This is a genomic window from Halegenticoccus soli (assembly GCF_002844195.1).
GTDB lineage: Archaea > Halobacteriota > Halobacteria > Halobacteriales > Haloferacaceae > Halegenticoccus > Halegenticoccus soli.
Genome location: NZ_PEND01000001.1, coordinates 55,134 through 110,725, shown reverse-complemented (window position 1 = coordinate 110,725; position 55,592 = coordinate 55,134). Strand labels below are relative to the sequence as shown.

At 70.3% G+C, this 55,592-nt stretch carries 56 protein-coding genes and 1 tRNA gene (1 of these 57 only partly in view); 29 read left to right on the top strand and 28 right to left on the bottom strand.

The window, feature by feature from the left end; all coding sequences use genetic code 11:
• From CNO20_RS00580 to CNO20_RS00570, 3 genes are all read right to left on the bottom strand, one after another.
• A protein-coding gene (locus tag CNO20_RS00580; protein ID WP_101294105.1) for a cation:proton antiporter domain-containing protein crosses the window boundary here: on the bottom strand, positions 1-734 show its beginning. The gene continues 1,165 nt to the left of window position 1, outside the view; 734 of the gene's 1,899 nt are visible here — the first part of the coding sequence; it begins with the start codon at positions 732-734; its stop codon lies off the left edge, out of view.
• 188 nt (positions 735-922) lie between these two features.
• Positions 923-2,878: an AMP-dependent synthetase/ligase gene (locus tag CNO20_RS00575; protein WP_101294104.1), complete on the bottom strand. Its 1,956-nt coding sequence runs from the start codon at positions 2,876-2,878 to the stop codon at positions 923-925.
• 65 nt (positions 2,879-2,943) lie between these two features.
• A complete protein-coding gene (locus tag CNO20_RS00570) occupies positions 2,944-3,861 on the bottom strand; it encodes an MBL fold metallo-hydrolase (RefSeq protein WP_101294103.1) in 918 nt (305 codons plus the stop codon).
• Positions 3,862-3,955: 94 nt separating this feature from the next.
• Between CNO20_RS00570 and CNO20_RS00565 the strand changes: the two genes are divergently transcribed.
• Positions 3,956-4,207, top strand: a complete 252-nt coding sequence (locus CNO20_RS00565; RefSeq protein WP_101294966.1) for a hypothetical protein — start codon at positions 3,956-3,958, stop codon at positions 4,205-4,207.
• 93 nt (positions 4,208-4,300) lie between these two features.
• Here CNO20_RS00565 and CNO20_RS00560 read toward each other — a convergent pair whose 3' ends face one another.
• Positions 4,301-4,732: a hypothetical protein gene (locus CNO20_RS00560; RefSeq protein WP_101294102.1), complete on the bottom strand. Its 432-nt coding sequence runs from the start codon at positions 4,730-4,732 to the stop codon at positions 4,301-4,303.
• A 266-nt stretch (positions 4,733-4,998) separates the two neighbouring features.
• On the opposite strand from CNO20_RS00560, the gene CNO20_RS00555 reads away from it, so the two are divergent.
• Positions 4,999-6,447: an SLC13 family permease gene (locus CNO20_RS00555; RefSeq protein WP_394337239.1), complete on the top strand. Its 1,449-nt coding sequence runs from the start codon at positions 4,999-5,001 to the stop codon at positions 6,445-6,447.
• Between the two features lie 184 nt (positions 6,448-6,631).
• On the top strand, positions 6,632-8,011 hold the full coding sequence (serS, locus tag CNO20_RS00550) for a serine--tRNA ligase (RefSeq protein WP_101294100.1): 1,380 nt from the start codon (positions 6,632-6,634) through the stop codon (positions 8,009-8,011).
• Between the two features lie 135 nt (positions 8,012-8,146).
• On the opposite strand, the gene CNO20_RS00545 is transcribed toward serS, so the two are convergent.
• The gene (locus tag CNO20_RS00545) at positions 8,147-8,491 is read right to left on the bottom strand and encodes a nuclear transport factor 2 family protein (protein ID WP_101294099.1); all 345 of its coding nucleotides are present in this window, start codon (positions 8,489-8,491) and stop codon (positions 8,147-8,149) included.
• 136 nt (positions 8,492-8,627) lie between these two features.
• On the opposite strand from CNO20_RS00545, the gene CNO20_RS00540 reads away from it, so the two are divergent.
• A complete protein-coding gene (locus CNO20_RS00540; protein ID WP_101294098.1) occupies positions 8,628-9,140 on the top strand; it encodes a DUF367 family protein in 513 nt (170 codons plus the stop codon).
• Between the two features lie 160 nt (positions 9,141-9,300).
• A complete protein-coding gene (locus CNO20_RS00535) occupies positions 9,301-9,546 on the top strand; it encodes a DUF7127 family protein (protein ID WP_101294965.1) in 246 nt (81 codons plus the stop codon).
• Between the two features lie 30 nt (positions 9,547-9,576).
• Here the strand turns inward: CNO20_RS00535 and CNO20_RS00530 are convergent, their stop codons facing one another.
• Complete coding sequence (locus CNO20_RS00530; RefSeq protein ID WP_101294097.1) at positions 9,577-9,939, bottom strand: DUF5518 domain-containing protein; 363 nt, start codon at positions 9,937-9,939, stop codon at positions 9,577-9,579.
• Between the two features lie 219 nt (positions 9,940-10,158).
• Here CNO20_RS00530 and CNO20_RS00525 point away from each other — a divergent pair, with 219 nt between their 5' ends.
• On the top strand, positions 10,159-11,172 hold the full coding sequence (locus CNO20_RS00525) for an NOG1 family protein (RefSeq protein ID WP_101294964.1): 1,014 nt from the start codon (positions 10,159-10,161) through the stop codon (positions 11,170-11,172).
• 195 nt (positions 11,173-11,367) lie between these two features.
• A complete protein-coding gene (locus tag CNO20_RS00520) occupies positions 11,368-12,702 on the top strand; it encodes a M14 family zinc carboxypeptidase (protein WP_101294096.1) in 1,335 nt (444 codons plus the stop codon).
• Between the two features lie 72 nt (positions 12,703-12,774).
• On the opposite strand, the gene CNO20_RS00515 is transcribed toward CNO20_RS00520, so the two are convergent.
• Positions 12,775-14,169 carry a TIGR00341 family protein gene (locus tag CNO20_RS00515; protein ID WP_101294095.1) on the bottom strand — a complete coding sequence of 465 codons (1,395 nt, stop codon included), beginning with the start codon at positions 14,167-14,169 and terminating at the stop codon, positions 12,775-12,777.
• Between the two features lie 163 nt (positions 14,170-14,332).
• On the opposite strand from CNO20_RS00515, the gene CNO20_RS00510 reads away from it, so the two are divergent.
• Positions 14,333-15,439, top strand: coding sequence for a M14 family zinc carboxypeptidase (locus CNO20_RS00510; protein ID WP_199174690.1), 1,107 nt, complete (start codon positions 14,333-14,335; stop codon positions 15,437-15,439).
• A gap of 72 nt (positions 15,440-15,511) precedes the next feature.
• Here the strand turns inward: CNO20_RS00510 and CNO20_RS00505 are convergent, their stop codons facing one another.
• Together CNO20_RS00505 and CNO20_RS00500 are read right to left on the bottom strand one after the other, a co-directional pair.
• Positions 15,512-15,697: an antitoxin VapB family protein gene (locus tag CNO20_RS00505; protein WP_101294094.1), complete on the bottom strand. Its 186-nt coding sequence runs from the start codon at positions 15,695-15,697 to the stop codon at positions 15,512-15,514.
• Positions 15,698-15,939: 242 nt separating this feature from the next.
• Positions 15,940-16,647, bottom strand: a complete 708-nt coding sequence (locus CNO20_RS00500; RefSeq protein WP_101294093.1) for a 5-formyltetrahydrofolate cyclo-ligase — start codon at positions 16,645-16,647, stop codon at positions 15,940-15,942.
• Between the two features lie 350 nt (positions 16,648-16,997).
• On the opposite strand from CNO20_RS00500, the gene CNO20_RS00495 reads away from it, so the two are divergent.
• On the top strand, positions 16,998-18,395 hold the full coding sequence (locus tag CNO20_RS00495) for an FAD-binding oxidoreductase (protein WP_101294092.1): 1,398 nt from the start codon (positions 16,998-17,000) through the stop codon (positions 18,393-18,395).
• Between the two features lie 108 nt (positions 18,396-18,503).
• Here CNO20_RS00495 and CNO20_RS00490 read toward each other — a convergent pair whose 3' ends face one another.
• Entirely contained in the window at positions 18,504-19,658 is a 1,155-nt protein-coding gene (locus CNO20_RS00490; RefSeq protein WP_199174719.1) for an MFS transporter, read from the bottom strand.
• 391 nt (positions 19,659-20,049) lie between these two features.
• On the opposite strand from CNO20_RS00490, the gene engB reads away from it, so the two are divergent.
• Together engB and CNO20_RS00480 are read left to right on the top strand one after the other, a co-directional pair.
• Entirely contained in the window at positions 20,050-20,673 is a 624-nt protein-coding gene (gene engB / locus CNO20_RS00485) for a GTP-binding protein EngB (protein WP_101294090.1), read from the top strand.
• Positions 20,674-20,727: 54 nt separating this feature from the next.
• Positions 20,728-21,192 carry a DUF6653 family protein gene (locus CNO20_RS00480; RefSeq protein ID WP_101294089.1) on the top strand — a complete coding sequence of 155 codons (465 nt, stop codon included), beginning with the start codon at positions 20,728-20,730 and terminating at the stop codon, positions 21,190-21,192.
• Positions 21,193-21,240: 48 nt separating this feature from the next.
• Here CNO20_RS00480 and ddh read toward each other — a convergent pair whose 3' ends face one another.
• Positions 21,241-22,167, bottom strand: a complete 927-nt coding sequence (gene ddh, locus CNO20_RS00475; protein WP_101294088.1) for a D-2-hydroxyacid dehydrogenase — start codon at positions 22,165-22,167, stop codon at positions 21,241-21,243.
• Between the two features lie 291 nt (positions 22,168-22,458).
• Positions 22,459-23,793, bottom strand: coding sequence for an NUDIX domain-containing protein (locus tag CNO20_RS00470; protein WP_101294087.1), 1,335 nt, complete (start codon positions 23,791-23,793; stop codon positions 22,459-22,461).
• Between the two features lie 67 nt (positions 23,794-23,860).
• Between CNO20_RS00470 and CNO20_RS00465 the strand changes: the two genes are divergently transcribed.
• The 3 genes from CNO20_RS00465 to CNO20_RS00455 all read left to right on the top strand — a co-directional run bounded on the left by CNO20_RS00465 (position 23,861) and on the right by CNO20_RS00455 (position 26,282).
• Entirely contained in the window at positions 23,861-24,364 is a 504-nt protein-coding gene (locus tag CNO20_RS00465; protein WP_101294086.1) for a metallophosphoesterase family protein, read from the top strand.
• 117 nt (positions 24,365-24,481) lie between these two features.
• Positions 24,482-25,240: a coenzyme F420-0:L-glutamate ligase gene (locus CNO20_RS00460; RefSeq protein ID WP_101294085.1), complete on the top strand. Its 759-nt coding sequence runs from the start codon at positions 24,482-24,484 to the stop codon at positions 25,238-25,240.
• A 61-nt stretch (positions 25,241-25,301) separates the two neighbouring features.
• A complete protein-coding gene (locus CNO20_RS00455; protein ID WP_101294962.1) occupies positions 25,302-26,282 on the top strand; it encodes a 5,10-methylenetetrahydromethanopterin reductase in 981 nt (326 codons plus the stop codon).
• Here CNO20_RS00455 and CNO20_RS00450 read toward each other — a convergent pair.
• Positions 26,242-26,478 carry a DUF8024 family protein gene (locus CNO20_RS00450; protein ID WP_101294084.1) on the bottom strand — a complete coding sequence of 79 codons (237 nt, stop codon included), beginning with the start codon at positions 26,476-26,478 and terminating at the stop codon, positions 26,242-26,244. The two genes, CNO20_RS00455 and CNO20_RS00450, sit on opposite strands and share 41 nt — an antisense overlap.
• 30 nt (positions 26,479-26,508) lie before the next feature.
• On the opposite strand from CNO20_RS00450, the gene CNO20_RS22835 reads away from it, so the two are divergent.
• Both CNO20_RS22835 and CNO20_RS23155 read left to right on the top strand, forming a co-directional pair.
• Positions 26,509-26,679, top strand: a complete 171-nt coding sequence (locus CNO20_RS22835; RefSeq protein ID WP_158237344.1) for a hypothetical protein — start codon at positions 26,509-26,511, stop codon at positions 26,677-26,679.
• Entirely contained in the window at positions 26,676-27,128 is a 453-nt protein-coding gene (locus tag CNO20_RS23155; protein ID WP_199174689.1) for a DUF7573 domain-containing protein, read from the top strand. Before CNO20_RS22835 ends, CNO20_RS23155 begins: the two co-directional genes overlap by 4 nt.
• Before the next feature lie 72 nt (positions 27,129-27,200).
• Here CNO20_RS23155 and mutL read toward each other — a convergent pair whose 3' ends face one another.
• On the bottom strand, positions 27,201-28,859 hold the full coding sequence (gene mutL, locus CNO20_RS00440; RefSeq protein WP_101294083.1) for a DNA mismatch repair endonuclease MutL: 1,659 nt from the start codon (positions 28,857-28,859) through the stop codon (positions 27,201-27,203).
• Positions 28,849-31,704: a DNA mismatch repair protein MutS gene (gene mutS, locus CNO20_RS00435; RefSeq protein WP_101294082.1), complete on the bottom strand. Its 2,856-nt coding sequence runs from the start codon at positions 31,702-31,704 to the stop codon at positions 28,849-28,851. Before mutS ends, mutL begins: the two co-directional genes overlap by 11 nt.
• A gap of 323 nt (positions 31,705-32,027) precedes the next feature.
• On the opposite strand from mutS, the gene CNO20_RS00430 reads away from it, so the two are divergent.
• From CNO20_RS00430 to yciH, 4 genes are all read left to right on the top strand, one after another.
• Positions 32,028-32,993: an AAA family ATPase gene (locus CNO20_RS00430; RefSeq protein WP_101294081.1), complete on the top strand. Its 966-nt coding sequence runs from the start codon at positions 32,028-32,030 to the stop codon at positions 32,991-32,993.
• Positions 32,990-34,012: a DUF58 domain-containing protein gene (locus CNO20_RS00425; RefSeq protein ID WP_101294080.1), complete on the top strand. Its 1,023-nt coding sequence runs from the start codon at positions 32,990-32,992 to the stop codon at positions 34,010-34,012. The genes CNO20_RS00430 and CNO20_RS00425 overlap by 4 nt, the downstream gene beginning before the upstream one ends.
• Complete coding sequence (locus CNO20_RS00420) at positions 34,009-36,315, top strand: transglutaminase TgpA family protein (RefSeq protein ID WP_233203840.1); 2,307 nt, start codon at positions 34,009-34,011, stop codon at positions 36,313-36,315. Before CNO20_RS00425 ends, CNO20_RS00420 begins: the two co-directional genes overlap by 4 nt.
• Before the next feature lie 91 nt (positions 36,316-36,406).
• Positions 36,407-36,700, top strand: coding sequence for a stress response translation initiation inhibitor YciH (gene yciH / locus CNO20_RS00415; protein WP_101294079.1), 294 nt, complete (start codon positions 36,407-36,409; stop codon positions 36,698-36,700).
• A 222-nt stretch (positions 36,701-36,922) separates the two neighbouring features.
• Here yciH and CNO20_RS00410 read toward each other — a convergent pair whose 3' ends face one another.
• From CNO20_RS00410 to CNO20_RS00375, 8 genes are all read right to left on the bottom strand, one after another.
• Positions 36,923-37,285: a rhodanese-like domain-containing protein gene (locus tag CNO20_RS00410; protein ID WP_101294078.1), complete on the bottom strand. Its 363-nt coding sequence runs from the start codon at positions 37,283-37,285 to the stop codon at positions 36,923-36,925.
• Between the two features lie 37 nt (positions 37,286-37,322).
• Positions 37,323-37,853, bottom strand: coding sequence for an NUDIX hydrolase (locus CNO20_RS00405; protein WP_101294077.1), 531 nt, complete (start codon positions 37,851-37,853; stop codon positions 37,323-37,325).
• 112 nt (positions 37,854-37,965) lie between these two features.
• Entirely contained in the window at positions 37,966-38,547 is a 582-nt protein-coding gene (locus tag CNO20_RS00400; protein WP_101294076.1) for an NUDIX hydrolase, read from the bottom strand.
• Complete coding sequence (locus CNO20_RS00395) at positions 38,544-38,966, bottom strand: hypothetical protein (RefSeq protein WP_101294075.1); 423 nt, start codon at positions 38,964-38,966, stop codon at positions 38,544-38,546. The genes CNO20_RS00400 and CNO20_RS00395 overlap by 4 nt, the downstream gene beginning before the upstream one ends.
• 135 nt (positions 38,967-39,101) lie before the next feature.
• The gene (locus CNO20_RS00390) at positions 39,102-39,530 is read right to left on the bottom strand and encodes a DUF5809 family protein (protein WP_101294074.1); all 429 of its coding nucleotides are present in this window, start codon (positions 39,528-39,530) and stop codon (positions 39,102-39,104) included.
• Between the two features lie 108 nt (positions 39,531-39,638).
• Positions 39,639-40,094: a DUF5810 domain-containing protein gene (locus CNO20_RS00385; RefSeq protein ID WP_101294073.1), complete on the bottom strand. Its 456-nt coding sequence runs from the start codon at positions 40,092-40,094 to the stop codon at positions 39,639-39,641.
• 91 nt (positions 40,095-40,185) lie between these two features.
• Positions 40,186-40,695 carry a ribosomal protein S18-alanine N-acetyltransferase gene (gene rimI, locus CNO20_RS00380; RefSeq protein ID WP_101294072.1) on the bottom strand — a complete coding sequence of 170 codons (510 nt, stop codon included), beginning with the start codon at positions 40,693-40,695 and terminating at the stop codon, positions 40,186-40,188.
• Between the two features lie 205 nt (positions 40,696-40,900).
• On the bottom strand, positions 40,901-42,877 hold the full coding sequence (locus CNO20_RS00375) for an aconitate hydratase (RefSeq protein WP_101294071.1): 1,977 nt from the start codon (positions 42,875-42,877) through the stop codon (positions 40,901-40,903).
• Between the two features lie 176 nt (positions 42,878-43,053).
• Between CNO20_RS00375 and CNO20_RS00370 the strand changes: the two genes are divergently transcribed.
• From CNO20_RS00370 to CNO20_RS00355, 4 genes are all read left to right on the top strand, one after another.
• Positions 43,054-43,536 (top strand): deoxyuridine 5'-triphosphate nucleotidohydrolase, encoded by a 483-nt coding sequence (locus CNO20_RS00370; RefSeq protein WP_101294070.1) that lies wholly within the window; start codon positions 43,054-43,056, stop codon positions 43,534-43,536.
• Between the two features lie 111 nt (positions 43,537-43,647).
• Positions 43,648-44,301 (top strand): helix-turn-helix domain-containing protein, encoded by a 654-nt coding sequence (locus tag CNO20_RS00365; protein ID WP_101294069.1) that lies wholly within the window; start codon positions 43,648-43,650, stop codon positions 44,299-44,301.
• A 54-nt stretch (positions 44,302-44,355) separates the two neighbouring features.
• Positions 44,356-44,712, top strand: coding sequence for a HalOD1 output domain-containing protein (locus CNO20_RS00360; RefSeq protein ID WP_199174688.1), 357 nt, complete (start codon positions 44,356-44,358; stop codon positions 44,710-44,712).
• Between the two features lie 263 nt (positions 44,713-44,975).
• The gene (locus CNO20_RS00355; RefSeq protein WP_101294068.1) at positions 44,976-45,644 is read left to right on the top strand and encodes a helix-turn-helix domain-containing protein; all 669 of its coding nucleotides are present in this window, start codon (positions 44,976-44,978) and stop codon (positions 45,642-45,644) included.
• Between the two features lie 111 nt (positions 45,645-45,755).
• Here CNO20_RS00355 and CNO20_RS00350 read toward each other — a convergent pair.
• The 3 genes from CNO20_RS00350 to CNO20_RS23150 all read right to left on the bottom strand — a co-directional run bounded on the left by CNO20_RS00350 (position 45,756) and on the right by CNO20_RS23150 (position 47,210).
• Positions 45,756-45,829, bottom strand: a tRNA-Lys gene (locus CNO20_RS00350).
• Between the two features lie 461 nt (positions 45,830-46,290).
• Entirely contained in the window at positions 46,291-46,971 is a 681-nt protein-coding gene (locus CNO20_RS00345) for a DUF7119 family protein (protein WP_101294067.1), read from the bottom strand.
• Positions 46,972-47,066: 95 nt separating this feature from the next.
• A complete protein-coding gene (locus CNO20_RS23150) occupies positions 47,067-47,210 on the bottom strand; it encodes a hypothetical protein (protein WP_199174687.1) in 144 nt (47 codons plus the stop codon).
• Positions 47,211-47,533: 323 nt separating this feature from the next.
• Between CNO20_RS23150 and CNO20_RS00340 the strand changes: the two genes are divergently transcribed.
• From CNO20_RS00340 to CNO20_RS00330, 3 genes are all read left to right on the top strand, one after another.
• Positions 47,534-47,869 carry a DUF8134 family protein gene (locus CNO20_RS00340; protein WP_101294066.1) on the top strand — a complete coding sequence of 112 codons (336 nt, stop codon included), beginning with the start codon at positions 47,534-47,536 and terminating at the stop codon, positions 47,867-47,869.
• A gap of 98 nt (positions 47,870-47,967) precedes the next feature.
• Entirely contained in the window at positions 47,968-49,746 is a 1,779-nt protein-coding gene (locus CNO20_RS00335; protein ID WP_101294065.1) for a nitrite/sulfite reductase, read from the top strand.
• 184 nt (positions 49,747-49,930) lie between these two features.
• Positions 49,931-50,215, top strand: coding sequence for a DUF6360 family protein (locus tag CNO20_RS00330; protein WP_101294064.1), 285 nt, complete (start codon positions 49,931-49,933; stop codon positions 50,213-50,215).
• A gap of 52 nt (positions 50,216-50,267) precedes the next feature.
• On the opposite strand, the gene CNO20_RS00325 is transcribed toward CNO20_RS00330, so the two are convergent.
• Positions 50,268-51,398, bottom strand: a complete 1,131-nt coding sequence (locus CNO20_RS00325; protein ID WP_101294063.1) for a S1C family serine protease — start codon at positions 51,396-51,398, stop codon at positions 50,268-50,270.
• Positions 51,399-51,474: 76 nt separating this feature from the next.
• A complete protein-coding gene (locus tag CNO20_RS00320) occupies positions 51,475-52,827 on the bottom strand; it encodes a bifunctional metallophosphatase/5'-nucleotidase (protein WP_101294062.1) in 1,353 nt (450 codons plus the stop codon).
• Positions 52,828-52,986: 159 nt separating this feature from the next.
• On the opposite strand from CNO20_RS00320, the gene ilvC reads away from it, so the two are divergent.
• Both ilvC and CNO20_RS00310 read left to right on the top strand, forming a co-directional pair.
• On the top strand, positions 52,987-54,018 hold the full coding sequence (ilvC, locus tag CNO20_RS00315) for a ketol-acid reductoisomerase (protein WP_101294061.1): 1,032 nt from the start codon (positions 52,987-52,989) through the stop codon (positions 54,016-54,018).
• Positions 54,019-54,099: 81 nt separating this feature from the next.
• A complete protein-coding gene (locus tag CNO20_RS00310) occupies positions 54,100-55,500 on the top strand; it encodes an MFS transporter (RefSeq protein ID WP_101294060.1) in 1,401 nt (466 codons plus the stop codon).
• Positions 55,501-55,592: the final 92 nt, after the last annotated feature.

Below are 55,592 nucleotides of genomic sequence, written 5' to 3'. Positions count from 1 at the left end.
ACGAGCGCCCCCGCGAGGACGAGCAGGCGGGCGTGCTGCGGCGCGTTCCCCGGCGACATGTCGACGTGGGTCAGCAGGTAGTAGATCACGGCGGCGACGATGATCCCGACGAGCACGCCGATGCCCAGCCGCTCGAAGAACAGGACGAAGAGCTCGCCCGGACCCGCCACCTCCGCGACGATGGCCTCGAAGATGACCACCGCGAGGATGGCGGCCGTCACGTCGTTGACGATCCCCTCCGTCTCCAGCGCCACGGCGACCCGGCTCCGAACCGGGACGACCTCGAGGATGGGCGTGATGACGGTCGGACCGGTGGCGACGAGCAGCGCGCCGATGAGCAGGGAGACGAGCCAGTCGACGCCCAGTGCGTAGTGGACGACGGCCGCCGTGCCGCCGAGGGCGATGAGCGCGCCCACGGTCACGAGTCGCAGCGCCGCCGACGGTGCCTTCCGGAGCTTGTCGAGCCGGAGGTGGAACGCCCCCTCGAAGACGATGATCGCCACCGAGAGGCCGACGATGGCCGAGAGCGCGTTGCCGAAGGAGTTCGGGGTCACCAGCGGGTCGACGCCCGGAACCCACCGACCGATGCCCTCGGGTCCGAGGAGGATCCCCGCCGAGATGAGGAAGATGATGCTCGGCACTCGGAACCGGTCGGCGAGCAGCTGCGCGACGACGCCGATGCCGATGATGGCGGCGACGATCGCGATCAGGTCGGCTCCGCCCTGCGCCGCCACTGTGGTCCCTCCATGTGCCCGAGGAGTTCGTCGGAGCGAGCATAAAAGTCACTTCATCGGCCCGCCGCGCGGCGGCGGCTTCGACGGGCGCTCAGTTCGCCCGTTGGCGACCGTCGCGGCGGTCAGATCGGATGTGGCGGTGGTCGGATCGGCGCAGCGGCGGTCGGTGCCGGAAAACGCCGGCTCGGTCAGTCGTAGACGAGCGCCACCTCGTCGGCGTAGCGGTCCAGGATGTGCGGGCGGCGCTTTTTCATCGTCGGCGCCAGGAGGCCGTTCTCCTCGCTGAAGGGCTCGGGGAGGAGCCTGAACCGCTTGATCCGCTCGTGGGACTCGAACCGCTCGTTGATCCGGTCCACCTCCCGCTCGATCCGCTCGCGGACCCGGTCGTCGCGGCAGACGGCCGCGGGATCGTCGGGCAGGTCGATCCCCTCGCGCTCGGCCCACGCGCTGACGGCGTCGAGGTCGGGCACGATCAGCGCGCCCACGAACTTTCGCCCGTCGCCGAGAGTCATGCACTGTTCGACGAGCGGATTCGTCGCGAACGCGTCCTCGATCGGCCCGGGGGCGACGTTCTTGCCGGTCGAGAGGACGAGAAGCTGCTTCGCCCGCTCCCGGAACGCGATGTAGCCGTCGGAGCGGAGTTCGACGACGTCGCCCGTCCGGAACCAGCCGTCCTCGGTGAACGCGTCGGCCGTCTCCCCGGGCGCGTTCCAGTACCCGTCCGCGACGTTGGGACCCTTCACGAGCAGTTCGCCGATCCGGCCGGCTCCATCACGGACGTCGTCGTCGACGGCGCTCTCGTCGATCTCGACGTCCACGCCGAAGAGCGGCGGCCCGATCGTTCCGATCTTCGGCTCCTCGGGGGGGTTGACGGAGACGACCGGCGCGGTTTCGGTGAGGCCGTACCCCTCCAGGACGGGGAGTCCCATCCCGTGATACAGGGCGCACAGGTCGGGCGAGAGGCTGCCGCCGCCGCTGATGAGGAAGTCGACGCGCCCCCCGAGCGCCTCCCGGACCTGCGAGAAGACGAGGCGGTCGGCGAGGCGGTGTTTCGCGGAGAGCAGCGGCCCCGGCGCGTCCGCCCCGTGGTGCGCCCGGCCGACCCCGACGGCCCACTCGAAGATCCGCTCCTTCGCGGGCGACTCGGCCGCCTGCGACCTGATCGCGTCGTAGAGCTTCTCGTAGATCCGCGGGACGCTCGTGCCGACGGTGGGCCGGACGAGCCCGAAGTCCTCGCGGAGGGTGTCGGGGCTCTCGGCGTACGCGACCGTCGCGCCGGCCGCGAACATGAGGAAGTGCCCCGCGAGGCGCTCGAACACGTGCGCGAGCGGCAGGAACGACAGCGTCGTCGAGTTCGGATCGATGACGGGCGCGTCGCCCTTGTCCCGGCGCGGACCGAAGCGGCGGTAACACTGGTTGACGTTCGCCCGGAAGTTCCGGTGCGTCAGCCGGACGCCCTTCGGACGCCCGGTCGTGCCGGACGTGTAGATGAGGCTCGCGAGGTCGTCGGGGGCGCGCTCGTCGAGCCACGATTCGTACGCCGCCTCGTCGAACGTCGCCTCGCCGCGGGCGTACACGTCGGCGAGCGAGACGACGTCCGCCCGGTCCCGGACCGCCCCCGCCATCCCGCTCCCGTCGGGCACGTCGTCGACGACGACGACGAAGTCGAGGTCCAGTTCGTCCTCGACCGCGAGCACCCGGCGGAGCAGGTCGGCGTTCTCGACGACGACGCCGGACGCGCCGGGATCGCCGAGGAGGTACTTCACCTGGCGCTCGGACGACGACGTGTAGACGGTGGTGACGACGCCGCCGGCCGCGAGGACCGCGAAGTCGCACTGCGCCCACTCCAGCCGCGTGTCCGCGAAGATCCCCACTCGGTCGCCGGTTTCGAGCCCGAGGTCCCGAAAGCCCGCCGCGAGGGCGCGGACGATCCCCCGCATCTCCGCGTACGAGAGGCCGGCGTAGTCGCCGTCGGGCGGCGCGGGCAGCGCGTCGGGGACGAGCGACCGGTCGTACACGCCCCCCTTGTACCGCTGTGCGAGCCGGTTGGCGTTCCGCTCGGCGCTCTCTTCGAACATCACGGGGAGCGTGGTCCGGGCGATCACCTCGCTCTCGTACGTCGCCTCCGCGTCGCGCCACTCCATGTCACGGCGCTACGTCCGTCGATTATAAAAACCGTCAGGAACGCCGAACATCACGCCGGGAGTTGTTACGACTCCCGTTCCGCCCGGTGGTCGAGATAGCCGAGAACGCCTCGAACGTTCAGCCGCTCCTCCGCGCGGGCCTTCCGTTCGCCCCACACGTCGACCATGTCGGTGTGCTCCTGGAAGTGCTCGATGACCGCGTCGTCGTCGCCGAGCTCCTCGCGCTTCCGCCTGACGGCCTCGACCCACTCGACCAGCGTGCGCTTGTACCGATCCATCAGCTCCTCGTCGTACTCGCGGGGGCCGAAGTGGCCGAAGCACAGCACGTCGGGGTCGATCTCGACGATGCGGCTCGCGTCGTCGAGACACTGTTCGAGGTCGAACTGCGACGGCGGGGTCGTCTGCCGGATCTCGCGCTCGCTCGGCACCCAGATCCCCGCCGCGTCGGCGGTGAACAGCGTGTTGTCGCGGCGGTCGTGGAACATCACCTGGTGCGGGGCGTGACCGGGCGCGTGGACGACGTCGAGCGTTCGGTCGCCGAGGTCGATCACGTCGCCCCCGGCAACGCCCTCGATCCGGTCTTCGGGGACGGGCTCCGGCTCGACGTAGAACTCCCACTGGTCCTCGACGGCGGCCTTCGTCCCCGCGACGAGCCGCGAGGGGTCGACGAGGTGCGGCACGCCGATCTCGTGGGTCATCACGGTCGCGTTCGGGTACGCCGCCGCGAGGAAGCCCGCGCCGCCCGCGTGGTCGAGGTGGACGTGCGTCGGGAGGACGAACCGGAGGTCCTCGCGGCCGATTCCGATCCCGTCGAGCGCGTCGAACAGCAGATCGCGGTTGGTGCCGATGCCGGTGTCGACGACGGCCGGTCGCTCGGCGTCGACGACGTAGACGGAGCCGTACGCCTCGGTGTCGTACATGCCGGTGTCGAGGTAGTACAGGTCGGTACAGTCCGGGACCGGGTTCACGTCGCCGATGGCCATGCACGGAAGGGTGCGGGCGCGGGGCAAAAGGGTTCGGTCGGCGGAAACAGACTCGATCCGACGTTATATGTGGCGGGTCGCCGAGAGGACGGTCATGGAGCGGTCGTCGACCGACGGAGTGGACGTCGAGGAGATCTCGCCCCTGGCCTGGCGCCTCCTCCGGACGGCCGCCGGCTACGAGCAGCGGGCGGTCGAGCGGGAGCTCGACGAGCTCATGCAGGCGCACGTCTCGATGCTCGAATCGGGGCGGCGCGGGCTCTCGCGCCCCCGCCGTCGCGCGCTGTTCGAGCTCTACGCGGCCGAGCTCACCGACGAGCAGGTCCGGGTGCTCGTCGAGACGTTCTGAGCGGCGGGTGCGCGCGGCGAAATCGGAGGCGGTCGAGCGCGACCGCGCCGGCTCCGTCGAATTTGTCGGTTCCGTCGGCTCAGTCGATTCCGTCTATCTCGCCGATTCGGACTCGATCAGCCGCTTCGCCCGCTCCAGGTCCTCGTCGGTACCGCGCGTGTGCTCCTCCCAGCCGTCGTCGCTTACCCCGGGCCGTCGGATGGCGAGATGCACCAGGACGCAGCAGTCGTCGCCGACCGGGAACAACCGCGAACGCGACCGTTCCACGTTTCCCTCCGCGTCGGTCACGTCGAAGTCGACGACGCCGACCTCGCGGCGGAGTCGGGGCGAGATCGTGAACTCGTCCCCATCGGGCCCCGTTCCGCGGAAGGTCCCGTCCCCGTCCCGTTCGACCGTCGACGTCCAGTTCGGGTACAGCTCGGGGAACCCGAGCGGGTCGGCGACGCGGTCCCACACCGCGTCGAACCCGGCGCGGACGAAGACGCTCGAAACGTGGACGTCCCGGGGCTCGGCATCGGCGTTCATACCGGTCTGGACGCCGGGAACGGGCTTGAACGCGTCGGACGGTCGACCGATCGGACGGTCGAGCGACCCCGTATTATCCGCGTCCGCGATGGAAAATGATTAAGTATGAGAACTGGGATCGTTTATCGCGTATCAATGATACGGACACTCAAACGGACCGCGCGCGGACGCGTCGCCGTCTTCCTCGCGGCGGCCGTCCTCACGCTGCTCGTGGCGTTCGGGCCGTCGCCGCAGTGTCGGTGAAGGGGCAGTACGCGGTGGCGACGATGGTCTTCGCCGCGGTGCTGTGGGTGACGGGCGTCGTTCCGCTGGCGGTCACGGCGCTTTCGATTCCGGTTCTCCTGACCGGGTTCGGCGTCTACAACGACATCGATCCGGCGCTCGCGGGCTTCGCCGACCACCTCATCTTCCTGTTCATCGCGGGGTTCATGCTCGCGAACGCGCTCCAGAAGTACGACATCGACCGCCGGATCGCCCTGTGGATCATGAGCGCGATGGGGGCCTCGCCGCGCCTCCTGATCCTGGCGATCATGATCGCTACGGCGCTCCTCTCGATGTGGGTGTCGAACACGGCCACGGCGGCGATGATGACGCCCATCGCGCTCGGCGTGCTCGCGCAGGTGCTCGGCCGCGACGGGGTCGTGGACGAGGAGTCGACCGCGGACGCCTTCTCGAACATGCAGATCGCGACGCTGCTCGGGACGGCGTACGCCGCGAGCGTCGGCGGCGTCGGCACGCTTATCGGCACGCCCCCCAACGCCGTGGTCGCCACGCAGCTTTCGGCCATGCTGAACTACGAGATCGGCTTCGTCGACTGGCTGTTCATCGGCATCCCGATCGTCGTGCTCACGCTGCCACTCGTCTGGTACCTCCTCACGTTCGTGTTCTTCCCGCCCGAGATAGACGACGTCAGCGGCGCGCGCCGGCAGGCCCGCGAGTACCTCCGCGAGGAGGGGTCGCTCGGCCCGCGGGGGCGACGCGTCGCCGCGATCTTCGGGGCCACGGCGGTGCTGTGGATGGTCGGCGACCTCGACATCCTCGCCGAGCGCCTCGTCGAGAGCGGCCTGCTCTCGCAGCCGTGGTACAACACGCTGTACGGGTCGGACGAGGGTCCGACGGTCCTCGGCGTGGCGGGTCACCAGGGCCTGCTCTACTACGTGATGGTCGGGCTGTACGCGATCCCCGCGCTGGTGCTCGCGGACACCGTCGAGTGGGACGACCTGGTCGACATCGACTGGGGGACCATCCTGCTCTTCGGCGGGGGGATCGCGCTGGCCGACGCCTTCGCCGAGACGGGCGCGACCGAGTGGCTCGCACAGACCGTCTTCGGGTCGCTCACCGGCGCGCCGATCCTCCTCGTCGTCGGCGCGGTCGTCCTGCTCGTCATCCTCCTGACCGAGATGACCTCGAACACCGCGACGGCGACGATCATCGTCCCGATCCTCATCGGCATCGGCGGGATCTTCGCCTCGACGCTCGGGCTCGCCGAGGTGAGCGCCGCGGTGTTCCTCGCCGTGAGCGGCGCGATCGCGGCGAGCTTCGCCTTCGCCCTGCCGGTGGCGACGCCGCCGAACGCCATCGTCTTCGGCAGCGGGCACCTGAAACAGGAGCACATGATGCGGGCCGGGATGGCCCTCAACGTCCTGATGACGGGCATCCTGACGGTGCTCATCTGGCTCCTGTTCAAGTTCGTCTGGCCCGCTGTTCTCTGGTGAGCGTCGCCTCGGCTCTGTCGGCCCCGATGAGCGTCCCCTCGGTTCTCCGGTGAGCGCCCCTTCGGCGTCCGTCCGCCCGGCCCTCGGGGGACGAACGACCGCGGGCGGGTTCTCCAGACGCACCGGGACACGGAATCGCACGGATGCGACACGGTTTTCCCCCGCCCCGAAGAACGTCGAGTAAATGCTCAGCAGGCAGTACCTCCGCGAGCACCCGGAGGAGGTCCGCGCGTCGCTCGAACAGCGCGGGTACGACGTCGACCTCGATCGGGTGCTCGACCTCGACGAGGAGTGGCGCGCGTTGAAGAGCCGGGGCGACGACCTCCGCCACGAGCGCAACGAGGTCAGCGGCGAGATCGGCCGGTTGAAGGCCGACGGGAAGGAGGCCGAGGCGCAGGAGGCAATCGAGCGGTCGCAGGAGCTGAAGGCCGAGCTCGCCGAGGTCGAAGCGCGGGCCGACGAGCTGGAGGCGGAGCTGGACGCCGCGCTCCTCGAACTCCCGAACGTCCCGCACGAGAGCGTCCCCGTCGGCGACGACGAGCGCGACAACGTGGAGGTGCGCCGCGTCGGGTTCGACGCGCTCCGGGAGCTGCCGGAGGAGGTCGTCCCGCACTACGAACTCGGCGAGGAGCTCGACATCATCGACGAGGCGCGCGCCGCGAAGACCACCGGCTCGGGCTTTTACTTCCTCAAGGGCGAGGGCGCGATGCTGGAGCACGCGCTGATCCAGTTCATGCTCGACGTCCACCGCGAGCAGGGGTACGTCGACCTCTTCCCGCCGATCCCGGTCAAGACCACCTCGATGGTCGGCACCGGTCAGCTCCCGAAGTTCGCCGAGGACGCCTACCGGATCGGCGGCTCGGAGACCGAGGCGTACGACGAGGACGACCTCTGGCTCTGTCCGACCGCGGAGGTGCCGGTGACGAACATGTACGCCGAGGAGATCCTCCTGCGGGAGGACCTCCCGCTGAAGCACCAGGCGTACACCCCGAACTTCCGCCGCGAGGCCGGCGAACACGGCACCGAGACGCGCGGCATCGTCCGCGTCCACCAGTTCAACAAGGTCGAACTCGTCAACTTCGTCGAGCCCGACGACAGCTACGACCGGCTCGAAGCCCTCGTCGGGGAAGCCGAGGAGGTGCTGAAGCGCCTCGGCCTCCCCTACCGGATCCTGAATCTCTGCACCGGCGATCTCACGTTCTCCTCGGCAAAGACGTACGACATCGAGGTGTGGGCGCCCGGCACGCCGGCCGACGACGGCCCCGAGCGGGGCGGCCGGTGGCTCGAAGTGTCGAGCGCGTCGAACTTCGAGGACTTCCAGGCCCGGCGCGCCGGCCTCCGCTACCGGCCCGAGCGCCACGAGTCGGCCGAGTACCTCCACACCCTCAACGCCTCGGGCACGGCGATCGGCCGCGTGATGGTCGCCCTCCTCGAGTACTACCAGAACGACGACGGCACCGTCACCGTGCCGGAGGCGCTCCGACCGTACATGAACGGCGCGGAAGTGATCGAAGGGCACGAGCCGGTCGGCGAGAGCGCCGTCGGCGCGGGGAAGCGGGACTGACGGGGCGGACGACGGGCGGCGAACCGAACCCGACCGAAGTGCTCCGCCGGGCGTACGCCCGGGGCGCTCTCGGCGACGAGGAGTTCGAAGAGCGCCGAGCGCGACTGGAGACCGGCAGGTAGCGGGAGCCGCGATTCAGCGGGCGTAGGTCGAAAGCTCCGCGATCCGCCCGTCCTCGAACCGGAACACGTCGACGAAGGGGAGCAGTTCCTCGCCGCCGTCGGCGAGGAGCCGCCCGCGCGCCGCCAGTTCGACCGCGTCGCCCTCGCCGTCGACGCGCTCGTAGATCGAGTCGATCTCGTGCGTCGTGTCCGTCCGGGGCCGCCCGTCGCGCATGAACGAGACGAACGCCTCGCGGCCCTCAAAGGTTCGATCCGGCCGCCGCTGGACGAAGTCCGCCGAGAGCAGCGCCGACAGCCGGTCGTAGTCGTGCGCGTCGAGCGCGCCGTAGTACGACCGCACGGCCTCAGTGTGATCCATACGCGCACTTGACGCCCGGCGGCCTATAGAACCGACGGGACGGAGAGAGAGGGAGAGGGACGGGACGGAGAAAGAGAGAAAGGGAGAGACGAGTCAGGAGCGCGGCACTTTTGATCCCCCGACGCATTGACCGGGTGTGGAACTGCACATCAGGTACGAGGGCGACGACGACCCCGAGAAGTGCACGGCGAGGAAACTCGCGCGCTTCGACCTCGCGGCGCTGCACCGAACGGACCGCGAGACCCCGTACGGGGTCGTGCTCAATCCGCACGCCGAGCGGGCGCTCTCCCCCGCCGACGCCGAGGAGGCGGACGCGCTCGTCGCCCTCGACTGCTCGTGGGAGACCGCGGGCAAGGCGCGTTTTTCTCTCCCGGGCGTCCACCGCGCGCTCCCGTACCTCGTCGCCGCCAACCCCGTGAACTTCGGCCGGCCCCTCCGCCTGACGACGGTCGAAGCGCTGGCGGCCGCCCTCGTCGTCTTCGGCGAGCGCGAGCGGGCCGAGGAGATCCTCTCGAAGTTCCGCTGGGGCGAGACGTTCCTCAAGCTCAACGAGGAGCCGCTGCGGCGCTACGCGGGCTGTGCGGATTCGAGCGAGGTGATCGCCGTCCAGCGGGAGTACCTGGACCGCGGAACGGACGCGGAGGAGTGACCGGACGCGCCGTCGGAGGGTGCCATCGCCGGTAGGGCGCCGACGCCGTCGGGGCTTCAGAACCGTTTCGCGGCCGAGGAGCGCCGGTGAGGCGGTGGCCGAGCCCGCGCTCGTCCGGGCGGACAGAGAACTTACGGTCGTTCGCGTCGACTGCGCAGCCATGGAAACGCCGCGCGAACTCGAAGCCGAAGCGAACAGGCGACAGGACGTCGCGATCCGCCACTACGAGTACGACGGGGACAGCGTCATCGCGGTGGACTTCGGACCGGCCGCGGGCGAGCCGTCGGTCGACGTCGTCGACGGCACGGCGATCGTCGTGCTCGGCGACCAGCAGTTCGAGTTCGAGGTGCCGGCCGAGGCCGACGAGATCACCGTCAACGACGGAGTGCTCACGATCAAGGGGTGAGAGAGAGGACGCCGCTGGATTTTTCGGCCCTCAGCCCTTCAGCGCAGCGCCGACCGCCCCCGCGAGGGCGCTGTCGAGCGCGAACAGGAGCGTGACGAACAGGCCGACGACGAGCACGCCCGCGCCGCCGAGGAACGCCCCGACGGGGCCCGCGCCGAGGCCGATCGCGCTGCCGACGAGCGCGAGCAGGACCGTCAGGACGACGCCCGTGATCGACCCCGCGAGCAGGCCGTGCCACGCGCCGCGGCCGAGGCCACCCCCGGCGAGGTACCCGGCGGCGAACCCGCCGACGAGCCCCGCGCCGATCTGTCCGATCACCGGTGCCGAGAGGCCGAGAGCGCCGACGACGAGGAGGACGACGAAGCCGACGCCGACCGCGCGCCAGTCAGTCATGCGCCACTCTACGGGCGGCGCGGGGAAAAGCCGCTCGCCGAACCGGCTGGAAGTATCGGTCGAATCGGCTGGAAATGGCCGTCGAACCGACAGGGATTGTCCGTCGAACCGACGCGCGTCGAAGCGGCGGACCGGGTCGGTTCGATCCGCGAGCCCGACGCCGCCTCGCGTGACGGCCGAACGGACGCGCTTTTAGGTGCGGGGCGAGTAACCGGGTACATGATTTTCGAGAACCTTCCGACGACGCCCCGGTCGGAGGAGCTCATCGACAAGGCGTTCTCGCGGGCGGCGCGGGCCGGACGGGCCAAGCAGGGCCTCGAAGCCCAGCAGTCGATGCTGCAGACGGCGGCGAACATCCTCTCGGACAACTTGGAGAACGTCGTCACGGAGTGGCCCGACTTCGACCTCGTGGACCCGTTCTACTACGAACTCGCGGACGCGGTGCTCAAGACAGAGCCGTCGTTCGGCGGCCGCGAGGACGAGGGCGGCGTCGACATCCTCCGCCAGAGCCTCTCGGAGGTGGGGTGGGCCAGCCGACAGGTCCGCGAGATCAAGGACGAGTACGGGTCGAAGCTCCGCAGGACGGATCCGGAGACGGCGCGGAAGCACAGAAAGCAGGCGTTCGCCCGGATGGCCGACATCGTCGAGGAGGTCGAGGCGGACCTCCGCCGCGTCGGGGACGCCCGCGACGCGCTGAGGACGCTGCCGGACGTCCGCCCGGACGAGCCGACGCTCGTCGTCGCCGGCTACCCGAACGTCGGCAAGTCGTCGTTCGTGAACGCGGTCACCCGCGCGCGAAACGAGATCGCGGCGTACCCCTTCACGACGAAGGGCGTCGGGATCGGCCACTTCGAGCGCGACCGGATCCGCTATCAGATCATCGACACCCCGGGGCTGCTCGACCGCCCCGAGGAGGAGCGCAACGACATCGAGCGGCAGGCGGTCAGCGCGCTCGAACACCTCGCCGACGCCGTGCTGTTCGTCGTCGACGCCTCCGAGGCGTGCGGCTACCCCCTCGACGCGCAGCTCGAACTCCGGGACGCCGTGGCCGCCCGGTTCGAGGGCGCGGACGTCCCCGTTCTCACCGTCTGCAACAAGAGCGACCGCTCGACGGACGTCGAGGCGGACGCGTACATGAGCGTCGCGGAGGGCGACAACGTGGACGGCGTCCTCGACACGGCGATCGAGGCGATCGGCTACGAGCCCGATCTGCCGAGCCGCGGCGACCGCTGAGGGGCCGCGAGACGCCGTTCGTGGCTCGTCAACTCATCGCCGTGTCGACGCGCCGCCCGTCGACTCGTCGATCCCGGCCGACTCTCTGACACCTCCCCGACTGCTCGCCGGTCGCGCGCCGGCAGCCTCGTCAGTTAACTATCAGTGAATCTTAGAAATGCATTTACTTCGCATTTTCCAACAGAAGGGCGCACAATGCGCCGTCGAACCTACCTCAGATCCGCCGGAGCGACGCTTCTCGGCCTCGGTGCCGTCGGAACCGCTGGTGCGGCCGGACCGGACGATCGAGACGTCTACCGGCCGGGCGGGCCGTGGCCCGGCTCGGATCAGGCGATCAACCTGAACGGCTTCCACACGAACGAACAGCTGACGCGGGCGCTCCGCAAGCTCGACCGGCAGAGCGATCGAATCGCCCTCCGGAAGATCGGCGAGTCGGCGGGCCTCGGCGACCCCATCTGGGAGGCGACCGTCGGCGAGGGCGACACGAGCGTCCACCTCATCACACAGATCCACGGCGACGAGGCCGTCGGCACCGAGGTGGCGCTCAAGCTGCTTCGTGACCTCGCGCAGGGCACCTCCGGGCGCGTCGAGCGGATCCTCGACGAACTGACGCTGACGGTCGTCCCGCGGGTGAACCCGGACGGCGCGATGTTCGAGTACGACGTCGACGACGACGGGAGGGACGAGTGGGTCGGCCGGCGGACGAACACGCAGGCGTGGGAGGAGGGCGACTCCCGCCACCGGCCGTACTACCACTACTCGTCGCCGTCCGGAACGCCGCCGGGCTACGACATGAACCGCGACTTCAACTTCCGGCCGCCGTCGGAGTTCGACCCGAAGACGGACGACGAGGCGGAGTGGTGGTACGTCTCCGACGAGGGCGAGGCGTACCTCGACGTGCCCCAGGACGGGTACACGCTGCGGAACAGCGGCCTCCGCCTCGCGCCCGAGGTGCGCGCCGTCACGGACTCGTACTTCCGGGCCGACCCCGACGTCGCCATCACGCACCACCACCAGGGATCGTACCTCGTCCCCGACTCGGGCGACGGCAACAAACCCCCGAAGCAGACGATCATGAGCGTGATGGCGGCCTACGGTCCGACCTACCGCGACCGCGCGCCGTACGACGACCCGGACGCGCCGGTCGAGGACGTGGTCAACCCGTTCATCGGCCCCGAGACGAGCGCGCGGTCGCTCCGGATGAGCACCCTGGTCGCCGACGCGCTCGCGGAGCGAGGCGACAGCGTCTTCGACAGCATCACGCGGTACGGGTACGCGACGCTGTGGGGATCGTACCTCGACGCGCTCACGCCGCACACCGACGCCGCGGGGATGCTCTACGAGGTGTCCTACCAGACGGACGACCGCGGGCAGATGGCGCTCGGCAAGCAGATGGAGGCGACGAAGGTGGGGTTCATGACGACCTTCGAGGCGCTCGCCGAGGGGACGCTCGACGAGGTGGACGGAGAGCGCTACTTCGACATCCCCCTGCACGGCGAGGTGATCTCGAACCCCCACGCGTCCCGCTGATCGTTCCCCCGTCCGGACGATCGATACGGGAGCGAGTCCCCCGAACGCGGAGAGTCACCCGGACGCGGGGAGTCACCCGGACGCGGCCTGCGTCGAACGCGCGTCGGCGAGGCGCTGCGGCTGGTTCGCAGACTTCGTCTGCACTTCGACGTACCGGACCTGCACGTCGATCGGAGTCTCGGGGGCCGGAGAGGCGTCGAGCGGGAACACGTTCGGCCGATCGACGGCCGCGTTCAGGTGTTCGTACAGCGTCGCGGCGAGATTCGGCGGGTCCTCCCCGACGGGGCGACCGACCGTGACGACGACTCGGCTCGGTTCGCGGAAGGGGATCTGGTCGTCGTACTGGACCCGGATTTCGAGGACCGACAGGCTCTGGTAGGGCGGCGCGCCCACGATCTGGTTCACCTCGGTCTGGATCTCCCCCTCGTACAGCGAGGTCTGGTACGACGCGTACGTCACGCCGCCGAGGAAGACCGAGAGGACGGCGATCGCCACCGCGAGCGCCGCGATCCGCTTGAGCGTCGCGCTCCGCGCCGCGTCCTGGCGAAACCAGTTCTCGGGGCGGTACCCCTTGTACCAGAGGACGGCCAGCGCCGAGAGGTTGATCGAGAGAACGTTCACCAGCACGAGCACGCCGGAGGAGAGGACGGTCATCGGCTGCCCCCACGCGATGCCGATTCCGACGACGGCGACGGGAGGGATGAGCGCCGCCGCGATCATCACGCCCACGAGCGCGATGGAGACGCCCGAGGCGATGCTTATGGCCCCGGCGACGCCCGCGCCGAGGGCGACCGCGAGCGAGAGGAAATCGGGGGAGAGCCGACCGGAGAACTGTTGGAGCGAAAAGAGATCCAGCGTCGGCGGGACCATCCCGAGCGTCTTCACCAGCACGGCGAAGGCGGACGCGCTGACGACGGCGGCGAGGACGCCGAGCACCTGAAGCTTCGCGCCGCGGCGAAACAGCGCCGGATCGTCGACGACCGTCCCGACGCTCGTGGCCATCGCGGGACCGACGAGCGGGGCGATCACCATCGAGCCGACGACGACCGCCGGCGAGTCGACGAGCACGCCCGCCGTCGCGACGACGGCGCTTATCACCGTCATGGCCACGTAGTTGCCGAACTCCGGCGCGAGGTCCGCCGCCCGCGTGTGGATCTCCTCGCGGGCGATCCGGCCTTCGTCCCCGTTGCCGTTTTCGCTGAATCGCTCTTCGAGCCGTTCGAAGCGCCGCGAAACCACGGTTTCCGCGTTGAGAACGACCGTGTACGAGTCCTCGTCGATGCCGGCTTCGCGGAGGCGGGCGAGCACGTGCTCGACGCCGTTCGTCGGCACGGGGAACGTGACGACCGCGGTGAACTCGCGGCTGCTGGTCTCGTCGGTGACCGCGTAGTCTATCCCTTCGTCGTCCAGCGCGCCGAGGACCGCGTTTCGCCTCCCGGCCGGGATCAGGACCTCTACGAGTCGCACAGTGACGCCACGGGCGGGGAACCGAAATAGCCACGGGTCGGACCCGTCCTGGCGGACGCGGCGGATCTCGTCGCCGCTCGCGGCGACGCGCGAGAGGGATATCCGGTTTTCTTCATTTTCAGTTAATTATAAATTGTAGTGGATTAATCGATGAAGCGCCAAAATGAATCGGAGAGAGATGCTGAAATCGGTCGGCGGGGCGGCGCTCGGAGCGACACTTTTCACCGGTGCGGCGGGCGCGAAGCCGGACGGACACATCGTTCCCGGCGGACCGTGGCTCACGGAGAACGAGCCGCGGAAGGTGGAGGCGTTCCACGACTACGAGGAGCTGGTCGCGGCGCTCGACCGTCTCCAGCGGTCGAGCGAGCGCGAATTCGCGGTCGAGTCGGTCGGTACGTCGAACCAGGGGCGGGACATCCACCTCGCGCGCGTCGGTAGCGGCGACGCGGACGTGATGTTCGTCACGCAACAGCACGGGAACGAGCCGCACGGAACCGAGGCGGCGCTGTCGATGCTCCAGTACCTCGCGAGCGGGAGCACGAGCGTCGACGACCTGCTCGAGGAGGTGACGGTGAACGTGGTCCCGCGGGTGAACCCCGACGGGTCGGAGCCGGAGCTGTTCCAGCGGTACAACGTCGATCCGGACGCGCCCGCCCGCGACACCTCGGAGGGCTTTTTCACGTCGCCCGACGCGGGCGTCGGCTGGGACGTCAACCGCTACCACTGGCCCGACTGGACGGAGAGCGACCTCTATCAGAACCGCCCGGACGAGTACCCGGAGAACCCGGTCCCGGAGGCGCAGGCCGTCGTCGACGCCGTCGCCGAGGTCGACCCGCTCTGGGTCGTCGACGTGCACAACCAGGGGACGTACGTCACCGACGACGGGGAGATGATCACGACCTCGATGTTCTGGCCCATCGCGGAGGGCGTCCCGACGGACGCGCAGAACCTCTCGAAGCAGCTCGTCCGACACGCCTACGACCACGTCTCGAAGTTCGGCTACGCCGAGGCGACGCAGTACCCCGGCGGCACGTACCCCGGCATCGCGCGCAACAGCTACGGTCTGCAGGGCTACGGGAGCGTACTGGTCGAGATCCGCGGGGGCGTCGGGCAGAAGTCCAACGGGAAACTCACCCGGCTGGCGCTCGAAATCATGACCAGCGTCGTCGACGGCACGGCCGACGGCTCCGTGTTCGAGGTCGACCCCGACGGCGCCGAGGAGATCCCGGAGCGCGGCGACTACTACTACCGGGACCTCCCGCCGGAGTAGTTCGACCGCGTCGGTTCGGGTTCGATCGGCACTTTTCCCGGCCGCAGCGGTTCACGGATCGGCGTGAGGCGCTCAGCGTCCGTCCACGGCCGCTCGGAACTCGTCCTCCGTGTCGGGGTCGGCGATGCCGTAGAGGTCGAGGATGGAGGTTTCGGCCGTCAGCCGATCGATCGCCTCCGAGAACGTCTCGCCGTCGCGCTTTTTCGCCTTGATCCGCTCGTAAACGTCCTCGTCGAGACGGACGTTTTTCGTTCCCACATATACGGAGTATACGGCACAGCGGGTTCAACGTTTCGTCGGCGGCGTCGACGGAAGCCTCCTCCCGTTTCCAGCGGCTCGAACGTTCGAGTCCGCCAAATCCGATCGCTCCCGTCTGCCGCCACTGTCCTACCCACGATCAGAGCCGAAACGCACGGTCCCATGACCGAGTTGCAGCGGAGAGAAAGCCCAGGGCGGGATTGAAACGAAACGGCCGGCGACCGCTCGGAGGCGAGTCGAATTCACCGGGGTCGCAACCGCTCCAGAATCGGAATCTCCTCGATTCGCTCGTCGCTCAGCTCGTCCCACGCGATGCCCGCCGGCTTGGATCCCGAGGCGGTCGTCCGAACCGTCCGCTCGGGGGTGAAGAGCAGGTCCATCGGAACGTCGTGCTCGGACGTCGGGACCGCCTCGTCGACGACCTGGATCTCGTGGACAGTGGTGACCGTCGTCGTCCCGTCGTCGACGAGCCCGAACTCGCGGAGGACCGCGAATTCGAGGTCGCTGTACCCCTCACCCTTCCCGACCCGTTCGCCCCGTTCGGTGACCGCGACGCTGCCCGCGACGATCAGATCGACCGGCACCATCTCCTCGGGGGCGACCGGCACGCCGGCCTCGGACGAGCCGCCGATCGTCGCCGCGCGGTCCACGTCGTCGATCGCCGCCGGGTCGAGTCGGAGGAAGCACTCCTCGTCCCGCAATCGCGGGACGGCCATGTACACCGTCTTTCCCCGCCGCAGCGCGGTTCGGCGGACGGGAAGCTGCGGGGCGTCGGGGTTCGACTTGATCACGTTCGCGTCCCGCCACTCGTCGGTTTCTCCGAGCCGCGCCGCCGCGTCCTTCGCCCCCGCGAAATTGGGAATTCTCCCGTGCGGCGGGTACGGAAAGCGCGCCTCGCCGCTCTCCTCTAACTCGTCCCAGACCCGCTCGCGCAGCTGCTGTTTGTCCATCGTCCCGGACTTCTCGCCGAGCGAGGTAGAAGCTACGCCTCGTCGGCGACGGAGAGCGTCTGGATCTCTCCGCCAACGACCGTCTCAGTCTCTCCGGCGGCAACTGTCTCGGCCGCCTCGGCTATCTCAGCCGTCTCGGCCCCTTCAGCTCCTCGGACGCCTCGGCGTCCGAGGAGGCCCGTCGACTTCGGTCAGCGGCCTGTGCGATCCGGCCCCGCGATCCGCCCCCTTCGGATCACCGCCGAACGACGCGGACGCATGAACGAATCCCGTCAACGACTTCGAACGTGGCAGCGGACGAAATCGGTCGAAGTATTTCACCTCTCGAAGCGAACGGACAGTGATATGCTATGGCAATACACGTGAAGACACCGGACGACGGTGCGGTAACCCGGTTCGGCGAGCGGTTCCGCGGCGAGCTGCTCCGACCCGGCGACGCGGGGTACGACGAGGCCCGGTCGATCTGGAACGGGATGATCGACCGCCGGCCGGCCGTCATCGCCCGCTGCGCGGGCGTCGCGGACGTGATCGAGGCCGTGAACTTCGCACGGGAGAACGGCGCGCTCGTCTCCGTAATGGGGGGCGGGCACAACGTCGCCGGCAACGCGGTGTGCGACGACGGCGTCGTGATCGACCTGTCGCGGATGCGGTCGGTTCGCGTCGATCCGTCCCGGCGGACCGCCAGGGTCGAACCGGGGGTCACGCTCGCCGAACTCGACCACGAGACGCAGGCGTTCGGCCTTGCGACCCCGGTCGGGTTCAACTCGACGACGGGAATCGCCGGGCTCACGCTCGGCGGCGGATTCGGCTGGCTCTCGCGCAAGTACGGGATGACGGTCGACAACCTCGCGTCGGCGGACGTGGTCACCGCCGACGGCGAACTCGTTCGCGCGAGCGAGGAGGAAAACCGGGACCTGCTGTGGGGAATCCGCGGCGGCGGCGGCAACTTCGGAGTCGTCACCTCGTTCGAATTCCGGCTCCACGACGTCGGCCCCGAGATCCTCTCGGGGGTGATCGTGCATCCGCACGACGAGGCGGCGGACGTTCTGCGATTCGTTCGCGAGTTCAACGCGGAGGCGCCGGACGACCTCGTGGTCTGGTTCGTCCTCAGAAAGGCGCCGCCGCTGCCGTTCCTCCCGGAGGACGCGCACGGAACGGACGTTCTCGTCCTCGCCGCCTTCTACGCGGGCGATCCGGCGGAGGGCGAAGCGGCGATGGTGCCGCTTCGGGAGTTCGGCGAGCCGATCGCCGACGCGATCGGTCCCCACCGGTACACCGAGTGGCAGCAGGCGTTCGACCCGCTGCTCGAACCCGGCGCGCGCAACTACTGGAAATCGCACAACTTCGCCGACCTGACCGACGAGGCCATCGACACCGCGGTCGAGCACGCCGCGCGACTCCCGTCGCCGCAGACGGAGCTCGCCTTCGCGCGGCTGGGCGGGGCCGTCACCCGCGTTCCCGCGGACGCCACCGCGTACCCCCACCGCGACGCGGAGTACGTGATGAACGTCCACACTCGGTGGGAGGATCCGGCGCACGACGACGAGTGCGTGGCCTGGGCGCGGGAGTTCTACGACGCGATGGCCCCGCACGCGCTCGTCGGAACTTACGTGAACTTCATCAGCGAGGGGAAAGGCGAGGAGTCGCTGGCCTACGGCGACAACTACGAGCGCCTGGCAGAACTCAAGCGCGAGTACGACCCGACGAACCTGTTCCGGATGAACCAGAACGTCGAGCCGGCGGACTGACCCGAACCGGCGGGATGACCGAGTGGCCGAGGAGAGGCGTTCGCCGGGAGACGTGGACGGCGACGCGCCCGTCTCCCGCCGTCCGCTCGCCTATCGACGTCCGTTCTCCTACCGCCGTCCGCCCGCGAGGCGGCTGGCCTCGGGCCGGGCGCGGAGCCGGAGCATGGCGAGCGTGCCGACCGCAGGGCCGACGGCGAGGGGCGCGAACGCCCACCGCCACCCCGCGACGCCGACGACGATCGGAACGAGCTGGATCGACGCCGTCGTGAGGAGGAAGCCGAGCGCCGTCTGCAGGGTGAGCGCCGTCCCGACGTAGCTCGGTTCGGCGAGTTCGGTCACGCACGCGGAAAACTGCGCGGAGTCCGCCACGATCGCGAACCCCCACAGCAGGCAGAACGGGACGAGGAGGAGCGGCGGTGCGCCGAACAGCGGAACGGCCAAAAGACAGGCGAGCCCGCTGGCGGCCATGCTGGCGCTCGTCACCGTCGTCCGCCCGACGCGGTCGGCCGCGAGCCCCGCCGCGACCGCGCCGAGCCCGCCGACCGCGATGGTGCTGAACGCGAGGAAGGACGCCAGTTCGGACGACCCCGCGTACCCGCCGTTCGCGTCGAAGCTCGCCAGCAGGTACGCGGGGATCCACGTCCAGACGGCGTACAGCTCCCACATGTGGCCGAAGTACCCGCCGTTGGCGAGCAGCGTCGCGCGGTCGCGGAGGATCCGCCCGACCGCCCGCGGATCGAACGGCGCGGCCGGCGACTGGTACGGGCCCTCCTCGACGAACAGGGCGAGCGCGCCGCCGACGAGCGCGAGCGCGACCGCGCCGTACAGAACCGCTCGCGGCCGTCCGGCTCCGCCTATCGTCCGCAGCAGGTGCGGCAGCGCCGAGCCGACGGTGAGCGATCCGACCAGGACGCCGATGGCGAACCCGCGCCCGGCGCGGAACCACCCCGCCATCATCTTCATCCCCGGCGGGTACACCCCGGCGAGCGCGACGCCCGTGAGAAACCGGAGCCCGATGGCGGGGACCGCCGAGTCGACGGCCCCCGCGATGACGGCGGTCGCGCCGGCGCCGACCGCGGCGGAGCCCGCGAACAGGTACCGGGGCCGGACGACGTCCGAGAGGGTGAGCGCGGCCGACAGCAGCGCGCCGGCGACGAACCCGAGCTGGACGGCGATCGTCAACCACGCCGTCTCGGTCGGCGTCAGGCTCCACTCGGCGGCGAGTTCGGGCCCCGCCGCGGTGGCGCTGAACCAGAGCGACATCGCCAACAGCTCCGCGACCGCGATCACGAGCAGGGCTCGCCACCGCCGAGCGCCCCCGATCCCGTCGTCCGTGGTCGTCCGTTCGCCTCCCGCTCGCGTCGACGGCGGCTCGCTCATCGTCCCGTCCCGACGGCGCGTTCGCCGTCCGTCGACGCCCTTCCGCGTCTGGTCTCCACGGAGAGCACGGTTGGCGCCTGAGCGGCATGAGCCTTCTCCACGGCGAGCGACGCGACGGCGATCACCGCGGGTCAGCGCGTCTGACACGCCGGCGTCGACGGCGCACTCCGCGTCGACGCGGAAGCGAGCCGTCGACCCGATTCGACGCCAACGGAGGGTCGATAGCCGGTCGTCGCCTCGTAAGAGGTATCCCGCGCGGTCGAATACGGGACGTATGTTCGAGGAGCGACCGGACCGGGGGGCAGAAGTGGTCTTCGTCGGGCGGTCGAACGTCGGCAAATCGACGCTGATGCGCGAGTTGACCGGGCACGACAAGTTCACGACCGGGAAGAAACCCGGCGTGACCCGCAAGCCCAACCACTTCGACTGGGCGGCGGAAGACTTCGTGTTCACCGACCTCCCCGGCTTCGGATTCATGTCGGGCGTTGACGAGCGCCGTCGGGAGCAGATCAAGACGGACGTCGTCCGGTACGTCGAGGACAACGCCGACAGCATCCTCGCGGGCGTGCTCGTCGTCGACGGCAAGAGCGCCGTCGACATCATCGACCGCCACACGAACGCCGACGAGATCCCCCACGACGTCGAGATGTTCTACTTCCTCGAAGAGCTTGGGATCCCGACGGTCGTCGCGGTGAACAAGATGGACAAGGTCGACGACCGCGACGAGCGGCTGAACGAGCTGTGCGACCGGCTGGGGCTGTACCCGCCGTGGCAGCAGTGGAAGGAGACGATCGCGCCGATCAGCGCCAAGCGGGGGAACGTGGAGGCGCTGAAGGAGGCGCTGCGACACCACTTCCACGAGCAGAAGCGCGACGACCTCCTGAAGTTCGTGAAGTAAGACGGAGTACTCCCACGGCAGCTATATCGATCGCGGACCTACGTCCGGGAGACGATGCCGACGAAGACGCCCGGAGCGACGATCCTGACCGACGACTTCTGGAACCGCCACTCGAACCCGAAGAGCGGGTGGACGCGGCTGCTCTCGTACCCCGTCCTCGTCTTCGCCGTCTACGCCAGAAAGTGGCCGTTGCTCGGACTCACTATCCTGTATCTCGCGGTGAATCCGGTGCTCTTCCCGGCGCCCGAGGAGGAGTCCGGCGATTGGATGTACCGCGGCGTGAAGGCCGAGCAGTTGTGGATCTCCGAGGGCAGGAGCGTGATGGGGTTCGGCTTCCCGCAGGTACTCAACGTGGCTGCGGTCCCGGTCTTTCTCTACGGACTGTACGCGGCGTACAGGCGGAAGCCCGTTACGACGGTCGCCTGCACCGTCGCCACCATGGCGCTGAAGCTGTGGTTCGTGAACGAACTCATCCGGTACCGCGAATCGAACGCCGACGGGGGCGACGGCGCAAACTGAGTCGACCGCGTAACCGGGGGGCTCACACCGCCGCGTTCGTCACTTCCCTCACACCACCCGATTCACCATCTCCCGGCCCTCGCCGACCCGTTCGACGTTCTCCCGGACGAGCCCCGCGACGTCGCGGTGGTAGTCGTTCGTCATCGCCGCGGAGTGCGGGGTGACGAGGACCCCCTCGTAGCCCCAGAGCGGCGAGTCCTCGGGGAGCGGCTCGGTCTCGAACACGTCGAGCCCCGCGCCCGCGATCTCGCCCGCGTCGAGCGCCTCGATCAGCGCCGCCTCGTCGACGACCGCCCCGCGGGAGACGTTCAGCAGGTAGGCGTCCTCGCGCATCGCCTCGAACTCGGCCGCGCCGAAGAGCCCCTCCGTCGCGTCGTTCAGGGGCGTCGCCAGCGCGACGAACCGCGCCTCCGAGACCGCCTCGCGGAGCCCGTCGGGCGTGTACACCTCACGGACGCCGGGAACCGGGTCGCCCGATCTGCGGACGCCGACAACGTCCATCCCGAGCGCCGAGGCGCGGGCGGCGATGCCGCGCCCGAGCGTGCCGAGGCCGACGACGCAGATGCGCTGCCCGTCGAGGGTGAAGGGCGCCTCGTACGGCTCGCGCACCCACTCGCGGTCGCTCTGGGCGTCCCGGTACACGTGGAGCCGACGCGCGAACGCGAGCATCATCCCGGCGACCGTCTCGCCGACCGAGGTGTCGTGGATGCCCGTGCTGTTGGTCAGCGCGACCCCGGCCGACTCGTAGGCGTCGAGGTCGAACTCGTCGTAGCCGGCGCGGATGCAGTGGACCCAGTCGGCGTCGAGAAACGACGGGTGCGGCCCGAACGCGACCGCCGCGTCGCCGTCGCCGAGTTCCGGGTCGCTCCCGCCCAGCTCGACCGGCAGGTCGAGGTCGGAGAGTTCGTCGCCGAGCGCCTCCGGCGGGAAGACGAGGTCGACCGAGTCGTGGACCACGATCCGTGAGAGCTCCATGGTAGCCACTCTTCTCGCATCGTCGATTCAATCTTTCGAGGCGCGCGGCTCGGGAGAAGTCTCGTCACGAGGGCTCCGGCGGAGTGAAGACGAAGCGGCAGAACCGTAGCTGTCGCTATCCGACGTTCAGGGTGGTGGCTCGGCCTGCGTCCCTCATCACAAGGGGCTCAGAGGGGGTAACTTTCCTCATCGCCACCGTGCGTATCCTCTGATCGGAGCGGCAAAAAGCGTTTTCGAGTGCCGTTCGGTAGATTCTGCGGAGTGTCGTGATACTCGTACCTGTAGGAACCGTCAACCGTCCCAGTTCGCCCGCTTCCGGTGCTCCGCAGCCAGCGCCTCCACGTCGCCGCCGTCCAGCACCCCCCGCTCGGTGACGACGCCCGCGACCAGATCCCCGGGCGTCCGGTCGAACAGCGGGTTCTCGACCGACACCGGCGCGTCCCCGTCGTACACCTCCGCCGCATCGCGCGGTTCGGGGTGAAACACCCCCTCGGAGCTGATCTTGTCCGCGGCGGCGACGACGTAGAGCGGAAACCCCTCCCGCGCGGCGGCGAGCGCCAGCGCCCGCGTGCCGACCTTGTTCGCGACGCTCCCGTCCGGCAGGACCGCGTCCGCGCCGACGACCGCGGCCGCGACGTCGCGTTCGGCGGCGACGTGCGCGAGCGCGGCGTCCGTCGTCAGCGTCGCGTCGCGACCCACCGCGGCGAACCGCTCGGCGACGCCGACGCCCTCGCCGCCCGGACGCGACTCGGCGACGACGAGAGGGAGGTCGGTCCGCGAGAGCGCGTCGGTCACCGTCCCGGAGCGCGAGAGCGTCGCGACGGCCCCCTCGACGCCGGCGAGCAGGTCCGCGGCGTTCGCGGCCGCCTCGCCGTCTGCCGCCAGCGCGTCGGCGGTGCCCTCCCGCGCGGCGTCGCGGACGCTCTCGGCCGTTCTCCCGGCCTCGAACATCGCGCGGTTCACGCGGTTCGCCAGCGCGGCCATCCCCGGACGGGCGTCCCGAAGGTCGCGGGCGACGGCGGCGACGCGCTCCCAGCCGGCGGTGTCGTGTCCGTCGTCATCGCTGTCGCCGTCGTTGCTCCCGCCGCCGTCGCTGTCGCCGTCGGCGGTTCCGCCGCCGCACGCGTTCGCGCCAGCCGCGACGGCGGCCGCCTCGTCCCGCAGGACTTCCAGCGCCCGCACCGAGACGTACGCCGAACCGTGCTCATCGTCCTCCCGAACGGACTCGACCGTCGGCGCGACGCGACGGTACGCCTCCCAGAGCGCGGGGACGGTTTCGCGGTCGAGGACGGCCGTCGGGTCGGTCCACTCCCAGTCCGCGAGTTCCTCGTTCGGTTCGACCGCGCGCGTTTCGACCGCGAACAGGAACGGGTGGATGGTCCACTCGCGGTCGCCGTCGTCGACCGCCAGGGGATCGCCCGCGCGGACCAGCGACGCGTCGGCGATGCCGACCTCCTCCGTGATCTCCCTGCGGGCGTCCGCGAGCGCGCCCTCGGGGTCGCCTTCGACGTACCCGGAGACGCCGCCCCACATGCCGGCGTAGGTACCGACCGCGTCGCTCCGGCGGACGAGGAGCACCTCGCCGCGGTGGCGGAGGAACGCGGTGACGACGTGCGTTCGGGACACGGTTCGGATCGGTTCTGCCTACGCGGGCGGGCACAACGGCTTTTGCGGTCGCGTCCCACGTTCCGGCATGGATCTGGCGATCATCAGCGACACGCACATCCCCTCCCGGGCGTCCGAAATCCCCGAGTGGGTCCGCGAGCGCGTCGAGGCCGCCGACCACGCGATCCACGCGGGCGATTTCGACTCGCCGGAGGCGCTGTCGACCGTCGAGGAGTTGACCGGCGGGGACCTCACCGCCGTCGCCGGCAACCTGGACGGCTCGGACCTCGACCTGCCCGAGATCGCCACCGTCGAGGTCGGGGCCGTGGAGTTCGTCGTCACCCACGGGACGGGCGACCGCTCGGGCTACGAGCGGCGGGTCGCGGGGACCGTCGCCGAGCAGGGCGGCCACCAGGTGATCGGCGTCGCCGGCCACACCCACGAACCGATGGACGACACCGTCGAGGGCGTCCGGATCCTGAACCCGGGGAGCGCGACGGGCGCGGACCCGGCCGAGGAGGCGACGATGATGACTGCGACCGTCGAGGAGGGGAGCGTCGGCGTGACGCTCCTCCGGGAATCAGATCGGTAGCGACTCCCGCTATTCGGATCGGTGGCGCACGTCGGCTTCGCCCCTCCCACGTACCGGATACCGGCCCGATTCACCAGCACCGGCGTCCTTTTTTACCGACCGCGCCGAGTCGCCGGCATGGAACTTTTCGCCGTACCCGACCTCCCGGAGGTGGAACCCGGCGACGACCTCGCCGCGCTGGTCCGCGCCCGGGTCGACCTCCGCCCCGACGACGTGGTGTGCGTCGCGAGCACCGTCGTCTCGAAGGCGGAGGGTCGGCTCGCCGACCTCGACGACTTCCCCGCCGGGCCGCGCGCCCGGGAGATCGCCGCGAATCTCTCGGAGCTGACGGGCGAGGAGAAGGACCCGCGGTTCGCGCAGGCCGTGCTCGAAGAGAGCACCGAGATCGTCACCGAAGCCCCCTTCCTCCTCACGGAGACGCGCTTCGGGCACGTCTGCGTCAACGCCGGCATCGACCGGTCGAACGTCCCCGGCGCGGACCTCCTGCTCCTGCCGAGGCGACCGAGCGAGAGCGCGGGGCGGATCCGCGCGGAGCTCCCCGCCGACCAGGTGATCGTCACCGACACCTGCGGTCGCCCCTTCCGCCACGGCCAGCGCGGCGTGGCGATCGGCTGGGCCGGTATGCCCGCGAGCCGCGACTGGCGGGGCGAGACCGACCGCGACGGGCGGGAACTGGGCGTGACCGTCCAGAACGTGATCGACGAGCTCGCGGCCGCCGCGAACCTCGTGGCCGGCGAGGGCGACGGCGGGACGCCCGTCGTCGTCGTCCGCGGCTTCGAGTTCGGCGACCACGCCGGGAGCGACGCGCACTTCCGGGACGTGGAGAGCGACTTCGTCCGGCAGGCGCTCAGGGGGTGGGCGTATGAGCCGCGGTGAGGGCCGAGGGGCGCGATCCGACGGCGGATCCGAAGGGGACGAGGGCGACGAAAGGGGAGGGCTGCTCGGGATCGAGATCACGCCCGAGCATCCGGTGTCGCGGCTGGTCGACCTGGGCGTCGCGGCCGAGGAGGCCGGGTACGACGCGCTGTTTTCGAGCTGTCACTACAACAACCGCGACCCGTTCGCCGTCCTCTCGCTCGTCGCCGCCGAGACCGACGAGATACGCCTCGGCCCGGGCGTCGCCAACCCCTACGAGACGCACCCGGTGACGCTGGCGTCGAAGGTGGCGACGCTCGCCGAGGTGTCGGAGGGGCGCGCGGTGTTCGGGATCGGCCCCGGCGACCCCTCGACGCTCCGAAACCTCGGTCTCGAAGGCGAACGGGGGCTCCGCCCGGTGCTCGAAGCGTTTCGGACCGCCCGGGATCTCTGGCGGGGCGAGCGCGTCACCCGCGAGGGGACGTTCGAGGCGCGCGACGCCGGGCTGAACTACGAGCCGCCGGGGGAGATCCCGGTGTACGTCGGCGGCGAGGGGCCGCACATGTGCCGGATGGCCGCGAAGCACGCCGACGGCCTGCTGTTCAACGGCTCGCACCCCGACGACCTCGCGTGGGCGCGCGAGCAGGTCGAGATCGGAGAGGAGGACCGGACGGACGGGCTCGGCGCGTTCGACCTCGCGGCCTACGCGAGCGTGAGCGTCGCCGAGGACGCCGAGGCCGCCCGCGAAGCCGCCCGTCCGCCGGTCGCGTTCATCGCCGCGGGGGCCGCCCCGCCGGTGCTCGACCGCCACGGGATCGACCGCGACCGGGCGAAGGAGATCGGCGAGCGCATCAGCGCCGGCCAGTTCCGCGGGGCGTTCGACCTCGTGACGCCCGCCATGGTCGACGCGTTCTGCATGGCCGGCACCGTCGAGGAGGTGGGCGAGCGGATGGCCGCGGTGCTCGCGCACGCGGACGGCGTCGTGGTCGGGTCGCCGCTCGGCCCCGACCTGGGGGAGGCGATTACTCTCGCGGCGGCGGCGTACGACCGGGCGACGGCATGAGGCTGCCGAGGAACTCGCCGGCCGCGCCGACGACGAGGTAGCCGAAGAACAGGACCGAAAAGCCCGTCAGGACCGCGCCGATCAGGAAGGAGATCGCCGACAGCGGGTCGTTGAGGACGACCTCGGTTGCGAAGATGATCCCGAGCCGGATCGAGCTTCCGACGAGCTCCGCGAGGAATTCGAGCACGCTGACCATGAGGGTGAGTTCGGACGGAGGGGTACTTGTGTGTTGATGCTCGCCGCGGCGATCGAGGCGGCGGCCGAGGCGACGACGCGGACGGAGCCGGTTCGATCCGCCGAGTCGGTTCGAGACGTCGGGCTGAGCCGGGACGTCGGGCCGACCGGACGCCGGGCGGTCGTCACCGATAAGAGGCGTCGAAGGTACTACCCTCCATGAGCAGGGATCGGTCGCTCGACGAGTTCTTCGGGCCGAGCGCCTCGTCGAGCGAGGTCGACGCCGACCCCGAACCCGGCGACTCCGAGACCGACGACGGATCGGGCAGTTCGACCGATTCGGCCGACTCGTCCAGCTCGACCGTCGCCGGTGGGACCGAAGCGACCGCCGCGAGCGATTCGACCGACGTCGCGGTCGATTCGGCCGACGGAGCCGAGGACGACGCCGCGGGCTCCGAAACCGACGCGGACGAGACCCTCGCGTCCGCGGGCGCGCGGACCGGACCTGCGGGCGCGGGGTCCGGGGACGACGCGGACGCGGCCGTCGAACCCGCCGACGCCACCTTCTCCTGGTCGCCCGACGGCGCTTCCTGCGACGCCTGCGACGCCCGCGTCGAGCGGCGGTGGCTCGACGGCGGGCGCTACGTCTGTCACGACTGCAAGGAGTGGTAACCTCCCCCGACCACACTCGGGGTACTCGCCATCCCTTCCCCGTAGCGGGGAGCGAACGGAACCGAGCGTCCGTCAGCCCAGCCGGCGGTGCTCGCGCTCGAACCCCCGGACGAACGTCTCCTCGCCGATCGAGAGCACCGTCGGCCGGCCGTGCGGGCACGCGTAGGGCCGCTCACACGCCCCCAGACGCTCCACGAGGTCGGTCGCCGTCTCGCGGTCGAGCGCGTCGCCGGCCTTCAGAGAGGGGTGGCAGGCGAGGTCCTTCAGAAGCTCCTCACGGGCGTTCTCCGGATCCTCGCCGGCCGCCAGCGCGTCGAGCGCGTCGCGGAACGAGCCGACGTCGGCGACGCGGCCGAGCGGCGCGGGGACGCCCTCGATGCGGTAGGCGCGGCCGCCGAACGCGGACACCTCGAACCCCAGGCGGGAGAGCGTCTCGCGGTTGTCCTCGACGACCGCCGCCTCCGACGGCGAGAGCGCGACGGCCTTCGGCGGGTCGACCGGGTGCGACTCGACCGCCTCGCCCCGCAGCGCGTCGCGGAGGCGCTCGTAGTTGATCCGCTCGTGGGCCGCGTGCTGGTCGACGACGAGCAGGTCGTCGTCCGCTTCGCAGAGGAGGTACAGCCCGCGATACTGGCCGATCACCGCCACGTCGCCGAAGCGCGAGTCGCCCCCGACGGCTTCGAGCGACGAGTCGAGGTCGACCGCGATCTCGGCGCTCCGCCTGAGGTCGGCGGTCGTGAGCGCCTCGTCGACGGCCCGCTCGACCGCGTCGGCGACGGCGTCCTCGTCGACGAACGCCACCTCGTCCTTCGCGGGGTGGACGTTCGCGTCCACGGCCTCGGGCGGGAGCGACACGGAGACGACCGCGATGGGGTACCGCCCGCTCGGCAGGAGCGACCCGTACCCGGCGACGGTCGCCCGGCGGATCGTCGCGTCGTAGACCGCCCGCCGGTTCACGGCGGCGTAGACGTGCTCCCGTGTCGCCCGCGTGATCGAGGGGTAGACGAGCAGCCCCTCGACCCGGAGGGGGCGATCCCGCCCGTCGAGGTCGAACGTCGACCGGTAGTCGATCTCGGTGCTCTGTCCCGCGACGCTCCGGTCGTACACGCCGAGCACCGCGTCCGTGTACGTTTCCGACCCGGGCGTGGCGAACACCTCGCGGCCGTCGTGCGACAGCGAAAAGTGCACGTCCGGCCGGGCGAGCGCGTACCGGGTGACGACGTCGCTCACGCGGCCGAACTCGGCCTTCGCCGAAGAGAGCGACTTCCGCCGGGCCGGGCGGTTGTGAAAGAGGTCCCGCACCTCGACGGTCGTCCCGACGGCCCGGCCCGCGGGGCGGACCGACTTCTCGCCTCCCTCGACCAGGACGCGGGTGCCGCGGACGTCGCCGTCGTTGGTCGTGATCTCCAGGGTCGCGGTCGCCGCGATGCTCGGCAGCGCCTCGCCGCGGAAGCCGAGCGTGTCGACCCGTTCGATGTCCGCCGCCTCGCCGAGTTTGCTCGTCGTGTGGTGTTCGACCGCGAGTTCGGCGTCCGCCTCGCTCATCCCGCGGCCGTCGTCCGCGACGCGGACGCGTTCCGTCCCGTCCCCGTCGACGGACACGTCTATGCGGGTCGCGCCCGCGTCGAGGCTGTTTTCCACCAGTTCCTTGACGACGCTCGCCGGGCGTGTCACCACCTCGCCGGCGGCGATGCGTTCGATCGTGTCGGGGGGGAGCTTCCTAACCGTCATCGAGCTTTCCTTTGAGTTCGTTCAGGGCGTTGAGCGCCTCCAGCGGCGTCGTCTGCGCGATGTCGATCGACCGCAGGTCGGCGGCGACCGACGCGAGGGCGTCGGCGTCCGACCCCGCGGTCGGATCGGCCGCGCGTCCGTCGAGCCCCGCGGGGGCGGAGGCGCCGTTTCGCTCGCCGTTCGGATCGGCTAGGCGACGGGCGGGCATGCCACTTTCGCCCTCGGGGCGGACACCCGCGTCCCCGTCGACCGCCGGACGATCGCCGTTCGTCAGCGTGGTCTGGCGCGGCTCGGCGGCCGGCCCAGTGGCCGGCGCGCTGGCCGTCGATGCGTCGGTGCCGACGTCAGTCGACGGCGGGGCGCTCGCGTCCGTCGCGCCGGCGGTGCCGCCCGCGTCCGCCTCCCGCGCCGCGACGAGTTCGCGCGACCGCTCGACCACCGCGTCCGGGACGCCCGCCATCCGGGCGACTTCGACGCCGTACGACGACGAGGAGGCGCCCTCCGCGACCCGGTGGAGGAACGTCACGGATTCGCCGTCCCCGCTGGCCGCGAAGTGGAGGTTGCGCACGCGCTCGTACTCGTCCGCGAGCGCCGTGAGCTCGTGGTAGTGCGTCGCGAAGAGCGTGTACGCGCCGACTTCGTCGTGGACGAACTCGGTCGTCGCCCGCGCGATGGCGAGGCCGTCGGTCGTGCTCGTTCCGCGCCCGACCTCGTCGAGGAGGACGAGCGAGTCCCCGGTCGCGGCGTGGAGGATGTCGGTGAGTTCGCTCATCTCCCGCATGAACGTCGACTGCCCGCCCGCGATGTCGTCGCTCGCGCCGACGCGGGTGAACACCCGGTCGACGATCGGCAGGCGGGCGGCGTCGGCGGGGACGAAGCTCCCCGCCTGCGCGAGCACGACGATCAGCGCGATCTGGCGCATGTACGTCGACTTGCCGCTCATGTTCGGGCCGGTGACGATCGCAATCTCCCCCGGGCCCAGGTCGGCGTCGTTCGGCACGAACGACGGCTGGGTCCGCTCGACGACGGGGTGGCGGCCGGCCTCGACGCGAACGCCGCCCTCCCCGAACTCGGGCCGGACGAAGTTCTCCGCGACCGCGACGGCGGCGAGCGTCGCCAGCACGTCGAGTGCCGACAGCGCCTCGGCGAGCGACTGCACCCGGTCGGCCTCAGCGGCGACGGCCTCCCGGACCTCGCAGAACAGGTCGTACTCGAGCTTGTCCGCGCGCTCTGACGCGCCCAGGATCTCGTCCTCGCGTCGCTTCAGTTCGGGCGTGTAGAAGCGTTCGGAGTTCTTCAGCGTCTGCCGTCGGGTGTAGTCGTCGGGGACGCGGTCGAGGTTCGGGTTCGTCACCTCGATGTAGTAGCCGTGGACCTGGTTGTAGCCCACCTCCAGCGAGTCGATCCCCGTCCGCTCCCGCTCTTTTTCCTCCAGCTCCGCGACCCACTCGCGGCCCTCCCGCTCGGTCGCCCGCAGGGAGTCGAGTTCGTCGTCGAACCCCTCGCGGACGACGCCGCCCTCGGTGACCTCGATCGGCGGCTCCGGTCGGATCGCACGGCCGATCAGGTCCCGCACGTCCTCCATCTCGTCCAGCGCGCCGCGGAGCTCGCGGAGCTCGTCCGACTCGACGCCCTCCAGCCCCGCTTTCACGGCAGGAACCACGTCGAGCGTCGTCTTGAGCGCGCGGAGGTCGCGGGCGTTCGCCCGCCCGCGGGAGACGCGGCCGATGAGCCGCTCGACGTCGTACACGTCCGTCAGGAGGTCGCGCACCTCCTCGCGGACGAGCGACCGCTCCGCGAACTCCTCGACGGCGTCCAGCCGCGCCTCGATGCGGTCGCGGTCGACGAGCGGGCGGCGGAGCCACCGCGTCAGGAGGCGGCGACCGAGCGCGCAGGAGGTGTCGTCGAGCACGTCGACGAGCGCGCGGCCGGCGCCGTGGCCCCGCGTCTCGAACAGTTCGAGGCTCCGGAGCGCCGTCGCGTCCAGCTGCAGCGACTCGCGGGGATCGTAGCGGGTGACGCGAGAGACGTAGTCGAGCCGTTCGCCGCCCTGCGTGTACTCGGCGTAGGCGAGCACCGCGCCGCAGGCCCGGAGCTCGGCGTCGTTGTCGACGACCGCCTCCGGCGAGGGGACGTAGGCGGCGAGCCGTTCGCGGGCGGCGTCGAGGGCGAACGCCTCGGGGCCGTAGTCGGTCTCCATCGCGTCGAAGTCTAGCCCGTCGGGGGAGAAGGCGTCGGCGTCGAGTTCCGGCCCGCGCAGGAGCTCCGACGGCCCGAGCCGCTCTACCTCCTCTTCGAGCCGCTCCCGGCCGGCGCTGGTCACGAGGCACTCGCCGGTTGACACGTCGACGGCGGCGACGGCGTAGGTTCGCTCTCCGCGGCCGTCGGGGCCGTCGGAGCCGTCGCGCTCCGCCGTCAGGGCCGCGACGTAGTTCGTCGAGCCGGCGCTCAAAAGCTCGTCCTCGACGATCGTGCCGGGGGTGACGATCTGGGTGACCGCGCGGTCGACGAGGCCGCTCGCCTCCTCGGGGTCCTCGACCTGGTCGGCGATAGCGACCCGGTAGCCGGCGTCGAGCAGGCGCTCCACGTACTTCGCGGCGTTGTCGATCGGGATGCCCGCCATCGGGTACGTGCCGGTGCTGTCCTCGCGCTTCGTGAGCGTGATCTCGCAGATGCGGGCGGTCTCCTCGGCCGCCTCGCAGAACGCCTCGTAGAAGTCGCCGACCTGAAACAGGAGCAGGGAGTCGTCGTACGCCTCGCAGAGATCGTAGTACTGGCTCAGCATCGGGGTGAGCTCGTCGCGGTTTTCCGTCATCCGCTCCGGCGGGCCAGTCACCGTAACCATGGTCAATCATCGGGCGACGGAGCGGCATAAGCGTCCGGGACTGCGTCCGCGGTAGCGTTTCGGTGGAACCGCCGCGGCGGTCGGTCGGAGCGGTATCCGTCGTTCCGCGGACAGTCGTTCGGAGTTGGATCCGTCGTTCGGCGGTACACGCTCACTCGAAGCTGAATCTGTCGTCGCGGGATACGTTCCCGCCCGGCAGAGTTACGTACGTCGCTGCGGTACAGAGCGTGTGAGGCGTGTACGGATCAGCGACTCGGGGCGCGGACCGACACAAACATTTACTGGCTGCCGGGACACTCGTGGCAGGTCCCCGAGAGAAGACTATGACTGACGCCGAGACAACGGACGCGGGAATCAGCGGGCGCACAGCACTGCCGGTCGCCGAGGCGGCGACCCTCGCACGGCGGATCGCAGAGAACGTCGAGCGGGTCATCGTCGGTCAGCGCGACGCGATCGAGCACATCCTCATCGCGATTCTCTCCCGCGGACACCTGCTCCTCGACGACGTTCCGGGCGTCGGCAAGACCATGCTCGCGCGGGCGACCGCCCGCTCGCTCGACTGTTCGTTCAAGCGCGTGCAGTTCACGCCCGACCTGCTACCGTCCGACGTGACGGGCGTCAACGTCTTCAACCAGAAGACCCGCGAGTTCGAGTTCCAGCCCGGCCCGGTGTTCGCCAACGTCGTCCTCGGCGACGAGATCAACCGCGCGCCGCCGAAGACCCAGTCGGCGCTCCTCGAAGCGATGGAGGAGACCCAGGTCACCGTTGACGGGGAGACGCGACCGCTGCCGGACCCCTTCACCGTCATCGCGACGCAGAACGACATCGAGACCGGTCGGACCTACGAACTGCCGATGGCCGAGATCGACCGGTTCATGAAGAAGCTCCACCTCGGCTACCCCGACGAGGCGTCGGAGACCGAGATGCTCGGACGGGTCGTCGGCAATCATCCGATCGAGTCGCTCGAACCGGTGGCGGCGGTCGAAGATCTCAGGAAGGCGCAGAGGACCGTGGCCGCGGTCGAGGTGTCCCAGCCGGTCCGGTCGTACGTGACCCGCCTCGCGGGGTACACCCGAGACCACGCGGAGCTGGGCGTCAGCCCCCGGGGGAGCATCGCGCTCCTCCGCGCGTCGCAGGCGCGCGCCGTGCTCGACGAACGGGAGTACGTCATCCCCGACGACGTGCAGGCCGAGGCGACGACCGTCCTGAGTCACCGCGTCCTCGCGGGCGGCGCCGGCGCGGGGCGGACGGTCGTGGAGGACGCGCTCGACTCCGTTCCGGTCGAATGAGGCTCACGCGCCGCGGAAAGGCGGTCGTCGGCGTCTGCGTGGCCGGGTTCGCGCTGGCCGCGCTCTCGGGAGCCCGCGCGCTCAACGCCGTCGTCCTCCCGGGCCTCGTCGCGCTCGCGGCGGGCGTGATCCAGCTCCGGTACCGCCCCACCCCGACGGTCTCGCGGAGCGCGCGGAAGGTCGGCGCCGTCGGCGGGACGGACGAGGTGACGCTCTCGTTCTCCGGGGTGGCCCGGCCCTTCGTCGGCGTCGTCTCCGACCGCGCGGACGACGGGCTCTCCGCGCCGGACGCGACGGTCCGCGCCGCCGTCGGCGGGGAGCCCGTGACGTACGAGGTAACGTACGAGTCGCGCGGGGAGCGCGAACTCGGCCCCGTCGAGATCACCACCGGCGACGTGTTCGGGCTGTTCGAGACCGAGATGGTCCTCTCCGAAACCGACCGGGTACTCGTGTACCCGCGAGTGCGCGAGCTGGGCGGGGCGATCCGCGACGAGCTGTACGCGCTCTCCGCCGCCGACGCCCCGGAGAGCCGCACCGAGTTCGACCGCCTGCGCGAGTACGTCCGCGGCGACGCGACCCGCGACGTCCACTGGAAGTCGACGGCGAAGCGGGAGGAGCTCATCGTCCGGGAGTTCGCCCCGGACGCGGAGGTCGAGGCGGTCCACGTCGCCGCGGGATCGACCCCCGACGCCGCCGACGAGATGGCGGAAGCCGCGGCCAGCGTCGCGCTCGCGCTGCTCGACGCGGACGTGCCGGTGACGCTCTCGCTGCCCGACCGCCGGATCGAGGCCGACCCAAACCGCCGGGGGCGGACGGCGGTGCTCGAAGGCTGCGCTCTGGCGTCCGGCGGACCCGTCGCCGGGGCCGACGCCGACGTCGTCGTCCGCGCGGAACCCGGCGGGACGCGGGTGATTCTCGGCGACCGGACGGCGACGTTCGCGGACCTTCGCCGCGGGGGATCGTCCCGACGGCCCGACCGATCGACGCGGCGCGCACCGACGGGGGGATCGACGGCGTGAGCGGGGCGAGCGGCGGTCGAGGGGGCGGCCTCGGGGACGGCGAAGCGACTGACGCCGGCGGCGCGACCGGTGCGAGGTGGAAGGGCGTCCGCCACCCCGGGATGGTCGGCATCGCGCTCCTGACGTTCTCCTACGTGAGCGTCCTGTACCACGTGACCGACGTCGTCGGCGGGAGCGCGACGATGGCGGTCGTCGTCGCCGGGAGCGCCGTCGCCGCGGCCGCGCTCGGGCGGTTCATGCGGATCCGGACGGCGCTTTTCGTCGGCGGAGCCCTCGTGATCGGCGGCATGGGCGTCTACGTCCTCTCGGTTCCCGCGAGCAGCCGCGCGCTCTTCACCGTCGGACGGGTGGTCGCGGACACCGTCGCGCTGCTGACGGGGCTTTCGGTCCTCCGGCTGACGAACGCGGGCGTCTGGGCGCTCGCGATCGCCCCCGCACCGGTGTTTCTCTCGGTGTGCCTCGCGCTCCGGGGGCGGTACGGCTGGGCGGTCGCCGTCGGCGGCGGCGCGCTCCTGTTCTTCATCCTGACCGGCGACGCCGACAGCGCGACGACGCTCGTCGGCGTGATCGGCGCGGCGGCGGCGGTGGGGTTCGAGACGATGAACGTCCGGGGCGGCGTCGCCGCCGAGCTCGACACGCTGGCGGTCGTCGTCGCGGCGATGATCGTCCTGTCGGCGGTGCTGTCGGTCGTCCCCGGCGGCGCGGCCGAGCCGCTCCTCCCCGATCGAGGGGTCGGAACGGTCGAGTCGAACGTCGTCTCCTCCAGCGAGGAGGTGACGGTGGTCGGCAGCATCCGGCTGTCGCCGAAGGTCCGCTTCACCGTCGAGAGCGACGACCCCGAGTACTGGCAGACGGGCGCGTACAACCGGTACACGGGGAGTCAGTGGGTCCGCACGGACACCGCGCGGCCGTACCAGGGGCGGCTCGACGGTCCGCCCGGCGAATCCCGCCCGCTCGTGCAGACGGTCACGGCGAGGACCGAGATGGACGCGCTCCCGGCGGCGTGGAAACCCGTCGCCGTCGACGGCCGCACGGCCGACACCGCAAAAGTCACGCGCCAGGGCGGACTCGTCGCGGGCGACGCCGTGCTGGCGAACGAGAGCTACACGGTCCGAAGCGAAGTGGCGCAGTACACAGAAGAGCAGCTCCGCCGGAGCGGGACTGACTACCCCGGAACCCTCGGGGAAGACTACACGCAGCTCCCGGACAGCACCCCCGATCGGGTCCGCGATCGGGCGGCCGAGGTCGCCGGCGACGAGGAAAACGCCTACGACAAGGCCGTCGCGATAGAGGAGTACCTGGAGTCGAACAAGGGGTACACGCTCAACGTCGAGGAGCCGGACGGGGACGTCGCGGACGAGTTCCTCTTCGAGATGGACGCGGGCTACTGCACGTACTTCGCGACGACGATGGTCGTGATGCTCCGCGCCGAGGGCGTTCCGGCCCGGTTCGTCACCGGCTACACGCCGGGCGAGCGCGTCGGCGAGAACGAGTGGGTCGTCCGCGGGCTGAACGCCCACGCGTGGGTCGAGGTGTACTTCCCGGACGTGGGGTGGGTGCGGTTCGACCCCACCCCCTCGGACCCGCGCGTGAGCACGGAGAGCGCCCGACTGGATCAGGCCCGTCAGGACGGCGAGCCCGGGGTCGACACGAACGAGACGCGGCGCGACGACGACTCGGAGACGCCGACGCCGACGCCGACCGAAACCGAGACGCCGGATCCCGACGAGACCCCGACGCCCGACGACGGAGACGACGGAACCCCGAACGGAAGCGACGGAAACGCCTCCGACGGGATCGACCCCAACGGAACCGGCGGGTCGGACGTCCGGACGCCGGCGTTCACTCCGGCGCCGAACGACGGGGGCGGAGGCGACCCGCCGGCGGACGACGGCCCGTCGCTCCCGTCCCGCGAGACGCTCGGCGTCTGGCTCGCGCTCCTCGTGGGACTCGTCGCCGGCGCGCGGCGGGTCGACGCGGCCGAGCGGGCGTACCGCTTTTTCTGGCTCCGGCACCAGCGGCGGCGGGAGACGCCGGAGCGGGACGTAGAGCGGGCGTACGCCCGCCTCGAACGCCTGCTCGAAAAGCGGTACCGCCCGCGGAAACCCGGAGAGACGCCGCGGGCCTACCTGCGGGCGCTGTCGAACGTCGGACTCGACCCCCGGGCCGAGCGGGTCGGGCGCGCCTACGAGCGGGCGCGCTACGGTCGCGGCGTCACCCGCGAGGAGGCCGAAACGGCGATCGACGACGTCGACGCGCTGGTTCGCTCCCGCGGTCGGGACGGGGCGCGAACGGGGCGGTGATCGAATCCGAAATTCGAGCGAAACCGGCACCGCAGACGCCTGCACGTTCCCGATACTGTTTAATATCCCCATCGTGTAGGTTCGACTCGTAATGTCGGAAGTCTGCTCGACGTGCGGGCTGCCCCAGGAACTCTGCGTCTGCGAAGACGTGGCCAAGGAGTCCCAGGAGATCAGCATCCGCATCGACGAGCGCCGCTACGGAAAGGAAGTAACGATCATCGAGGGGTTCGATCCGCGAGACGTCGACATGGACAGCCTCTCCTCGGACCTGAAATCGAAGTTCGCCTGCGGTGGCACGGTCGAGGACGACTCCATCGAACTCCAGGGGAACCACACCGGCCGCGTGGAGGACTTCCTCCGCGAGAAGGGTTTCAACGTCGCGTGATCGCCGTCGACTCGCTCCGCTTCCGGCGAGATCGCGCTCACCCCGCTCGCGTGATCGTTACGTAGCTTCTGCGCGTCGAGCGGTTCAACGCTTTTTCGCACGCGTTTTTCGCCCGCAGCGGCCGCTTTCGACCGATCGAGCCATCTGTAACCGAATCGTTGGATCCGCCGGGAAATCGGGGGACTGGTCGGGGAGGGCGGTCGGATCGACGGAACCGATCGATCAGAACGGCGCGTCGGAGTCCCCGCCGCCGTCGCCGTCGGCCTCGATCGCCGTCTCGAACTCGCCCTCCCAGGCGTCGAGTCCGCCCTCCATGCTCTCGACCCGGGCGTCCTTGGTGCCCTCGTAGGACTTGATCAGTCTGGCGGCCTGCCGGCTCGCCTGCCCGTGCGGGCAGACGGTGACGATCCGCTCTGCGCCCTCCAGGGAGGCGATGCGGTCCGGCAGTCCGGCGAACGGGACGTTCTCGCTGCCGGGAATGTGCTCCCGATCGAACGCCGCCGGGGGTCGGATGTCGACGACCCGCGGCGGGCGATCGTCCTCCAGCAGCCGCTCGACCTCCTCCGGGGAGATTTCGCCGTCCATACTCCTCCATGACGGCCGGGGTCGATAAGCCCCACGACTACAGCAATCCGGCGTTGCGGGCCACGAGCAGCGGCAGCAGTCCCCACCCGTTCATCGGTTCGCGGCGGACCGCCTCGAACGCCTCCTCGACGGGGAGTTCGTGGACCTCGATGAACTCGCCCCCGTCCGGGTCGGGGGTGGCGGGTTCGAGCTCCGACGCGAAGGCGACGTGGCGCTCGTGGCGCTCCCACCCCGACGGGAAGTAGGACGTGAGGCGTTCGACGCGGCCGGCCGCGTACCCCGTCTCCTCGCGCAGCTCCCGCGCGGCCGCCTCCGTCGGCGACTCGCCCGCGTCGATCCCGCCGCCGGGGCACTCGACGAACGTGCCGCGGAGCCGCGGGCGGTACTGCTCGACCAGCAGCACCCGCTCGTCGCGGACCGCGACCACCACGACCGAGTCGGCCGGGTCGACCCAGTAGTACCGCGCCGTCTCGCCGCTCGGCCGGCGGACGAGGTCGTATCCGGCGGTGAACCATCCCGCGTCGTACTCGACGTGCGTTTCGAGGACCGGCCACTCGGCGTCCGTCATGGGTGCAGGTCCAGGTGCGGCGGACATAGCTGTGGGTGGTCGCGGACGCGACGGCCGCACCGCGGCCGTCGGCGAACGAGGGGTCGGGCGAACGCGTTCGCCCGCCGGACGGCTACAGCAGCCCCTCGTCTCTCGCCAGCAGCAACCCCTCGACGGTCGCGTCGTTCGTCGGCTCCGATCGGGCGAACGCCAGCGCCTCCTCGACCGGCACCGCCCGCGGCGTGAGGAACTCGTTGGCGTCGAGCGACCGCTCGACCGGTTCGAGCCCCTCGGCGAAGACGAACCCCCGGCGGTGACGCAACAGGCCCGTGGAACACCAGAAGTCCTGAAGCAGCGACGTGGCGGACGCTTCGAACCCGGTCTCCTCGCGGAGTTCGCGCGCGCCGGCCCGCGTGTAGGACTCGCCTGCCTCGACGATGCCCGCGGGGAGTTCCAGCTGCGTCTCCCGGATCGTCGGGCGGTACTGCTCGACGAACAGCACCCGCCCGTCCGTCACCGCGACCACGACGACCGCGGTCGCCAGTTCCGCCCAGTAGTACTTCTTCCGCCGACCGTCGGGCTGTTCGACGAGGTCGTAGCCGCCGGTGAACCAGCCCGTCTCGTACTCGACGGCCGACTCGATGACCGGCCACTCGGGATCGGGGAGGGGTTCGTGCCGCCTGCCGTCGTCGGGGACGTGGGAGTCGTCGCTCATCGTTGGACGACGTGAACACGGTAGCGCTCGCCCTTATACTCCACCAGAACGCCCCCGCCGGAGGCGGCGGACGGCGGGCCGTCGTCGGAAGCGCCGTCGACCCGCGCGTCCGGGTTCCGCGCGGCCAGGGCGTCGACCTCGTCGAACGGCGAGTGGGTGAACGCCTCCTTGAGGCCGTACCGGCCCTTCTGATACCCCTCGGATCGGCCGTCCTCGGAACGGAGCGCCTGCGTCAGGTAGGGATAGCGGCGCTCCGAGGCGTTCGACACGTCGACCGCCGGGCCGGGTTCGTCCGTCGGCGTCGCGGTCAGGTAGTACGGGTCGCCCGAGCCGAGGTGGCTCGGCAGCGCGCCGAGCGCGAGGAGGGCGACGACGACGAGCAGGAGGCCGATCAGGAAGTTGCGTGTGATCCGGCGCACGCGGGAGGTTGCGGGGCGGGCGGCAAACCGGTTTCGCTCGCGGCTTCGGAGTCGGCCGCGCCCCTCCGGGCGCTCGTCCCGCCCCGATCGGTCGTTTTCCGCTCTGGCCGAGTGTCTCCTCGGACCTCGGACCGGTCACTCCTCCGGGTAGAACTCCGGGCGGTAGATCCGCCCGAACGCCTGCCGGCGGAGCGTCCCGACCGCCGCCTCGGGTTCGTTCTGGAACGTGGCGGCGACGGCGGTCTCGACGAACGGGGCGGCGTGCCACGCGACGCGCGCCACGTTCTCGCTCCCGGTTTCGAACACCTCGTACTCGGGGTGCTCCTCGCGCCAGGCCTCGAACTCGGCGCGGTCGCCGACGCGGACGACGAGCAGCGAGGCGAACAGCGCGTCCCGCGCCGTCTCGACCACGTCGCCCGTCACCCGCTCGCGGTACTCCTCGCGGTCGAAGCCCATCGCCCGCGCGGTCTCCCGGACCACGATCTGCGCCGCCGGTCCGACGGCTTCGTACGCCTCGCGGGCCTCCTCGACCGTCTCGGGGGAGAACAGGCCGTCCTCGTCCATGCTCCGGGATGGTCGGCGGCCGGGTTTACGCCTTTCCGTTCGAGCGGAGCGTTTTCGCCCGGATACCGACTGCCGGGCGAGCGTCGTCCGCGCGTTCGACCCGTCGCTTCACCGCCCGGCGTCGCCTTCTTCTTCCGCGCCGTCCTCGCCTGCGCCGTCCTCGCCCGTCCCGTCCTCGCCAGCGCCGTCCTCGCCCTCGATCATCCGCCTCGTGAGTTCCTGCGCCTCCGAGATGACCCGCCTGGCTTCTGCGTCGAGCGGCGCGGATTCCCGCAGGCCCCCCGAGGCGAACGCGCTCGGATCCGCGTCGAACTCGCCGCGTCCGTGCGCGTGGTCGTGGCCCTCGACCGTGTCCTCGAACACCTCCTCGAACTCCGTTTCGGTCGCGAACTCGGTCACCTCGGCGGCGAGTTCCGGCGGCGACAGTTCGTGCCAACCGGGGACGCGCTCGTCGAGCCACGCCTCGTGGTCCTCGTGGCGGAGCATCGCCGTGAACGCGAGGTGGTTCGCGAGGTGCTTCCCGTCGCGCTGGGGGACGTCGCAGACCGGACAGGCGTATCCCATGCTCGACGGTTCGGGTCCGACCGGCAAAAGCCCACTACTCCCGGCTCGTCCCCCTCCGCCGCTTCGGACCGCCGCTCTCTCGTCCGCCCTCCTACTCGTCGGCGGGGCGTTCGTTCCCGGCCCGCTGCCACTCCGCGACGTCGAGCACCATGACCAGCGCGGCCTCGCCGTCGCCGTAGTACCGCGGGACCCGCCGCATCGGCTCGAAGCCGACGTCCCGGTAGAGCGACTGGGCGGGGTCGTTCCCCTCGCGGACCTCGAGTTTGACGACCGCCGCGCCGTCGAGGACGAGCGCGGTCAGCGCCCGTTCGAGCAACTGGCGTCCGATGCCCATCCCGCGGGCGTCCGGGTGAACGGCGAGGTCCTTCACGTGGCCGATGTCACGGCCGTAGTTCGGAACGGTGTCGGAGACGACGTACCCGACGACGCCGCCGTCGCGGACGGCCACCATGAACCCCGGCTCGCCGAGGAACTGCTCGAACGCCACGAACGGCCACGGCTGGGGGAAGCAGGCCTTCTCGATGCGGAAGACCGAGAGCAGGTCCGCCCGCTCGGCCTGCCGGATGATCACCCGTCCGAGGTCCTGCGAGATGGTCGTCACGCCGTCCGGTAGGCGTTAGATCTCCAAAAGCGCGACGGCTCACCGGCCGCGTTCGTGATACGTCCGCCGCCCGGGAACGACGAAAAACGGAGAACGATCGGGAGCGATCCGCGGAGATCGGTCGTCCGCAGCTCCGAGCGGCGGCGGGCCGCTCGGGGATCGGCATCGCCGGCTCGGTGGTCGACGCGACCGACGCTGACCTCGCTCAGTCGTCGGCGGGCTGGGCGCCGCCTCGGCTCCCCTCGTGCTGCTGCTTGGTCCACGAGAGCTTGCCGCCGGCGGCGAGGATCTCGCGCTCGCGCTCGGAGGCGTCGAGGCGGGCGGTCGCCTCCCAGTCGTCGTTCACGCGGACGGTGAACTCCTCCTGGCCGGAGCGGACGCCCTCGCCGACGTCGTCGACGATCTCGATGTCGTCGCCCTGCTCGATGCGGTCGTAGGTGTCCTCGTCGATGGTCAGCGGGACGAGGCCGAAGTTGAACAGGTTCGCCTTGTGGATGCGGGCGAAGCTCTGCGCGAGGACGCCCTCGACGCCGAGGTACATCGGACACAGCGCGGCGTGCTCGCGGGAGGAGCCCTGTCCGTAGTTCTCCCCGGCGACGAGGAAGCCGCCGTCGGCTTCGAGTGCGCGCTGGGCGAACGTCTCGTCGACGCGCGACAGCGTGAACTCGCTGAGCTTCGGAACGTTCGAGCGGAACTTGAGGATGTCCGACGTCGCCGGGATGATGTGGTCCGTCGTGATGTTGTCGGTCATCTTCAGGAGCGCCGGTCCCGCGAGGTGCGACTCGAGCGGCTCCTTCAGCGGCACGTCGCCGATGTTCGGCCCCTTGATCAGTTCGTCGTCGACGGCCTCGTCGGGCGAGATGAGGTCGGCCTTGCTGCCGTCGTACTGGTCGGGGAGTTCGATGCCGGGCGCTTCGAGGTCGCCGAGTTCGTCGGCCAGGTCGCGCGGGTCGACGATCTCGCCCTTGATGGCGGCCGCGGTGGCGACCTCGGGCGAGCAGAGGTAGACGTTGTCGTCCTCGATCCCGGAGCGCCCCTCGAAGTTGCGGTTGAACGTCCGCAGCGAGACGGAGTCGGAGGCGGGGACGTGCCCGATGCCGATGCACGCGCCGCAGGTGGCCTCGGAGAAGTTCACCCCGGCAGCCATCAGCTCGGCGGTCCAGCCCTGCCGGGCGAGAATCTCCGACGCCTGCTTCGACCCGGGCGCGATGATCATCTCGGTCTTCTTGTCCACCTCGCGGCCCTCGAGCATCTTCGCGGCGGGGAGGATGTCCTCGTAGCCGCCGTTGGTGCACGAGCCGATGATGACCTGGTCGACGCTCGTGCCGGCGGCCTCGCGGACGGGCACGACGTTGTCGGGCATCGACGGCTGGGCGATGAGCGGTTCGAGCTCCGAGAGGTCGATGACGAGCTCGTCGGCGTACTCGGCGTCCTCGTCCGGCGCCAGTTCGACGTACTCGTCGCCGCGGCCCTGCCGTTCGAGGTAGTCCCTGGTCTTCTCGTCCGTGCCGAAGATGGACGAGGTCGCGCCGAGCTCGGTCCCCATGTTGGTGATGGTCGTCCGCTCGGGGACCGTGAGCGATTCAGCGCCCGGACCGGTGTACTCGAACACCTTGCCGACGCCGCCCTTCACGGAGAGGCGGCGCAGCATCTCGAGGATGATGTCCTTCGCCGTCGCCCACTCGGGGAGTTCGCCCTCCAGGCGGACGTTGACGATCTCGGGCATCTCGACGTAGTACGCGCCGCCGCCCATCGCGACGGCGATGTCGAGCCCGCCCGCGCCGATCGCCAGCTGGCCGAGGCCGCCGGGCGTCGGCGTGTGCGAGTCGGATCCGAGGAGCGTCTTGCCGGGCGCCGCGAAGTTCTCCTTGTGGACGTTGTGACAGATGCCGTTGCCGGGGCGAGAGAAATGAGCGCCGTAGGTGCCCGCGGCGGAGCGGAGGAAGCGGTGGTCGTCCGTGTTCTTAAAGTCGAACTGGTAAGTCTGGTGGTCGCAGTACTGGGCGGCGAGCTCGGTCTGGACGTCGTCCAGGTCGAGCGCCTCGAACTGCAGCCACACCATCGTGCCGGTGGTGTCCTGCATCAGCACCTGGTCGATCTCGATACCGATCTCCTCTCCGGGTTCCAGCTCCCCCTCGACGAGGTGATCGTCGAGAATCTTCTCCGTAATTGTCTGTCCCATATCGTCCGTGGATGGTCCCTCCGCGGATATAAATCCCGCGTGTTCCCCGTCCAATAACCGTGTGGAACCCCGGCGGATCGGCAATTTTCGCGGAGGATCGAACAGTAACGCGGATTCGAGTTACGATCCCCGGAGGGATTCGTCACCGTTTTTTGGTCCGTCTCGCATTCACGGACATGTTCAAGCCCGGCACGTTCGTCGCGGAGCACGTCACGCCGATCGCGGACGCGCAGGTACAGCCGAACGGCGTGGACCTCACCCTCGACGCCGTCTTCGAGCAGATCAACTCCGGTCGGATCGGCCGCGACGACAAGGAGATCGGCGAGCGGCAGCCGATCGAGCCCGACGACAGCGGCGCGGACGACCCCGACTCGTACTACCTCCCGCCGGGCGGGTACGTCGTCCGCTACGGCGAGACGGTCCGCATCCCCGAGGAGCACGTCGGGTACGTCTACCCGCGGTCGTCGCTCATGCGAAACTCGTGCATGCTCAACACGGCGGTGTGGGACGCGGGCTACGAGGGGAGGGGCGAAGGGCTGTTGCAGGTCCACCACGACATCGAACTGGAGCGGGGCGCGCGCATCGCCCAGCTCGTTCTCGCCGACGCCGGACACGACGGCACGTACGACGGGAGCTATCAGGGGGAGAACCTCGGCTGAGCCGGGGTCGGGGGCCCGCGGTCCCCACCCGACTCCGAGGCCGGCGAACCGACGGGTCGGTTCGGAGAGTGACAGAATAGTATTTGGCGGAACGGCGACGAGAGGGAACCGATGAGTCTCATCGCGGAGTTCCTGCTCGAATCGCCCATTCTCCGCGAAGCGCTGTCGAGGGTCCCGGAGAGCACCGCCTACGTGGAGGACGTGCAGACGAGCGATTCGGGGGGGATACGGCTGTTTTTCTGGATGGAGGAGGCGGACTTCGAGGCGTTCGCGGCGGGGGTCGAAGCGGACCCGACGGTGCGGAACCTGACCGAGCTGGTCGAAGTGGGCGAACGGCGGCTCTTCCGCGTCGAGTACACCGCGGCGGGCAGGGACGCGTCCGCGTACCCCGCGGTCGTCGACGTCGGCGCGATGAATCTCGACCTGAGAGGGACGCACGACGGCTGGGAGCTCCGGATGCGGTTCCCGGACCGCGACGCGCTCCACGCCTACAGGAGCCGGGTGCTCTCGCTCGGCATCGGTCTCGGACTCAGGGCGGTGTACAGCGAGGGCGGTGAGCTGCCCGGCGACGCGTTCGGCCTGACGGAACCCCAGCGGGAGGTGCTCACCAGAGCGTTCGCGGAGGGGTACTTCGCCGTGCCGCGCGAGATCACCCTCGGCGAACTGGCGAACCAGCTCGGCGTTTCGACGCAGGCGGCGTCGGTCCGGCTCCGTCGGGCGCACGAGACGCTCATCGGGAACTCGATCGCCCCCGACGGCTTATAAACGGTTGAGTGCTAAACCCTCGGAACTACACGGTCGATCGCCGTGCGTGTCGACGTGGCCGAAGAGTTAGAATCGACCGAAACCGTGGGTTCCGCTCCCCCGTTCGGCGGAAAGGAGGGCACCGCCGGCTGCGGGCGGGTACTCCACGAGACGTGGTATCATCCGGCGGAAGACTTCGATCTCAGCTCCGCGGTCGTCTTCGCCGTGGCGGCGGCGAGAGGGGTCGATCCGGTCGAAAGCGGGTTCTCGGCGCTGTACGACCGCGTCGACGCCGACGCGCTGGAAGTCGCGCTCTTCGGCCCCTCGTCGGACGGTCCCGGAAGCGTCAGAGGGGAGATAGCCTTCGAGTACGGAGGCGCGACCGTCGCCGTCCGAAGCGACGGTCGCATTCGGATCTACGATCGTTTCTGAGCCGAGGCGGGACGGGACACGGAGGCACCCCTGAATCGCCCGTCCGTCGCCGACGATCGAACGCGCACGGCCGATCCGACGTCCCCTTCACCGGCCGACGCGTCCTCTCACGCGCAAACGCCACCTTCTCGCGCCGAGCACCGACTGATCACGACTGCAGTCGGACGAGGCGGGGCCGGCTCGCGTCCGGACGACGTTTCCCCGTGACGATACTTATTACCGACCGTGTGGTACTATCTATCACGGTAGGAGGCGAGACGGCAATGTCATCAGTCATCGCTGAGGTTCAGGTGTCCGGACCGGGTGCGGTGTTGACGCAGCACGCGCTCCCGAAGCTCCCCGAGGCGCGGATCGCGGTGCAGTATCAGGCCTCGCCGGACAGCGCGGGATTCGTCGTCGAAAACTGCGACTTCGACGCCTTCGAGCGGGAGCTTCGCGCCGATCCGTCCGTCGCCGACTTCGAGCGCATCGTGGACTTTCCCGCCGTCCGGGTGTACAACGTCAGGGCGAGAACCGACACGCCGCTCGTCTCGAAGCTCCTGGCGGACCGCGGCATCCAGGTTCTCACGGCGACCAGCCGTCCGGGGGAGGCGACCTGGCGGCTCCGCGTCCGGAGTCCGGACCGGGCGTCGCTCTCCTCGTTTCTGGCCCACTGCGAGGAAAACGGCATCTCGGTTCGCATCGACAAGCTCTATTCGGAAGCGTACCCCTTCGAGAGGAGCGGCTCCGCGGGCGACGGCGCGAATCTGTTGACGGACAAACAGCGCGAGGCGTTGGAACTGGCCTTCAGCGCCGGATACTTCGACATCCCTCGCAAGTGCACCGTCGACGGGCTGAGCGAGGAGATCGGCGTCAGCCAGCAGGCGGTGTCGGAGCGGATCCGTCGGGGCGTGAAATCGCTCCTCGAACTGCACCTCCCGCACGAACACTGAGGGGACGTGCTCGTTTCGCTGCGCGCGACCGGCCTCCTTCGGATTTCTCGAAGCCGCTTCGCTCCTCACGCCGGGCGTTGGGACCGCTCGCTGTCGCTCGCGGAGTAACAACGGGCCGGGAGGGATTCGAACCCCCGACCGTCTGGTTAAAAGCCAGACGCTCTGCCTAACTGAGCTACCGGCCCTCACCCGCACTTGATGACACGGCGGCATAAGCGTTTACTATCCTCCCGCATACCCCCGACGCAGAACGGCTCGTCGCGCACCCGTCGTCCCCGGACGATCCGGCGGAGACCTATGGTGAACTGCCTCGGGGTCAAGTGGTTCGAGACGCCTACGGCGTCTCGTCGTCACGGAAATCTTCGCGGGGATTTCCGTACGACCCCGAGGCACTTGCCGCGCTCATCTGTAGACGGGGGCGTTCGACCCGAAACGGTGGGGTGACGGCCTCACCGCTGGCAGCGGGGCCTACGGGGCCGACTCGCGCCACGATGTCGACCCCGGCGCCTCGACCGTCCTCGTCGGACCCGAGACGATCGAACAGGCGCACTTCCCGAACGAGACCGTCGCTGGCCGGGCGTCGAGCGGACGCGAGAAACCGTCAGCGGCGGCCCGGGAGTTTCTCGCCGACGAACAGTCGCGCCGCTCAGTCGCCCCCGTCGAAGTAATTAGCGAGCGCGTCGGCGACGACGTCGCCCGGCTCTCGGTTCTCCAGGGACGCCCACCGCCGGAGTTCGAGGTACAGCTCCGGCGGGAGGGTCAGTTCGAGCCGACCGAGAGGCACGCCGTGGGCGCGGAGCGCCTCCGGAGCCGACGCGCCGTTGTTGATCTCGCTCGCGAGCGTCCGGACCTCCCGCACCGTCAGCCCGCTGTCGAGCGTCGCCCACGCGAGGTAAAAGCGGGCGTCGCCCGAGACGCGCGCGATGTGCTTCGCCGCGGTGGGGGCGATGTGCCCGCGGGCGACGTGCCGACGGATGGACTGCGGGAGGTCGTGCACCCGCGCCCACTTCCGGATGAACGAGATGGACGCGTCGCCGCCCGCGCGCTCGGCGGCCGCCTTGTACGAGCCGACGCCGCGGACGAGCGCGGCGCAGGCGGCGGCGCCGCGGAGCATGTAGACGTTGTCCTCCGATCCGACCGTGTTTTCGGCGAACGCCCGGACCGTCTCGGCGGCGAGCGAGACGCTCTCCGGGTCGTCCGGGTCGAATCCCACCGCCTCTCTGGCTCGTTCTCCCGTGACGGCCGGGTCGGCCCTGACGACCGGTTCGCCGACCGGCTCCTCCCGATCAGCCGACGGCCCCGTCGTCCGCCGGGACTGCTCAGTCATGTGGTGTCGGTTTTCGGGTCGGGAAGCAAAAGTCTCTCGCCGCGCGGCGAATCTCGCGTCAAAGCGTCCGCGTCGCCCCCGTCAGAACACCCCCGTCACTCCTCGACTTCGGCCCGCTCGCGGCGCTCCGAGAGGTGCTCCCAGATCTCGGTGCACCCCGATCCGTCCTCGAGATCCGCGAGGTGGTCGTCGTGCCGCTCTCTCTCCTCCGCCTCGGCGCAGTTCACGGCGTCGCTCATCGATCGCGCCCTCCCTCGTACAGTTCGGGCGCGACGTCGGCGGAAGCGCCGTCGCTCGCGGGGACGTGGTCGCGGTCGCTACGATCTCGTTCGATGGAACTCATCGACGCACCGTTGGACGGGAGACCGCATAAGGTCGATTTTCGCTGTAAGGACTACCATTGCTCCCGCATTCCGGACGGTTCTGCCGGCATCTTCGACGGTCAGTCCCACCGGAAGGTCGCTTTCGTCCGGCGATCGTCCCCCGCCGACGCCGTCACAGGGGCGACGCAGAATTGCGGCTGCCGACTCATACAGGTAGTTCGAGGGAGAACGGGAGTGCGATGAGCGTCGCCCTGCGCACCCTGGACGACGGCGCGTGGATCTCGGTGAACGACACGCGCGAAGTGAGCGTCAGCGAACTCTGGCGGTTCCCGGGCGGGAATTTCTGCTCCTGTGACCTCTCTGACGTGGTCGTCGAGGGGTTCGTCGAAACCGGCGTCGACGGACGAACGGTCGAGGTTCGTGCCTACGGCCAGTGTATCGCCTGCGGCGCCAAGGCGACCACCGATTGGCTCCCGGTCGGTCGAGTCGTCGACGGCGAGTTCCGGGACGTCGACCGCGAGAGCGTCCTGTGTCCGCAGGTCGCCCCGGCCGCGACCGCCGCCGCGCACCGCTGACGTCGAACAGGAAAATGTTGCCTCTTTCAGGGAGCACCGGGAAGGGTTGACGGCATGCGCGCGCCCTTACGTGCGCCGGCTAAACGAACGGCCAGAGCATGCCGAGCGACGTGGAAAAATGGAAGTCGGAGGTGTACGGTAACGATATACTGGACCACCTCTACGAGTTCGCGGAGGAGGGGTGGGAGTCTATCCCCGGAGACGAGCACGACGCCTGGTTCGAGCGCTTCAAGTGGTGGGGGCTGTACCACCAGCGCAACGGCCAGGAGAGTTACTTCATGATGCGGATCGGCACGCCGAATGGCGTGCTGAAGCCCGGGCAGACCGAGGTCGTCGCCGACATCGCGGAGGAGTACGCGACCGGCCCGGCGTCGAACCCCGAGTTCGGAGACTCCTGGGTCGACTGGACGACCCGGCAGTCGATTCAGCTGCACTGGATCAAGCTGGAGGACGTGCCCGAGATATTCGAGAAGCTCGACGAGGTCGGACTCTCGACCCAGCAGGCCTGCGGTGACTCCTGGCGAAACATCGTCGGCTGTCCCGTCGCCGGCAAGGACAAACACGAACACGTCGACGCCCTCCCCGTGGCGATGGAGCTGCACGACGCGTTCAAGGGGAACGAAGAGCACACTAACCTCCCGCGGAAGTGGAAGGTGAGCGTCACCGGCTGCCGCGAGGGCTGCGGCCAGGGCGACATCAACGACCTCGCCTTCGAGCCCGCGACGAAGGAGATCGACGGGGAGGACGTCAGGGGCTTCAACGTCCGCGTCGGCGGCGGCCTCGCCCGAAACGAGCCCCGCCTCGCGAAGAACATCGACGTGTTCGTCACGCCCGACCGGGCCGCCGAGGTCGCGGGTGGAATCTCGGCGCTGTTCCGCGAACACGGCGACCGCGAGGACCGTTACAACGCCCGCATCAAGTTCCTCATGGACGAGTGGGGGCCGGAGAAGTTCCGCCGCGTCCTCCAGGAGGACTTCGTCGACTTCGAACTCGAAACGGCCGGCGAGGATCTCCGCGACGAGTACAGCTACAACTCCGGGTACGCCAACGGCGGCCACTCGGACCACGTCGGCGTCCACGAGCAGAAGGACGGCAACTACTACGTCGGCCTGAACGTCCTCGTGGGGCGGATGGGCACGGACGACACCGCCGAGCTCGCCCGCGTCGCGAACGAGTACGGCTCCGGCGAGATCCGGGTGACCCAGCGGCAGAACGTCCTCATCACGGACGTGCCGGAGGAGAATCTCGACGCCCTGCTGGAGGAGGACCTCCTCGAACACTACTCGCCCGACCCGCACCCGTTCATGCGCGGCTCCATCGCCTGCACGGGGACGGAGTTCTGCTCGCTTTCCATCGTCGAGACGAAGAACCGGCAGGTCCGCTTCGCGCGCTGGCTGAAGGAGAACGTGGAATTGCCCGAGGGCGTCGAGGACTTCCACATCCACCTCTCGGGCTGCACGGCCTCCTGCGCCCAGCCGCAGATCGCGGACGTGAGCCTCCGGGGCATGAAGACCCGGAAGGACGGCGAGGCGGTCGAGGCGCTCGACATCGGCCTCGGCGGCGGTCTCGGCGAGAATCCGCAGTTCGCCGACTGGGTCAAACAGCGCGTCCCCGTCGACGAGGTGCCCGGCGCGATCGAGAACCTCCTCGCGAACTTCGAGGAGCGGCGTAACGGCGACGAGACGTTCCGCGAGTTCGTCGAGCGCACGGACGAGGAGACGCTCGCCGAGCTGGTCGAACCGGAGGAGACCAGCTACGAGGACCCGATGATGCACAACACGAAGATGACGTGGTACCCCTACGCCGACGACGACGGCATGGACGCGAGCCCCGCGCCCACGGACCGCGAGGACAAGCCGCTCCCGGCCGACGACTGAAATCGAATCGCGGCGCGCAGCGCCGCCCTCCGTTTGCTCGGCACCCCCCTCGGCGATCGGTCGGCCCAGAGCGCCGTCGGAAAACGCTATGCGCCTTCGCGCGCGAACGAGGGGTCGTCACCGTCACTTCGGCGCGCGACGGCACGATTTACGACTCACCCGAACGAACTCCCGCAGAGAACCCATGCCAGACAGACTCCTGAAGATCAACGCGTACACCACCTTCGACATGCTCGACGGCGAGGCGACGGGCCACGACTTCGAGGAGGAGGCCTTCGCCGTCCTGAACGTCACCGCGCCGCGGAAGAACCCCGACCACGTGAAACTGGAACTCGAACTCGACAACGCGGAGCTCGATCACCTGCCCCCGCACGCCGACCGCGTGACGCTCACGGCCGAGCAGGCCCGGACGCTCGCCGCGGAGCTCGAGAAGTACGCGTCGCGGGTCGAGGCCGCGGCGGACGAGTAGTCGACCGGCGAGCTACCCGGACTCCGAAATCCCGCCCGTCCCGGCCCTCGAATCAGGCCTGCGGCGGCGGCCGCGCGCCGAGTTCGACCCGCACCTGCCGCCGCTCTCCGTCCCGCAGCACGGTGAGCGTGATCGTCTCGCCCGGGCTCGCGTTCAGCGCGAGATAGGAGTAGAAGTCCTGAACCGACTCGATCCGACGGCCGTCGACGGCGAGGACGACGTCGCCCCCGGTCGGGACCGAGAATCCGTCGACCTGCGCCGTCGAATCGGAGCCTCGCAGCTCTCCCTCGGCGGGTGCGCCCGGGAGGACGCCGACGACGAGCAGCCCCCTGGCCCGCCGGAGGTCGTTCGCCCGCGCCACCGCCTCCGTCACGTCGATCAGCTGCACGCCGAGATACGGGTGTCTGTACCGGCCGCGCCGTATGAGCGCCGGAACGACTCGGCGGACGAGCGGCGCCGAGATGGCGAAGGCGATGTTCTCGCCGCCGCCGGAGTTCACGACGCCCTGAACGACCCCGTCGAGGTTCACGAGCGGGCCGCCGCTGTTGCCCGGATTCACCGACGCGTCCGTCTGGATGGCGTTCGGGATGCGGAAGTCCGCCGCCGGGCTCGGGATGAGCCGGTCGACGCCGCTGACGATGCCGGACGTGAGCGACCCCTCCAGCCCGAACGGGCTGCCGATGACGGCCACTTCCGTGCCGATCTGCGGCTCGGTCTCGGCGAGGGGGAGCGGCGCGGCGTAGTCCGGACGGTTCCGGACGCGGACGACCGCGAGGTCGCTGTACGCGTCGGTGCCGACGACCGTCCCCGTCACTGACTGCCCGCGGCTGTACAGGACGTCGACCCGGTCGGCGTCGGTCACGACGTGGTAGTTCGTGACGACGTGCTCCTCGCCGTAGACGAACCCCGACCCGAGGCCGCCGCCCGGCGCCCGGATCTGGACGACCGAGCCGACGATCTCGCGGTACAGGCGCGTGTAGACGCTCCCTTCGCCGTTCGCCGTCCCTTCGCCGCTCGACGCGTTCGCCCCGTTGTCGGCCGTCGCCGGTCCGGTCCGGTCGGCGGTGGCGTTCGTCCCGGTCTGTCCGACCGTCTCGCCGGAACCGGAGCAACCGGCGGTCCCGGCCGCGACGGCGGCGGCGAGTCCGAGGTACCGTCGGCGCGTGAGGCTGTCCGAGTCCATGGGCGCTCCTCCGGGCGCCAGCGCAATAGCTTCCGGGCCGGAGCGGCGGCGACGCGCCGGATATCGTGACAGTAAGCTATCCTCGAACGTCGACGAGCCGGCCCTCCAGCTCCGGGGCGATCCCCGCCTCGCGGGCGTACTCCACGAGCGCCTCGTACTGGACGCCGTGTTCGTCGACGGCGTGGTCTGGCGTGAGCGGCGCGAACCAGTCGTCGGAGGCGAGCACGAACCCGTTGGTGGCGAGGGTGTAGGTTCCGTCGCGCGCCACGCGCTCGCCGCCGACCCTCGCCTCGACGAGTTCGTCCCGCGCGCGGTCCCAGACGACGCGCATGCCGCTCACGTGTCCCCACCACCGCCTGTCGGAGCCGAGAGCCCCGTCGGGCGCGGCCGTCTCGGTCAGGAGCCGCCGGAGTTCGGTTCCGGTCACCTCGGCCGTGTAGAGCGTGCCGCCGAACGGCGAGAGGCCGACGAGGTCCGCGACCGTCACCTCGCCGGAGAGCGGCGGGCCGTCGCGGAGGCCGCCGGCGTTCGCGAAGCCGACGTCCGTCCCCGTCGCCCAGCGGTAGGCGTCCGTGACGAGGTTGGCGACCCGGCACTCGCCGGCGTACCGCAGGCTCCGCTCCCGCCGGATCGGCTCGTCGACCGCGCCGACGACCTCCGTCAATCCGGTTTTGTCCATCCGCGCGCGCAGCCGGTCGGCGACGGTGCGGTCGACCGGCGCGTCGGCCGCGCGGCGGCGGGTCGCGGTCGCCCTGTCGCCGCCCAGTTCGACCTCCCAGACTACCCGGCCGTTCGGGCCCGGGCGCGTCAGGAGCGTCCCGTCGATCCGGTCGCGGCGCTCCGAGTGGACGTGGCCGCCGAGGATCGCGTCGACGTCGACCGCGACCGCGAGTTCGTCGTCCAGGCGGCCCAGGTGCGAGAGCACGACGATCCGGTCGACGCCGCGCCCGCGGAGGGCGTCGACCGCGTCGCGCGCGGCCTCGATGGGATCTGCGAACGAGAGGCCGGTCGCGGCCGGACACATCCCCGGCGTGGCCGGATCGGTGAGACCGATGAGGCCGACGCGCGTCCCGCCGCGTTCGACTACCGTCCAGGGATCGACGCCGGCGAACGGCGAACCGTCGGGTTCGCGGACGTTCGCGCTGAGCCACGGTTGCGGGGAGTCCGCGACGAGTTCGCGCGTCCGGTCGGGGCCGAAATCGAAGTCGTGGTTGCCGAAGGTCTCGGCGTTCGGGCGGACAGCGCGGAAGAAGTCGAGCGACTGCCGCCCCTCCGAGAGGAGCGCGAGGACGCCGGGGGCCGTGTTGTCGCCCGTGCCGACGACGAGCGTCCGGTCGTCGCGCCGCGCGCCGACGAGTCCGGCGAGCCGGCCGATTCGCTCCGGGTCGTCGTAGGCGTTCTCGACGTCAGAATAGTGGAGCAGTCGCACGCTACCGCGTGACGTGTCGGTCGATCGGCAAGGCGCTTTCGGCCGACGGGCGAGCGCGGTTCGAACGCGTTTCGAGGTTCGAGCGCGCCGCGAGGCTTCGTCCTCCGCTCGGTGTCCGCGGCGCGAAACTATAACCTCCGTTCGGCCGCAGGAGGTGGTATGTCCGACGCCGACTCCGCCGCCGGCTCGACCGTCTACGACGAATCGGACGCCGACCTCTCGATCCTCGACGATCGCACGCTCGCCGTCGTCGGGTACGGCAACCAGGGCCGCTCCCAGGCGCTCAACCTCCGCGATTCGGGGGTCGAGAACGTCGTCGTCGGCAACCGCGAGGACGCCTCGTGGGACCGCGCCGAGGATGACGGCTTCGACGTGTACGAGACCGGCGAGGCGGTCTCGCGGGCCGACGTCGTGTTCCTGCTCGTCCCCGACGAGGTCGCCCCGGACGTGTACGAGGCGCACGTCGAGCCGAACCTGGAGCCGGGGGACGTACTCAACTTCGCCTCGGGGTACAACGTCACCTACGGGTTCATCTCGCCGCCGGAGGACGTCGACGCGATCATGGTCGCCCCGCGGATGATCGGCTCGACGGTCCGCGAGCTGTATCTCGAAGGGCGGGGCGCGCCCGCCTTCGTCGCGGTCGAGCGGGACGCGACCGGCGACGCGCTCGACGTGGCGCTCGCCGTCGCCCGCGGCATCGGCGCGACCCGCTCCGGCGTCATCAAGGTCGACTTCGAGACCGAGACGAAGCTCGACCTGCTGACCGAACAGGGGCTCGTTCCGATCGTCGCCAACGCGCTCATCGCCAAGTGGGAGGTCGAACTGGCGGAGGGCGCGCCGCCCGAGGCCGTCCTGATGGAGGGGTACCTCTCCCGCGAGCTCGCGTACGTCTTCGAGAAGGCGGCGACGACGGGGCTCGTCGAGCAGATGCCGCTGCACTCGATGACGAGCCAGTACGGCCAGCTGACCGGCGTCGACGAGTTCGACCGCGAGCCCCTGCGGGAGTTCATGCGCGAGCGGATGGACGCCATCGACGACGGCGGCTTCGCCACGGAGTGGACGCTCCAGCGGCGCGCCGGCTACCCGAAGCTCGAGCGCCTCTACCGGAAGTACCGGGATCACGAGATGATCCGCGCCGAGCAGCGGACGATCGAGGAGTTCGACCTGTCGGACGACGCCGACGGGGAGTGAGTCGCCCTCGGTTCGACGAGCGGGTCGACGCCCCGGGCGTTCGAGCGCGGGTATTTCGCCGTCGAGCGCGTACGACGCTCGATGGATCGGCAGTCGGGTGAAACGCACGTCGTCCTGTTCACGCTCTGGCTCACGGTGTTCTCGCTCGCGAGCCAGGTGATGATCGTCGCGCCGATCCTTCCCCGGATCGGGGAGCGGCTCGGGGTGGAGAGCTCGCTCCTCGGGACGCTGATCACGGCGTACGCCGTCGGGGTGGCCGTCTTCGCGCTCCTGACCGGGCCCGTCTCGGACCACGTCGGTCGCCGACGCGTCCTGCGGTTCGGAACCGGGCTGCTGACCGTCGCGCTGGCGCTTCACGCCTTCGCCGACGGGTTCGCCTCGCTGCTCGCGGTGCGGGCGCTCGCCGGCGTGGCCGGCGGGATGCTGAACGGGGCGGCCGTCGCGTACGTCGGCGACTACTTCCCGCGCGAGCGGCGCGGCTGGGCGAACGGGTGGGTCATGAGCGGCCTGGCGGCGGGCCAGATCGCCGGCGTCCCCGCGGGGACGGTCCTGGCCGCCCGGTTCGGGTTCCGCGCCCCGTTTCTGGCGTTCACGATCCCGGCGGCGCTCTCGTTTCTCCTGTACTGGATCGCGGTCCCGCAACCCGACGTCGAGCGCGCGTCCGATCGGCTCTCTGTGCGCGGGGCCGTCGGCGGCTACGGTCGCCTCCTGCGGCGGTCCGACGTCGCCGCCGTCTCCGCCATGTTCCTGCTCATCTTCCTCGGCGTCTCGACGTACGTCGCCTACCTCCCGACGTGGCTGGAGTCGCGCCGCGGCGCGACGGCGGCGACCGTCGCCGTTCTGTTCCTGGTCGGCGGCGTCGCCAACGTCCTCGCGGGGCCGCGGGCCGGACGCCTCTCGGATCGGGTCGGCCGCAAACCGGTCATCGTCGGGGCGTCGCTCGGGGTGACCGCGGTCGTCCTCCTCACGCCGGTCGTCGTCACGTCGCTGTGGCTCGCGTACCCGGTGTTCTTCCTCGCGATGGCGCTTCTCGCTTCCCGGATCAGCCCGCTACAGGCGCTCCTCACGGAGCTCGTGACCGGCGAGCAGCGCGGATCCGCGATGAACCTCAGCATCGGCATCGGCCAGATCGGGTTCGGGGTCGGCGGCGTCGTCGCCGGGGCGGCCTACGTCTCGTTCGGCTACGCCGGCAACGCGGCGATCTCCGGCGCGAGCATGTTCCTCGTGACGGCGCTCGCGTGGCGCTACCTGCCCGACGTGCGCCCGACGCCCGCACCGACCGCGGAGCCGGGGCCGGGCGAAGGCGCGTTCCCGTCCGCGGTCGCGATCGCGGAGCACGGCGTTCAGGACGCGCTCTGCGGACCGCTGCACGAGGCGGGGCACGTTCCCCGGCCGGCGGTCGGCGGCGCGCGGGTCGACGATTCCGACGACGCGCGGGGCGCGAGGCGCGGGATCGAGTCGGCCGACGCCGACGATCCGTAGTCGATCGCGGCGTCGACCGTTCGAAATCCCATCGCACGGGCGTTGGTCTATCCGCTCGTGCGGCGTACAATACTACCGGGACGTGCCAGACC

Coding starts and splice junctions, on each gene's coding strand:
- CNO20_RS00575 (WP_101294104.1), bottom strand. CDS start 2,878: ATGGAGTGGCGCGACGCGGAGGCGACGTACGAGAGCGAGGTGATCGCC.
- CNO20_RS00570 (WP_101294103.1), bottom strand. CDS start 3,861: ATGGCCATCGGCGACGTGAACCCGGTCCCGGACTGTACCGACCTGTAC.
- CNO20_RS00565 (WP_101294966.1), top strand. CDS start 3,956: ATGGAGCGGTCGTCGACCGACGGAGTGGACGTCGAGGAGATCTCGCCC.
- CNO20_RS00560 (WP_101294102.1), bottom strand. CDS start 4,732: ATGAACGCCGATGCCGAGCCCCGGGACGTCCACGTTTCGAGCGTCTTC.
- CNO20_RS00555 (WP_394337239.1), top strand. CDS start 4,999: ATGGTCTTCGCCGCGGTGCTGTGGGTGACGGGCGTCGTTCCGCTGGCG.
- serS (WP_101294100.1), top strand. CDS start 6,632: ATGCTCAGCAGGCAGTACCTCCGCGAGCACCCGGAGGAGGTCCGCGCG.
- CNO20_RS00545 (WP_101294099.1), bottom strand. CDS start 8,491: ATGGATCACACTGAGGCCGTGCGGTCGTACTACGGCGCGCTCGACGCG.
- CNO20_RS00535 (WP_101294965.1), top strand. CDS start 9,301: ATGGAAACGCCGCGCGAACTCGAAGCCGAAGCGAACAGGCGACAGGAC.
- CNO20_RS00530 (WP_101294097.1), bottom strand. CDS start 9,939: ATGACTGACTGGCGCGCGGTCGGCGTCGGCTTCGTCGTCCTCCTCGTC.
- CNO20_RS00525 (WP_101294964.1), top strand. CDS start 10,159: ATGATTTTCGAGAACCTTCCGACGACGCCCCGGTCGGAGGAGCTCATC.
- CNO20_RS00520 (WP_101294096.1), top strand. CDS start 11,368: ATGCGCCGTCGAACCTACCTCAGATCCGCCGGAGCGACGCTTCTCGGC.
- CNO20_RS00510 (WP_199174690.1), top strand. CDS start 14,333: ATGAATCGGAGAGAGATGCTGAAATCGGTCGGCGGGGCGGCGCTCGGA.
- CNO20_RS00500 (WP_101294093.1), bottom strand. CDS start 16,647: ATGGACAAACAGCAGCTGCGCGAGCGGGTCTGGGACGAGTTAGAGGAG.
- CNO20_RS00495 (WP_101294092.1), top strand. CDS start 16,998: ATGGCAATACACGTGAAGACACCGGACGACGGTGCGGTAACCCGGTTC.
- CNO20_RS00490 (WP_199174719.1), bottom strand. CDS start 19,658: ATGTCGCTCTGGTTCAGCGCCACCGCGGCGGGGCCCGAACTCGCCGCC.
- engB (WP_101294090.1), top strand. CDS start 20,050: ATGTTCGAGGAGCGACCGGACCGGGGGGCAGAAGTGGTCTTCGTCGGG.
- CNO20_RS00480 (WP_101294089.1), top strand. CDS start 20,728: ATGCCGACGAAGACGCCCGGAGCGACGATCCTGACCGACGACTTCTGG.
- ddh (WP_101294088.1), bottom strand. CDS start 22,167: ATGGAGCTCTCACGGATCGTGGTCCACGACTCGGTCGACCTCGTCTTC.
- CNO20_RS00465 (WP_101294086.1), top strand. CDS start 23,861: ATGGATCTGGCGATCATCAGCGACACGCACATCCCCTCCCGGGCGTCC.
- CNO20_RS00460 (WP_101294085.1), top strand. CDS start 24,482: ATGGAACTTTTCGCCGTACCCGACCTCCCGGAGGTGGAACCCGGCGAC.
- CNO20_RS00450 (WP_101294084.1), bottom strand. CDS start 26,478: ATGGTCAGCGTGCTCGAATTCCTCGCGGAGCTCGTCGGAAGCTCGATC.
- CNO20_RS23155 (WP_199174689.1), top strand. CDS start 26,676: ATGAGCAGGGATCGGTCGCTCGACGAGTTCTTCGGGCCGAGCGCCTCG.
- mutL (WP_101294083.1), bottom strand. CDS start 28,859: ATGACGGTTAGGAAGCTCCCCCCCGACACGATCGAACGCATCGCCGCC.
- mutS (WP_101294082.1), bottom strand. CDS start 31,704: ATGGTTACGGTGACTGGCCCGCCGGAGCGGATGACGGAAAACCGCGAC.
- CNO20_RS00430 (WP_101294081.1), top strand. CDS start 32,028: ATGACTGACGCCGAGACAACGGACGCGGGAATCAGCGGGCGCACAGCA.
- CNO20_RS00425 (WP_101294080.1), top strand. CDS start 32,990: ATGAGGCTCACGCGCCGCGGAAAGGCGGTCGTCGGCGTCTGCGTGGCC.
- yciH (WP_101294079.1), top strand. CDS start 36,407: ATGTCGGAAGTCTGCTCGACGTGCGGGCTGCCCCAGGAACTCTGCGTC.
- CNO20_RS00410 (WP_101294078.1), bottom strand. CDS start 37,285: ATGGACGGCGAAATCTCCCCGGAGGAGGTCGAGCGGCTGCTGGAGGAC.
- CNO20_RS00405 (WP_101294077.1), bottom strand. CDS start 37,853: ATGACGGACGCCGAGTGGCCGGTCCTCGAAACGCACGTCGAGTACGAC.
- CNO20_RS00400 (WP_101294076.1), bottom strand. CDS start 38,547: ATGAGCGACGACTCCCACGTCCCCGACGACGGCAGGCGGCACGAACCC.
- CNO20_RS00390 (WP_101294074.1), bottom strand. CDS start 39,530: ATGGACGAGGACGGCCTGTTCTCCCCCGAGACGGTCGAGGAGGCCCGC.
- CNO20_RS00385 (WP_101294073.1), bottom strand. CDS start 40,094: ATGGGATACGCCTGTCCGGTCTGCGACGTCCCCCAGCGCGACGGGAAG.
- CNO20_RS00375 (WP_101294071.1), bottom strand. CDS start 42,877: ATGGGACAGACAATTACGGAGAAGATTCTCGACGATCACCTCGTCGAG.
- CNO20_RS00370 (WP_101294070.1), top strand. CDS start 43,054: ATGTTCAAGCCCGGCACGTTCGTCGCGGAGCACGTCACGCCGATCGCG.
- CNO20_RS00365 (WP_101294069.1), top strand. CDS start 43,648: ATGAGTCTCATCGCGGAGTTCCTGCTCGAATCGCCCATTCTCCGCGAA.
- CNO20_RS00355 (WP_101294068.1), top strand. CDS start 44,976: ATGTCATCAGTCATCGCTGAGGTTCAGGTGTCCGGACCGGGTGCGGTG.
- CNO20_RS00345 (WP_101294067.1), bottom strand. CDS start 46,971: ATGACTGAGCAGTCCCGGCGGACGACGGGGCCGTCGGCTGATCGGGAG.
- CNO20_RS23150 (WP_199174687.1), bottom strand. CDS start 47,210: ATGAGCGACGCCGTGAACTGCGCCGAGGCGGAGGAGAGAGAGCGGCAC.
- CNO20_RS00340 (WP_101294066.1), top strand. CDS start 47,534: ATGAGCGTCGCCCTGCGCACCCTGGACGACGGCGCGTGGATCTCGGTG.
- CNO20_RS00335 (WP_101294065.1), top strand. CDS start 47,968: ATGCCGAGCGACGTGGAAAAATGGAAGTCGGAGGTGTACGGTAACGAT.
- CNO20_RS00330 (WP_101294064.1), top strand. CDS start 49,931: ATGCCAGACAGACTCCTGAAGATCAACGCGTACACCACCTTCGACATG.
- CNO20_RS00325 (WP_101294063.1), bottom strand. CDS start 51,398: ATGGACTCGGACAGCCTCACGCGCCGACGGTACCTCGGACTCGCCGCC.
- ilvC (WP_101294061.1), top strand. CDS start 52,987: ATGTCCGACGCCGACTCCGCCGCCGGCTCGACCGTCTACGACGAATCG.
- CNO20_RS00310 (WP_101294060.1), top strand. CDS start 54,100: ATGGATCGGCAGTCGGGTGAAACGCACGTCGTCCTGTTCACGCTCTGG.